The sequence below is a fragment of the Pseudomonas sp. ASL4 genome, assembly GCF_056680395.1.
In genome coordinates this window covers 3257218-3312950 of sequence record NZ_CM155280.1, presented here as the reverse complement: position 1 = coordinate 3312950, position 55733 = coordinate 3257218, and the positions used below count along the sequence as shown (strand labels likewise).

53 protein-coding genes, 4 tRNA genes and 1 pseudogene (1 of these 58 running past the window's edge) are annotated in these 55733 nt (G+C 59.6%); 23 read left to right on the top strand and 35 right to left on the bottom strand.

Annotation, left to right across the window (positions count from 1 at the left end; translation table 11 throughout):
* Positions 1-309, top strand: partial view of an MFS transporter gene (locus tag AC1MEW_RS14890; protein ID WP_480426757.1) — the 3' portion only. Its footprint begins 918 nt before the window's first position; only the last 309 of its 1227 coding nucleotides appear in the window; its start codon lies beyond the left edge, outside the window; the stop codon is at positions 307-309.
* A gap of 146 nt (positions 310-455) precedes the next feature.
* On the opposite strand, the gene AC1MEW_RS14885 is transcribed toward AC1MEW_RS14890, so the two are convergent.
* Both AC1MEW_RS14885 and AC1MEW_RS14880 read right to left on the bottom strand, forming a co-directional pair.
* Positions 456-1001: a cytochrome b gene (locus tag AC1MEW_RS14885; RefSeq protein ID WP_201257139.1), complete on the bottom strand. Its 546-nt coding sequence runs from the start codon at positions 999-1001 to the stop codon at positions 456-458.
* Positions 998-2083, bottom strand: coding sequence for a catalase family peroxidase (locus AC1MEW_RS14880; RefSeq protein ID WP_480426755.1), 1086 nt, complete (start codon positions 2081-2083; stop codon positions 998-1000). The genes AC1MEW_RS14885 and AC1MEW_RS14880 overlap by 4 nt, the downstream gene beginning before the upstream one ends.
* A 158-nt stretch (positions 2084-2241) precedes the next feature.
* Here AC1MEW_RS14880 and AC1MEW_RS14875 point away from each other — a divergent pair, with 158 nt between their 5' ends.
* Positions 2242-2748, top strand: coding sequence for an RNA polymerase sigma factor (locus AC1MEW_RS14875; protein ID WP_201204677.1), 507 nt, complete (start codon positions 2242-2244; stop codon positions 2746-2748).
* Positions 2745-3497, top strand: a complete 753-nt coding sequence (locus tag AC1MEW_RS14870; RefSeq protein ID WP_480426753.1) for an anti-sigma factor family protein — start codon at positions 2745-2747, stop codon at positions 3495-3497. Before AC1MEW_RS14875 ends, AC1MEW_RS14870 begins: the two co-directional genes overlap by 4 nt.
* 122 nt (positions 3498-3619) lie before the next feature.
* Here AC1MEW_RS14870 and AC1MEW_RS14865 read toward each other — a convergent pair whose 3' ends face one another.
* Complete coding sequence (locus tag AC1MEW_RS14865; protein WP_201257137.1) at positions 3620-4456, bottom strand: IclR family transcriptional regulator; 837 nt, start codon at positions 4454-4456, stop codon at positions 3620-3622.
* Between the two features lie 244 nt (positions 4457-4700).
* Between AC1MEW_RS14865 and AC1MEW_RS14860 the strand changes: the two genes are divergently transcribed.
* The 7 genes from AC1MEW_RS14860 to AC1MEW_RS14830 all read left to right on the top strand — a co-directional run bounded on the left by AC1MEW_RS14860 (position 4701) and on the right by AC1MEW_RS14830 (position 11399).
* A complete protein-coding gene (locus AC1MEW_RS14860) occupies positions 4701-5720 on the top strand; it encodes an ABC transporter ATP-binding protein (RefSeq protein WP_201257136.1) in 1020 nt (339 codons plus the stop codon).
* The gene (locus tag AC1MEW_RS14855; protein ID WP_480426751.1) at positions 5717-6586 is read left to right on the top strand and encodes an ABC transporter permease; all 870 of its coding nucleotides are present in this window, start codon (positions 5717-5719) and stop codon (positions 6584-6586) included. Before AC1MEW_RS14860 ends, AC1MEW_RS14855 begins: the two co-directional genes overlap by 4 nt.
* A 6-nt stretch (positions 6587-6592) precedes the next feature.
* Entirely contained in the window at positions 6593-7387 is a 795-nt protein-coding gene (locus AC1MEW_RS14850; RefSeq protein WP_201197080.1) for an ABC transporter permease, read from the top strand.
* A gap of 7 nt (positions 7388-7394) precedes the next feature.
* The gene (locus tag AC1MEW_RS14845; RefSeq protein ID WP_480426749.1) at positions 7395-7685 is read left to right on the top strand and encodes a (2Fe-2S)-binding protein; all 291 of its coding nucleotides are present in this window, start codon (positions 7395-7397) and stop codon (positions 7683-7685) included.
* Positions 7686-7866: 181 nt separating this feature from the next.
* Positions 7867-9222: an FAD/NAD(P)-dependent oxidoreductase gene (locus AC1MEW_RS14840; RefSeq protein WP_480426747.1), complete on the top strand. Its 1356-nt coding sequence runs from the start codon at positions 7867-7869 to the stop codon at positions 9220-9222.
* Positions 9219-10334 carry an NAD(P)/FAD-dependent oxidoreductase gene (locus AC1MEW_RS14835; RefSeq protein WP_480426744.1) on the top strand — a complete coding sequence of 372 codons (1116 nt, stop codon included), beginning with the start codon at positions 9219-9221 and terminating at the stop codon, positions 10332-10334. The genes AC1MEW_RS14840 and AC1MEW_RS14835 overlap by 4 nt, the downstream gene beginning before the upstream one ends.
* A gap of 18 nt (positions 10335-10352) precedes the next feature.
* Positions 10353-11399, top strand: coding sequence for an ABC transporter substrate-binding protein (locus AC1MEW_RS14830; protein ID WP_480426743.1), 1047 nt, complete (start codon positions 10353-10355; stop codon positions 11397-11399).
* Between the two features lie 47 nt (positions 11400-11446).
* Here the strand turns inward: AC1MEW_RS14830 and AC1MEW_RS14825 are convergent, their stop codons facing one another.
* The 7 genes from AC1MEW_RS14825 to AC1MEW_RS14795 form a co-directional block, all read right to left on the bottom strand.
* Positions 11447-12409, bottom strand: a complete 963-nt coding sequence (locus AC1MEW_RS14825; RefSeq protein WP_322269023.1) for a Csu type fimbrial protein — start codon at positions 12407-12409, stop codon at positions 11447-11449.
* Complete coding sequence (locus AC1MEW_RS14820; protein WP_480426740.1) at positions 12406-14763, bottom strand: fimbria/pilus outer membrane usher protein; 2358 nt, start codon at positions 14761-14763, stop codon at positions 12406-12408. The genes AC1MEW_RS14825 and AC1MEW_RS14820 overlap by 4 nt, the downstream gene beginning before the upstream one ends.
* Before the next feature lie 231 nt (positions 14764-14994).
* The gene (locus AC1MEW_RS14815) at positions 14995-15768 is read right to left on the bottom strand and encodes a fimbrial biogenesis chaperone (protein ID WP_322269024.1); all 774 of its coding nucleotides are present in this window, start codon (positions 15766-15768) and stop codon (positions 14995-14997) included.
* Between the two features lie 26 nt (positions 15769-15794).
* Positions 15795-16295, bottom strand: coding sequence for a Csu type fimbrial protein (locus AC1MEW_RS14810; protein ID WP_322269025.1), 501 nt, complete (start codon positions 16293-16295; stop codon positions 15795-15797).
* A 4-nt stretch (positions 16296-16299) separates the two neighbouring features.
* Positions 16300-16836 carry a Csu type fimbrial protein gene (locus AC1MEW_RS14805; protein WP_201204686.1) on the bottom strand — a complete coding sequence of 179 codons (537 nt, stop codon included), beginning with the start codon at positions 16834-16836 and terminating at the stop codon, positions 16300-16302.
* Between the two features lie 20 nt (positions 16837-16856).
* Positions 16857-17390 carry a Csu type fimbrial protein gene (locus AC1MEW_RS14800; protein WP_201204688.1) on the bottom strand — a complete coding sequence of 178 codons (534 nt, stop codon included), beginning with the start codon at positions 17388-17390 and terminating at the stop codon, positions 16857-16859.
* A gap of 107 nt (positions 17391-17497) precedes the next feature.
* Positions 17498-17992, bottom strand: coding sequence for a Csu type fimbrial protein (locus AC1MEW_RS14795; RefSeq protein ID WP_207200324.1), 495 nt, complete (start codon positions 17990-17992; stop codon positions 17498-17500).
* A gap of 317 nt (positions 17993-18309) precedes the next feature.
* Between AC1MEW_RS14795 and zapE the strand changes: the two genes are divergently transcribed.
* A complete protein-coding gene (gene zapE / locus AC1MEW_RS14790; RefSeq protein ID WP_201257127.1) occupies positions 18310-19434 on the top strand; it encodes a cell division protein ZapE in 1125 nt (374 codons plus the stop codon).
* A 215-nt stretch (positions 19435-19649) separates the two neighbouring features.
* Positions 19650-20963, top strand: a complete 1314-nt coding sequence (locus AC1MEW_RS14785; protein WP_480426737.1) for a leucine-rich repeat-containing protein kinase family protein — start codon at positions 19650-19652, stop codon at positions 20961-20963.
* A 162-nt stretch (positions 20964-21125) separates the two neighbouring features.
* Here AC1MEW_RS14785 and AC1MEW_RS14780 read toward each other — a convergent pair whose 3' ends face one another.
* Complete coding sequence (locus AC1MEW_RS14780) at positions 21126-21833, bottom strand: YebC/PmpR family DNA-binding transcriptional regulator (RefSeq protein WP_480426735.1); 708 nt, start codon at positions 21831-21833, stop codon at positions 21126-21128.
* Between the two features lie 234 nt (positions 21834-22067).
* Here AC1MEW_RS14780 and AC1MEW_RS14775 point away from each other — a divergent pair, with 234 nt between their 5' ends.
* Positions 22068-23477 carry a type VI secretion system Vgr family protein gene (locus tag AC1MEW_RS14775; RefSeq protein WP_480426733.1) on the top strand — a complete coding sequence of 470 codons (1410 nt, stop codon included), beginning with the start codon at positions 22068-22070 and terminating at the stop codon, positions 23475-23477.
* 215 nt (positions 23478-23692) lie between these two features.
* Here the strand turns inward: AC1MEW_RS14775 and AC1MEW_RS14770 are convergent, their stop codons facing one another.
* A complete protein-coding gene (locus tag AC1MEW_RS14770; protein ID WP_323570519.1) occupies positions 23693-25090 on the bottom strand; it encodes an FAD-dependent oxidoreductase in 1398 nt (465 codons plus the stop codon).
* 63 nt (positions 25091-25153) lie between these two features.
* Positions 25154-26479 carry an MFS transporter gene (locus tag AC1MEW_RS14765; RefSeq protein WP_480426731.1) on the bottom strand — a complete coding sequence of 442 codons (1326 nt, stop codon included), beginning with the start codon at positions 26477-26479 and terminating at the stop codon, positions 25154-25156.
* Between the two features lie 267 nt (positions 26480-26746).
* Here AC1MEW_RS14765 and AC1MEW_RS14760 point away from each other — a divergent pair, with 267 nt between their 5' ends.
* A complete protein-coding gene (locus tag AC1MEW_RS14760; protein WP_201257125.1) occupies positions 26747-27619 on the top strand; it encodes a LysR family transcriptional regulator in 873 nt (290 codons plus the stop codon).
* A gap of 118 nt (positions 27620-27737) precedes the next feature.
* On the opposite strand, the gene AC1MEW_RS14755 is transcribed toward AC1MEW_RS14760, so the two are convergent.
* Complete coding sequence (locus tag AC1MEW_RS14755) at positions 27738-28601, bottom strand: LysR substrate-binding domain-containing protein (protein WP_201257124.1); 864 nt, start codon at positions 28599-28601, stop codon at positions 27738-27740.
* Between the two features lie 109 nt (positions 28602-28710).
* On the opposite strand from AC1MEW_RS14755, the gene AC1MEW_RS14750 reads away from it, so the two are divergent.
* The 3 genes from AC1MEW_RS14750 to AC1MEW_RS14740 all read left to right on the top strand — a co-directional run bounded on the left by AC1MEW_RS14750 (position 28711) and on the right by AC1MEW_RS14740 (position 31600).
* Complete coding sequence (locus AC1MEW_RS14750) at positions 28711-29820, top strand: 2-aminoethylphosphonate--pyruvate transaminase (RefSeq protein WP_201204704.1); 1110 nt, start codon at positions 28711-28713, stop codon at positions 29818-29820.
* Positions 29821-29972: 152 nt separating this feature from the next.
* On the top strand, positions 29973-30800 hold the full coding sequence (phnX, locus tag AC1MEW_RS14745) for a phosphonoacetaldehyde hydrolase (RefSeq protein WP_201204706.1): 828 nt from the start codon (positions 29973-29975) through the stop codon (positions 30798-30800).
* Between the two features lie 239 nt (positions 30801-31039).
* Complete coding sequence (locus AC1MEW_RS14740) at positions 31040-31600, top strand: cytochrome b (protein WP_201257123.1); 561 nt, start codon at positions 31040-31042, stop codon at positions 31598-31600.
* A gap of 118 nt (positions 31601-31718) precedes the next feature.
* On the opposite strand, the gene AC1MEW_RS14735 is transcribed toward AC1MEW_RS14740, so the two are convergent.
* Entirely contained in the window at positions 31719-32636 is a 918-nt protein-coding gene (locus tag AC1MEW_RS14735) for a 1-aminocyclopropane-1-carboxylate deaminase/D-cysteine desulfhydrase (RefSeq protein WP_480426728.1), read from the bottom strand.
* A 188-nt stretch (positions 32637-32824) separates the two neighbouring features.
* Entirely contained in the window at positions 32825-34864 is a 2040-nt protein-coding gene (locus AC1MEW_RS14730; protein WP_201204710.1) for an NADPH-dependent 2,4-dienoyl-CoA reductase, read from the bottom strand.
* A gap of 210 nt (positions 34865-35074) precedes the next feature.
* On the opposite strand from AC1MEW_RS14730, the gene AC1MEW_RS14725 reads away from it, so the two are divergent.
* Both AC1MEW_RS14725 and AC1MEW_RS14720 read left to right on the top strand, forming a co-directional pair.
* On the top strand, positions 35075-36205 hold the full coding sequence (locus AC1MEW_RS14725; protein ID WP_201257121.1) for a carbon-nitrogen hydrolase family protein: 1131 nt from the start codon (positions 35075-35077) through the stop codon (positions 36203-36205).
* Between the two features lie 3 nt (positions 36206-36208).
* Positions 36209-37246 (top strand): AraC family transcriptional regulator, encoded by a 1038-nt coding sequence (locus AC1MEW_RS14720; protein ID WP_201257120.1) that lies wholly within the window; start codon positions 36209-36211, stop codon positions 37244-37246.
* A gap of 349 nt (positions 37247-37595) precedes the next feature.
* On the opposite strand, the gene AC1MEW_RS14715 is transcribed toward AC1MEW_RS14720, so the two are convergent.
* The 11 genes from AC1MEW_RS14715 to AC1MEW_RS14665 form a co-directional block, all read right to left on the bottom strand.
* Positions 37596-38462 (bottom strand): DUF2242 domain-containing protein, encoded by an 867-nt coding sequence (locus AC1MEW_RS14715; RefSeq protein ID WP_201257119.1) that lies wholly within the window; start codon positions 38460-38462, stop codon positions 37596-37598.
* Positions 38463-38753: 291 nt separating this feature from the next.
* Positions 38754-40625: a SurA N-terminal domain-containing protein gene (locus AC1MEW_RS14710; RefSeq protein WP_322269031.1), complete on the bottom strand. Its 1872-nt coding sequence runs from the start codon at positions 40623-40625 to the stop codon at positions 38754-38756.
* A gap of 233 nt (positions 40626-40858) precedes the next feature.
* Positions 40859-41131 (bottom strand): HU family DNA-binding protein, encoded by a 273-nt coding sequence (locus AC1MEW_RS14705; protein WP_002552737.1) that lies wholly within the window; start codon positions 41129-41131, stop codon positions 40859-40861.
* 149 nt (positions 41132-41280) lie between these two features.
* The gene (lon, locus tag AC1MEW_RS14700) at positions 41281-43677 is read right to left on the bottom strand and encodes an endopeptidase La (RefSeq protein ID WP_201204716.1); all 2397 of its coding nucleotides are present in this window, start codon (positions 43675-43677) and stop codon (positions 41281-41283) included.
* A gap of 161 nt (positions 43678-43838) precedes the next feature.
* On the bottom strand, positions 43839-45122 hold the full coding sequence (clpX, locus tag AC1MEW_RS14695) for an ATP-dependent Clp protease ATP-binding subunit ClpX (protein WP_007901798.1): 1284 nt from the start codon (positions 45120-45122) through the stop codon (positions 43839-43841).
* A 112-nt stretch (positions 45123-45234) separates the two neighbouring features.
* Entirely contained in the window at positions 45235-45870 is a 636-nt protein-coding gene (gene clpP / locus AC1MEW_RS14690; RefSeq protein WP_054053844.1) for an ATP-dependent Clp endopeptidase proteolytic subunit ClpP, read from the bottom strand.
* 94 nt (positions 45871-45964) lie between these two features.
* Positions 45965-47275, bottom strand: coding sequence for a trigger factor (tig, locus tag AC1MEW_RS14685; protein ID WP_480426723.1), 1311 nt, complete (start codon positions 47273-47275; stop codon positions 45965-45967).
* 401 nt (positions 47276-47676) lie between these two features.
* Positions 47677-47752, bottom strand: a tRNA-His gene (locus AC1MEW_RS14680).
* Positions 47753-47830: 78 nt separating this feature from the next.
* Positions 47831-47915 (bottom strand) — tRNA-Leu (locus tag AC1MEW_RS14675).
* 56 nt (positions 47916-47971) lie between these two features.
* Positions 47972-48047, bottom strand: a tRNA-His gene (locus AC1MEW_RS14670).
* Positions 48048-48079: 32 nt separating this feature from the next.
* Positions 48080-48156 (bottom strand) — tRNA-Arg (locus AC1MEW_RS14665).
* Positions 48157-48430: 274 nt separating this feature from the next.
* Here AC1MEW_RS14665 and folD point away from each other — a divergent pair.
* Positions 48431-49285 carry a bifunctional methylenetetrahydrofolate dehydrogenase/methenyltetrahydrofolate cyclohydrolase FolD gene (gene folD / locus AC1MEW_RS14660; protein WP_201197050.1) on the top strand — a complete coding sequence of 285 codons (855 nt, stop codon included), beginning with the start codon at positions 48431-48433 and terminating at the stop codon, positions 49283-49285.
* 199 nt (positions 49286-49484) lie between these two features.
* The gene (gene mddA / locus AC1MEW_RS14655; protein ID WP_322270926.1) at positions 49485-50285 is read left to right on the top strand and encodes a methanethiol S-methyltransferase; all 801 of its coding nucleotides are present in this window, start codon (positions 49485-49487) and stop codon (positions 50283-50285) included.
* 33 nt (positions 50286-50318) lie between these two features.
* On the opposite strand, the gene AC1MEW_RS14650 is transcribed toward mddA, so the two are convergent.
* From AC1MEW_RS14650 to AC1MEW_RS14640, 3 genes and pseudogenes are all read right to left on the bottom strand, one after another.
* A complete protein-coding gene (locus AC1MEW_RS14650) occupies positions 50319-50513 on the bottom strand; it encodes a hypothetical protein (RefSeq protein WP_322269032.1) in 195 nt (64 codons plus the stop codon).
* Positions 50514-50667: 154 nt separating this feature from the next.
* Positions 50668-51183, bottom strand: a complete 516-nt coding sequence (locus tag AC1MEW_RS14645) for a hypothetical protein (protein WP_480426722.1) — start codon at positions 51181-51183, stop codon at positions 50668-50670.
* A gap of 105 nt (positions 51184-51288) precedes the next feature.
* Positions 51289-51397, bottom strand: a pseudogene (locus AC1MEW_RS14640) (phage tail protein); the annotation flags it as partial.
* 498 nt (positions 51398-51895) lie between these two features.
* Between AC1MEW_RS14640 and pbpG the strand changes: the two are divergent.
* Entirely contained in the window at positions 51896-52834 is a 939-nt protein-coding gene (gene pbpG / locus AC1MEW_RS14635; RefSeq protein ID WP_322269111.1) for a D-alanyl-D-alanine endopeptidase, read from the top strand.
* A 54-nt stretch (positions 52835-52888) separates the two neighbouring features.
* On the opposite strand, the gene AC1MEW_RS14630 is transcribed toward pbpG, so the two are convergent.
* From AC1MEW_RS14630 to AC1MEW_RS14620, 3 genes are all read right to left on the bottom strand, one after another.
* On the bottom strand, positions 52889-53104 hold the full coding sequence (locus AC1MEW_RS14630; protein ID WP_480426721.1) for a hypothetical protein: 216 nt from the start codon (positions 53102-53104) through the stop codon (positions 52889-52891).
* 17 nt (positions 53105-53121) lie between these two features.
* The gene (locus tag AC1MEW_RS14625; RefSeq protein ID WP_480426720.1) at positions 53122-53328 is read right to left on the bottom strand and encodes a DUF6021 family protein; all 207 of its coding nucleotides are present in this window, start codon (positions 53326-53328) and stop codon (positions 53122-53124) included.
* Between the two features lie 110 nt (positions 53329-53438).
* Positions 53439-54167 (bottom strand): peptidase C39 family protein, encoded by a 729-nt coding sequence (locus AC1MEW_RS14620; RefSeq protein WP_322269114.1) that lies wholly within the window; start codon positions 54165-54167, stop codon positions 53439-53441.
* 167 nt (positions 54168-54334) lie between these two features.
* On the opposite strand from AC1MEW_RS14620, the gene AC1MEW_RS14615 reads away from it, so the two are divergent.
* Positions 54335-54505, top strand: a complete 171-nt coding sequence (locus AC1MEW_RS14615; protein WP_201204730.1) for a hypothetical protein — start codon at positions 54335-54337, stop codon at positions 54503-54505.
* A gap of 69 nt (positions 54506-54574) precedes the next feature.
* Here AC1MEW_RS14615 and AC1MEW_RS14610 read toward each other — a convergent pair whose 3' ends face one another.
* Positions 54575-55324: a TerC family protein gene (locus AC1MEW_RS14610; RefSeq protein ID WP_322269115.1), complete on the bottom strand. Its 750-nt coding sequence runs from the start codon at positions 55322-55324 to the stop codon at positions 54575-54577.
* Positions 55325-55353: 29 nt separating this feature from the next.
* Positions 55354-55596 (bottom strand): hypothetical protein, encoded by a 243-nt coding sequence (locus tag AC1MEW_RS14605; protein WP_201204734.1) that lies wholly within the window; start codon positions 55594-55596, stop codon positions 55354-55356.
* Between the last annotated feature and the right edge of the window lie 137 nt (positions 55597-55733).

Here is a 55733-nt window from a genome sequence, read left to right as displayed (position 1 = left end):
GGGGTGATCACGCTGGATCTGGGCTTGCAGGCAGTGCACGTCACCAGCCAGAGCATGATCTACAACGTGCGGCCCGAAGCGCAAAGTCGCCTCACTGCCGGGTACATGCTGTTTTACTCGATTGGCAGTGCGCTGGGGTCGATTGGTTCGACGGCGATGTATGCCTGGGGCGGGTGGACTGGCGTTTGCCTGTTAGGGGCGGGGATTAATGCCGTTGCATTGGGTTATTGGTGGCTGACATTGTCCCGCCAGACACAAAAAACCTGTGGCGAGGGGGCTTGCCCCCGTTCGGCTGCGCAGCAGTCGTAAACCCATTTAACGCGATCCTTCTGACGGACCGTGTTGCGTGGTTTGGGGGCTGCTGCGCAACCCAACGGGGGCAAGCCCCCTCGCCACAAGCAAGCCCCCTCGCCACAGGCAAGCTCCGTCACCACAATGGTTCAGCGATTGGCCTTTCAGCCGCGATCCTTGCCCCGCAACATGCTGTCCAGCACATCATCCCGGCGTACCCAGCCATGAAACAACGCCGCAGCCAAATGCAGCAGCACCGTCAGGAGTAATAGATACGCCAGATACCTATGAGCCTTGCGCAAAAACGCAAATACCTGTGCATTTGCCGGCAGTATCGATGGCAACTGCAACGAACTACTGAGCATCACCGGGTCCCCGGCCGCAGAAATCATCGCCCAACCCAGCAGCGGTAATATCAGCATCAACGCATACAGCAAGACATGGGACGCCTTGGCCGCCAGCGCCTGCCAACCCGGCAGATCCGCTGGCAACGGTGGCTGTTGAGTCGAGAAACGCACCGCCAGGCGCACGATCACCAACAGCAAAATCGCAATGCCCAAGGGTTTGTGCAAGTGAATCAGCCACTCATGGCGCTCGGACACCGAGGCCACCATGCCCGCGCCGATAAACAGCATCGCGATGATCATCAGCGCCATCAGCCAGTGCAACAGCCGCGCCAGCGGGGCGAAATGCTTCGGTTGGGCGCTCATTGTTGAGCCTCCTGTTTGGCGGCGGGCAACTGGCTGACTTCGCTGGTGCGACGCAGGTAGGAACTCGCGTAACCGGCTGAACGCGCGGCGAGCAATGGGTCGTCGGAACCTTCGATCCCGGCCGGCAGCACCAGCGGGTCGTAGTTGATGTCACGGCACTCGCCGTTGAGTTGCGGCTGGGTCGCTTCGAGCACCAACGTCCCGGCGTTCAGGACTTTGCGGCCATCGGGCCAGGCCTTGCTGGCGTCATTCACCGGGTCGCCGGGGTTGGCCAGGATGATGTTCAACTGCCAACGCAGCGGTCCTGCGGAAATCCGCTGCACCAAATCTTTCTCAAGGAAATCGCCACCCTCAGGGGCCGTGGCACCCGCTGCGTCTTTAACCACCGGGACCATGCTCCAACGCACCGCCTGCTTCTGCCCGGCCGCGTTCACCAGGTAAAACGCGTTGACGCTGTTGTAGGTTTCCGTCACGTAACTGGCCGACGGTTTGGCGGTTTTTACCCACGCCAGGAATGGTGCGGTTTCCGGATGCGAACCAAAGAATGCCGGCACGGCAGCCGGATTCGGTTTACCTGTGGCCGGATCGGGCGACTGGGCCTGTTGCAGTTGATAGAACGCTTCGGGCGTACCCACCGGGAACACCGGCATGCTGTTCATCCCGGTGCGCCACTGTTGGCCGTTGGCCTGGGTGAAACGCAACGCCATGCTGCGGATCGGCACGGCGGTGTCCGGCGCGTAAGGATTGCCGGAAGGCAACGCGAAACGCCCGACCACCGGAGTCTGTGCTTCATTGAAGACTTGGGCCGTGGAATAGCTGCGCGCCTCGCCACTGCTTTCAAAGTGCCCGATTACGCACACGCCTTTGGAGTGGTTACGTCGGAATCCCGGATGCACGCCGTTGTTGGTTTCCAGCACATTGATCAGCTTGTTCGGCGTCAGGCGCTGTGGGTCAAAGGTGCCGTTGACGTAGGCAAAAGCCCCAGCCGCGGCCGCGACAATGACGCCGATGCCGGCCAGGCGCAGGATCAGGCTGGCGGTACTCAGCGGCGGCCGGGTGGGCGGTGATGAGCGATCTACCATGAAAGACTCCAGGGCCATCGGCCACAAGTGAGAAGAACCAAGCAGACGCGCCCCAAACCGGTTTATTCCATCGCACCGTATTTATTTTTACAGGCGTGGAATAACCTCGAGTGCCGGGCGTCTTCCTAGTCCACAGCGTAGTGACTAGTCAGAACTTCATGAACGATATCGACGAACAACTGAGAGAAATCATTCCCAGATTGCGCCGGTTTGCCGTGTCGTTGACGCGCAACCCCAGCAGCGCCGACGATCTGGTCCAGGCCAGCCTTGAGCGGGCGCTGTCGAGTTGGAGCGACAAACGCCCCGACGGCGACCTGCGCGCCTGGCTGTTTTCGATTCTGTATCGACAGTTTCTCGACGCTCACCGACGCTCCCGACGCTATGCACGGATGCTCGAGTTTTTTACCGGTCGAGACGATTCCCAGCCGTCAGCCGAGCGCACGGTGATAGCCCAATCGACCCTGCAAGCCTTCGATCAGCTCAGCACTGAGCAGCGCGCCCTGCTGCTTTGGGTGTCGGTGGAAGGTCTGACTTATAAAGAGGTCGCCGAGATCCTCGGTGTCCCGACTGGCACCGTGATGTCCCGTCTGTCCCGCGCCCGCCAGGCCTTGCGCGAACTCAGCGACGGCGAAATCACCCGTCCTTCTCTGCGGAGACTCAAATGATCAGCATGCCCCCAAGCGAGCGTGACCTGCACGCCTACGTCGATCACCAACTCAGCGATGATGACCGACGCCTGGTGGAGACTTTTCTGGCCAGCAACCCGGAAATTTCCGCCCAGGCCCGCGCCTGGCAGCAGGATGCCCAGCAACTGCGCGCGGCCCTTGGCGGCGCATTGCAGCAAACAGCCAACCCGGAACTGGACCCGGCGCTGATTCGCCAGCGCCTCAAGCGTCAGTCGCGACGACATCTGGCCAGCGCTGCCATGCTGCTGATCGCCGTCAGCATTGGCGGACTCAGTGGCTGGCAGGCTCGGGAAATGACCCTCGTCAGTACCCAGGCGCCGATGACCGATGCGATCCAGGCTTACCGCTTGATTGCGCAGCAAGGCATGCTGCCGGCCGATTATAAAGTCAGCGACGACGGCGACATGCAAGGCTGGCTCGACCGTTACTTCACCAAGGCCAATCGCCTGCCTGACCTTTCGGGCGCAGGCTTCAAACCGGTGAGCGGGCGCTTGCTCAGCACCGAACAAGGGCCGGCGGCGATGGTGGTCTACGAAGACCCGACAGGGCACAAAATCAGCTTCTACGTGCGACCACCGGGACCGAGAAATTACTTGCTGCCGCGGGGCAGTCGCAGTGACGGGGACTTGCAGGCCGAGTATTGGTCGGGGGCCGGGTACAACTACGCGATGGTCAGCCCGAGCGATACGCCGACGGGGCAGATGCTCAAGCAAACCGCACAGTTCTGACCACAACGCAGATCAAATGTGGGAGCGGGCTTGCTCGCGAAGGCGGAGTATCAGCTACATCGGTGTCGACTAACACACCGCCTTCGCGAGCAAGCCCGCTCCCACAGGGGAAATGTGTTGCATCAGCCCTGCCCGAACACCTGTGAAGGCCGGCGCAGCAACGGATCAAACGGATTAATCCGCGGCCCGATCAACGCCGCTTCGCGCTTGAGCATTTCCACTACCGTCGGCAAGCGATCCGGCCCCAGCCGATCACTCACGGTGGCCACACTCAACGCCGCCACCGCCCGCCCATCTCGATCCAGAATCGGCACCGCCACCCCGGCCATGCCCTGCAACACGCCAGTGTTACGCCCTGCATACCCCAAGTTGCGCACGCTCTCGACTTCCGACCTCAGGAACACCTCGTCATACAGGTGAAAATCCTTCAGTCGCGGCAAGTTGTAATGAATCACTGTGTCGCGCTCTTCTTCCGGCAAAAACGCCAGGATCGCCAGACTACCCTGCCCGACACCCAGCGCCACCCGTCCGCCGATGTCCCCGGTAAAGGTGCGGATCGGAAACGGCCCTTCACTGCGGTCCAGGCAGATCGCATCAAAACCACTGCGAGCCAGCAAAAACAACGAATCCCCCAACGACGCCGACAACCGTAGCAATGCCGGCCGTGCCAGTTCACGCAGGTTGCCGGTATTTCCAGCACGGGCGGCCAAGGCGAAAAAATCCAGACTCAGGCGATAACGTTTGCTGCGAGCGTCCTGCTCGACCATGCCCTCGTCCATCAGGCTACGCAGCAAGCGGTGGGTGGTCGGTTGCGACAGGCCAATGCGCTGGGACAGTTGCGTCACCCGCTCACCGCCCTCAACCGTGTCACCCAGGCTGCGCAGCACCGCAAACAACCTGGAGACCGCACCGACACCGACTTCATTTTTGTTTTCATTCCGCTCAGTGGAATTAGGCATAGATTTTCTCGACTTAAAATTTACTCACTGAATGAAATTGAAAATAGTCATCGCCTCAGTGAAATAGACCATTGAGCCCATCCTATTCTTCGTCCTACTCTGCGTCCATACAGGGGCGATTCGAACAACAGCGGCAGCCGATCCAAGTCGAGCGCCAACGCACCCCGCAGCATCCTTTCGTATCTGCCCATACAAAAAAGCGCGACCCCAGGCCGCGCATAACAATCTCAGGTGGAGCGCAGCTATGGCATTCGTGCAACTTGAAAACCTCGGTAAACGCTACGGCGAAATCGACGCCGTCGTCGCCACCAACCTCTCGGTGGAGAAAGGCGAGTTCGTCTCCCTGCTCGGCCCTTCCGGTTGCGGCAAAACCACCACGCTACAAATGATTGCCGGCTTCGTTGAAGTCAGCAGCGGGCGCATCGTGCTGGACGGTCGCGACATCACCCACGCCAAACCCGCCAGCCGTGGCCTGGGCGTGGTGTTCCAGAGTTACGCGCTGTTCCCGCACATGAGCGTGCAAGACAACGTCGCCTTCGGCCTGCGGATGCGCAAAGTACCCAACACCGAATTGCAGCAACGGGTCGCTCGGGTGTTGAAACTGGTGCGCCTCGACCAGCACGCCGAGCGCTATCCACGGGAGTTGTCTGGTGGTCAGCGTCAGCGAGTCGCGTTGGCCCGGGCCTTGGTGATCGAGCCGCCGGTGCTGCTGCTCGACGAACCGCTGTCCAACCTCGACGCCAACCTGCGCGAAGAGATGCAATTCGAGATTCGCCGCATTCAGCGTGAAGTCGGGATCACCACGCTGATGGTCACCCACGACCAGTCCGAAGCGCTGTCCATCAGCGATCGGGTGGTGGTGATGCAGGCTGGGCGTATCACCCAGATCGACGCGCCCTACACCCTTTATGAGCACCCGCGCACCGAGTTCATTTCCGGGTTTGTCGGCAAGGCCAATCTACTACCCGGCGAGCGTGATGGCGCTGGCGTGGTTCAGGTACACAGCGGCGGCGGCCTGACCCTGAGCCTGCGCCCGGAAAAGATCGACCTACGGGAAAAAGATCACGGCCGTCTGCAAGGCAATATCGTCAGCCGATTCTTCCTCGGCAGCCAATGGTTGTACGGCGTCTCGACGACCCTCGGCGAACTCAGCGTGGTGCGTCGCAACGACGGCTCGGCACCGCTGGCCGAAGGCACGGCGGTGGGCCTGGACTGGGACGCGGCGCTGCTGCGGGTGCTCAGTGTCGACGAGGTGTCGGCATGAGTCTGCTCGCTTCCGTCCGCCAGGGACGCCAAGGGTATTTATTGTCGGCCCCGTCGCTGACGTTGTACTTGGGCCTGCTGGTCATTCCGTTGATGCTGACGCTGCTGCTGTCGTTCAACGTGTTCGACTACAGCACGGGGATCAACAGCAACGCTTACACCCTTGACCACTACAGCAGCCTGCTGGGCGATCCGTACTTCTACGAGATCTTTCTGCGCACGTTCTGGATCAGCGCCCTGACCACCCTGCTCTGCGTGGTGATCGGCGTGCCCGAGGCCTATATCCTCAGCCGCATGGGCGCGCCGTGGCGTTCGATTTTCCTGATTCTGATCCTCACACCGCTGTTGATTTCGGTGGTGGTGCGCGCCTTCGGCTGGAGCCTGTTACTCGGCGCCGACGGCCTGGTCAACCAGACCCTGCAAGCCTTCGGCGGCTCACCGATGAAACTGCTCTACACGCCGTTCGCGGTGGTGATTGCGCTGGTCCACGTGATGCTGCCGTTCATGATCATCCCGGTCTGGACCTCCTTGCAGAAACTCGACCCGGCCGCCGAACAAGCCGCGCTGTCCCTCGGTGCCAGCCACCTCACGGTGATGCGCAAAGTCGTGCTGCCGCAAATCATGCCCGGCGTGCTGTCCGGCACGTTGATCGTGTTCGGCCTCGCGGCCAGCTCCTTTGCGATCCCCGGATTGCTCGGCGGGCGCCGACTGAAAATGGTCGCGACGCTGATCTACGACCAGTACCTGTCGGAGCTGAACTGGCCGATGGGCGCCGCGATCGCCGTGGCGCTGCTGTTGCTCAACCTGCTGATCATGCTGTCGTGGAACCGGATGATCGAAGGCCGCTACAAGAAGTCATTGGGATAACTCGTCATGTCCAAGAACGGTCCTTTCGCCCTGCTGTTTCATACCCTGGTAGTGCTGTTCATGCTCGCGCCGCTGGTGGTGGTGTGCCTGGTGGCCTTCACCCCGGAAAACACCCTGAGCCTGCCGACTACGCACTTTTCTTTGCGCTGGTTTCGTGCGGTTTTTGAACGCGCCGATTTCGTCGATGCGTTCTACAACAGCCTGATCCTCGCGTTCTGCGCTGCAACGTTGGCGACACTGATTGCGGTGCCGGCGGCGCTGGCCATCACCCGTTTTGAGTTTCCCGGACGGGGCTTTTTCAACGGTTTGTTCCTGTCGCCGATCATCATTCCGCACTTGGTGCTGGGGGTGGCGTTGCTGCGGTTGTTTGCGCTGATGGGTGTGAATGGCAGTTTCGGCTGGCTGATCTTCGCCCATGTGCTGGTGATCACGCCGTATGTGCTGCGGCTGGTGCTGGCGTCGGCGATTGGTCTGGATCGCAGCGCTGAACATGCCGCGCAATCGTTGGGTGCCGGGCGTTTCACGCTGTTCCGGCAAATCACTTTACCGATGATTTTGCCCGGTGTGGCGGGTGGTTGGCTGTTGGCGTTTATCAACAGTTTCGATGAAGTCACGTTGTCGATTTTCGTGACTTCGCCGGCCACGCAAACCTTGCCGGTGCGGATGTACGTGTACGCCACCGAATCCATCGATCCAATGATGGCGGCGGTGTCGGCACTGGTGATTGGCCTGACCGCTTTGACGATGATTTTGCTCGATCGGGTCTATGGCCTGGATCGGGTTCTGGTAGGAAAACAATGAGGGCGCCATGGCTCTGCTGAAACGACTGGCCGAAGGCGACCGCCCGGCCCTGAACTTTACCCTCGACGGCAAACCGGCCAGCGGTTTGCTCGGCGACACCGTGCTGACCGCCGTACTGACCTGCAGCGAACACCTGCGCGGCAGCGACTTCAGCGCCCAACCCCGCGCCGGTTTCTGCCTGATGGGCGCGTGCCAGGATTGCTGGGTTCGCCTGGGCGATGGCCGCCGGGTGCGAGCCTGCTCGACGCTGCTCGAAGCGGGCCAACAGATCAGCCGCGAACCGGGGCGCTCGGTATGAACACCCTCTCTATCTGCCAACCCTGGATCCCCTGTGGGAGCGAGCTTGCTCGCGATGGCGATCTGTCAGCCGCCATCTCTGTTGAATGTGCCGCTGCCTTCGCGAGCAAGCCCGCTCCCACAGGGGTTCGGCGTCGATCACAAACATTGCGGGCAACTCCAATCAAATGTGGGCGTTGGGTATGAATTCGGTGATTGTTGTTGGCGCCGGGCCTGCCGGGATTCGTGCCGCGCAAACCTTGGTCGCAAATGGTGTTCGTCCAATCTTGCTGGATGAGGCAGCTAGAGGTGGCGGGCAGATTTATCGGCGTCAGCCAGCGAATTTCAAGCGCTCGGCGGTCAAGCTGTATGGCTTCGAAGCGCGCAAGGCCAGCGCGATTCATCAGACCCTCGACGAACTTCGCGAACAGCTCGACTACCGTCCGGAAACTCTGGTGTGGAACGCGCAGGACGGTGCTCTCGACACCTTGCACGATAACCGCGCCACGCGCCTGCCATTCTCCCGGGTGATCGTCGCCACCGGCGCCACCGACCGGATTTTGCCGGTGCCGGGCTGGACCTTGCCGGGGGTTTACAGCCTCGGTGCGGCGCAGATTGCGCTGAAGTTCCAAGGCTGCGCCATCGGCGAACGGGTGGTGTTCGCCGGCAGCGGACCGTTGCTGTACCTGGTCGCCTATCAATACGCCAAGGCTGGCGCGAAGGTGGTGGCGGTGCTCGACAGTTCGCCCTTCCGCGCCCAGGCCCGTGCCCTGCCCGGCCTGCTCTCACAACCGGCAACTCTCGCCAAAGGCATTTATTACCGCAGTTGGCTGACTGCCCACGGCATCCCGGTGCATCAGGGCGCCAGCCTTATCCAGGTCAACGGCGAACAACGCGTGCAATCGCTGAACTGGCGTAACACCAAAGGCTCACAGCAAATCGACTGCGACGCCGTCGCCTTCGCCCACGGCTTGCGCAGCGAAACCCAACTCGCCGACCTGCTCGGCTGTGAATTCGCCTGGAACCCGCTCAACCGTGCCTGGCTGCCGCAACGTGACAGCGCCGGGCGCAGCAGTGTCGCCGAGGTGTACCTGGCCGGTGACGGCGCCGGGATCATGGGCGCCGATGCCGTCGAAATGGCCGGCGAACGCGCAGCGCTGGCCCTGCTTGAAGACATCGGCTACCTGATCCCGACAGAGCGCCCCGCCGCTCTTGAGCAATCACTGAAACGGATCGGCACGTTCCGCAAAGGGCTGGAGCAAGCCTTCGCCTTTCCCGAGAACTGGGCCGCCAACACCCTGGATGACCTGATCGTCTGCCGCTGCGAAGAGGTGCTAGCCGGCGATATCCGTCAGGTAGTGCGCGAAGGCCACTGGGAGATCAACCGGGTCAAGGCTCATTGCCGGGTCGGCATGGGACGCTGCCAAGGCCGGATGTGCGGCGCGGCGGCGGCGGAAATCATTGCCTGTGAAAGCCAGCGCTCCGTGTCGGACATCGGTCGACTACGGGCTCAGTCGCCGATCAAACCGCTGCCGTTTGGCCTGGAGGTCGAGCCATGATCGAAGTCGATGCAATCATCATTGGCGGCGGCATTGTCGGCGCCTCGGCCGCGCTGTTTCTGAGCAAGGCCGGCCGTCGTGTGGCGTTGCTGGAACGGGACTTTTGCGGCTCCCACTCCAGTGGCGTGAACTACGGCGGCGTGCGCCGTCAGGGCCGACCATTGTCGCAACTACCACTGTCGCAACAGGCTCACGAGATCTGGGCACAACTGCCGCAGTTGCTCGGCATCGACGGTGAGTACCAACGCAGCGGTCACCTGAAACTGGCGCGCAGCTTCAACGACCTGCGCGCCTTGCAGGACTACGCCGCCAGCAGCCAGGGCTTCGGCCTCGACTTGCAGATCCTCGATCGCGATGAACTACGCGCCTGCTTCCCTTGGGTCGGGGATGTGGCTGTCGGCGCGTCGTTTTGCCCCGACGACGGCCACGCCAACCCGCGACTGGTGTCCCCGGCGTTTGCCCAAACAGCGCGTCGACATGGCGCGCAAATCCATGAGCAATGCGCGGTCACAGAAGTGGATCACGACGGCCAGCACTTTCACGTCAGCACTCAAACCGGCCTCAAGCTTCGCGCGCCGTGGCTGTTGAATTGCGCCGGGGCCTGGGCCGGCAGCCTCGCGGCACAGTTTGGCGAAGCGGTGCCGATGCACGCCGGGCACCCGGCGATGCTGGTCACCGAACCGTTGCCGCTGATGATGAACGCCAGCACCGGGGTCGAGGGCGGTGGCATCTATGCCCGCCAGGTCACCCGCGGCAACTGTGTGTTGGGCGGTGGCCAGGGCTTTGCCCTCGACGACGTCCGCGCCCGACCCGGTCAAAACGCGGTGCTCGAAATTCTCCGCCAAGCCGTCGAGCTCTACCCCTTTTTAGAAGGCGCCCAGGCGATTCGCACCTGGAGCGGCACCGAAGGTTACTTGCCAGATCGCCAACCGGTGATCGGGCACAGCGGCACCCAGCCCGGTCTGTTGCACGGGTTTGGCTTTGCCGGCGCCGGTTTCCAGATCGGCCCGGCGGTGGGCCAGGCGCTCACCGAGATCATCTGCAGCGGCGCCCCCAAGACGTCGCTGGATGCGTTTTCCATCACCCGGTTTCACTCCATCTCCGTTGCTTGATAGAGGAAGGTCGCGCCAATGAATAACCTCAAACGCACTGCACTGCTCGGTTTCTCCTGCATGAGCGCCCTGCTCACGGTCACTCAGGCCCAGGCCGAACCAACGCTTTACCTGGGCATGAACGGCGGGACCATGGAGCGGCTTTACGCCGACAAGGTGCTGCCGGTTTTCGAGAAAGCCAACAACGTCAAAGTGGTGATCGTGCCAGGGACTTCCGCCGACATCCTGGCCAAGGTCCAGGCCAGCAAGGGCAATCCGCAGCTGCACGTGATGTTCCTCGACGACGGCATCATGTACCGCGCCATCTCCATGGGGTTGTGCGACAAACTCGAAGACAACCCGACCCTGGCGCAGATTCCGGCCAAGGGCCGCATCAAGGAGCAGGCCGTAGCCGTCAGCCTCGGCGTCACCGGATTGGCCTACAACACGCGGTTGTTCAAGGAAAAAGGCTGGGCCGCGCCGACCTCATGGATGGACATGGCCGACCCGCGTTTCAAGGACAAAGTGGTGTTCCAGTCGATGGCCTCCTCGACCTTCGGCCTCCATGGTTTCCTGATGTTCAACCGGATCCAGGGCGGCAGCGAAACCGACGTCGAACCGGGCTTCAAGGCCTGGCCGAACACCGTGGGGCGCAACGTGCTGGAGTACATCCCGAGCTCGGCGAAGATTTCCGAGATGCTGCAAACCGATGAAGCGGCGCTGTTCCCGCTGACGCCGACTCAAGTCACAGCGCTGAAACTCAAGGGCATGCCGGTGGAATATGCGCAGCCGAAGGAAGGCGCCGTGGTGCTCAACGTCGCCGAATGTACGATCGCCAACAACACTCAGCCGCAATTGGCGCAGAAACTCGCGGCGTTCCTGCTGACACCAGACGCACAAGCGGCTGCGCTTGAAGATGGCGACCAGATCCCGTCCAACCCTAACACCCCGACCACTGATAAGACGCGTGGTCAGGTTGAGGCGATGAAGCAGTATCTTGAGACCGCGATTGCGATTGATTGGGACCAGGTGAATGAACAGCGTCCGGCGTGGAATGCGCGGTGGAATCGGAGTATCGAGCGCTAGCAGGCAACACCCACACACCCATGGCTCCTACAGGGGTTTGCACAAAGTCAGAAACCGACGTCGAGCACTACGCTGTCGAGGTACGTCCCCGCTGGCGGTGTGGTCTGGTCGGTGTAGATTTTGGCGTTGTAATTGAAGACCTGACTCCCGGTGCCCAAACCGTTGCCAGGGTTGACCTCGGCATCGGAACTGGCCCGGCGCGCACTACCGACACTGCCCCAACGGGTGGTGCCGGCGCTTTTGAAGATGTCGTAGGCCAGGTAATTGCTGCCGGAAATCATCCGCCGTCGCCCACCGACACTGATCGCTTGCTGACCATCACTCAGGCCCACGGTATAAGCGCTGCCCTTGGTGCAAGCGAGGTTGATGGTCTGGCCGGTGACCGCAGTAAACGCACTGATCACCGGGGCGCTGCCGAAGCTGATGTTCGGCGCGGTGATAGTGCAGTCGTTGGCCACGGTCAGGTTAACCGTCAGGGTGGTGTTGCCGCTGCCGATGTCACGCCCCAGGCACACGCTGCCAATGCCGATGCCGGAACAGTAATTCCAGCTCCAGGCAATGCTCAGGGTTTCGCTATAGATGCCCGCCGCGACGTTGCTGCCAATGGTCGTCCCCAGATAAATCGGCACGGTTTTCGGCACCACGCTGCCGAGCAAACCCAGCGAATCGATAATGCCGTTACGGGCGAAGTCGAACGCCACACCGCGGGTCAGTGGGTAACTGGTGGAGTTGTTGCCGTACAGCGTGTAGCCAATGATGTCGCCGGTCGGACCGAGCAACCCGGTTTGCGTGGAGGTGACCGTGGCATAGAAATGGTCGGTGCTGGTTAACAATGAAAGCAACGACCCGGTGCAACTCAACCCCGCATTGGTGGTGGAGCTGGACTGCGACGTGGTGCGCACCGCAATCGAACTCAACGAGCCGAACGCCACGGGCGAGGTGCTGACCACCGAACACAACGCCCACGCCGAACCCGGCAGCCAGAGCGCCAGCAGTGCCAACCCCTTCATTTGCACACCAACGGCCCGATCAGCGGGATCTGGTCCTGCTTCATGTCCACGGCAAACTGCACCTGACAGGTCTTCCCGTCGGCCAGGGTCACCCGCAGACTGTTTTGCGCCTGTAGATTTTCCAGGTATACCAGCCCGTCCCAACCGACCACGGTTTGCGTGCCGCTTTGCTCATGCACGACGCCACTGCCCAGGGGTAATTCTTGCTGCCGTGCATCCACCAGCACGATGCTCGCGGCGACTATCCGGTTCAACGGAAACTCCAGCAGATAACCGCTGCCACGCCGCACTGCGATCCGCTGTTCGACGTTAGGGCTGCGCACGTTGGCTGGCAGGTTCAGCGGGTCGATTTCGTATTTACCGCGGTAATACGCGCTGCTCCACGGCACCAGCAGGTGGCCGTTGCGGTCGGTCTGGCCGACCAACTGGTTTTCGTAGCGCACCGGAATGTCCGCATAGCCGTCGGTGCTGACCACTACAAATGCATCGTCGATCCGGTTGGCAGCGAACAACTGACGGTCCATCCAGACCAACGAGCCGCTGGCATCGGCCCAACGGGTTTCAGCCTCGCTGGTGCCGTAGACCCCGGCTTGCAATTGCACCGATTGCAGGCGCCAGGTCAGGTCGGCCTGACGATAAGTCGGCGCGTCGCCCTGAGCGTAACCGAGGTTGAAACCCACCCCGCCTTCGGTCGGCACGGCTCGGCTGTAATTGACCCGCTGCTGGGTTTGCCCGGTCTTACTGCGTTCGCTGCTGATCGCCAGACTGCCGTGCAGATCGAACGGGATCACCAGTTGCGCCTGCACCGCCCAGTTGCTGTCACCGATTTCGCGGTTGCCCGACAGATAGAAACTGGTATCGCGCCACAGCGGTTTGCTCCAGGTCAGGTTGAGCAAACGGGTACGCGATTCGTCCGCTGCACGCACGTCGAAATAACCGACACCGAGGCTGCCCCAGGAATCAAGGTTAAGGCTCAGGGTTGCCTGTTCGCTACGTTTGCTCAGGGTCGTGTAAGGGGTGTCGATCACCGTCAGGTCGGCGTATTGATCACGTCGTTGCATACGTTGATACGAGAAGCTGTAGCGCTGGCTGCTGTACTGATAGCCGAGGCTCAATTGCTGGCCGCTTTCGCCGTCGAACTGGCTCTGGCTAAGCGCGGTATTGAGGACGCCGAAATTGCCCAGCCTCAGGTTGCCGCCCAAGCCGCCAAGGGTCAGGGAGTCCGAGGCTTCGGCGTGGCTTTCGAGGGTGAAGTTGTCGCTCAGGCCGTAACGCAAACTGCCGGACGTGACGCCTGGTCCGTAGCCGAAATCTCGAAGGCCGTAGTCCCGACGCAAGGTCCCGGCGGCCACGGAAAAATCGCTCAAGCCCTTTTGCAGCAAACTGCTGGTGACGTAGAACGGCACCGTGGTCGAGACCTGCCGGCCCAAGGCATCGGTGGTGACGACGACCGCTTCGCCGGCGCCATTGATGAACGGAATATTGGTCAGGGTGTACGGCCCCGGTTGCAGGTCGGCGCTGCTGGATTTGTAGCCATTGATGAACAAATCCACCGAGGACGGCACCGCCGCTTCACCGGCAAACTGCGGCAACGGGTAGGTCACCAGGTCCGGGCGCACACCGAAGTCACGGGACAACTGCACCCCGCCGAGGCGCACCGAACTGCTCCAGGGCAAGGCGCCGCTGACCAGGTCCCCGGCCTCATACGTCAGCAGCCGCTCGTCATCGGAGTAGCGCCAAGTGGTGTCGTAGCGCAGATAGCCATTGTTCGACGTGCTGACCGCCTCCCCCGACAAGGTGCGGCGGTACTGCCCGGTGTTGGACAGCGTGCCCCAACTGTCGAACAGCCGCACTTCGTTCCATGCCGCGAGGTAGGTGCCGGCATCATCGGTGTCGTTGAGGTACAGGTCGTAGTTGAGCAAGGCCCCGAAACTGCTGAGTGCCGGGGTGCGCGGGTAGGCTTGGCGGTTGCCGACGAATTGCTCCGGCAACCAGTCCGGCGGCACGTTGAGCAGTAGCCTTTGACCGACACTGTCGTACTCGCTGTGCAGGCCCGGCAAGCTGTCGAGGTCAACTTCGGCGCTGATGTTTTCCGGCAGTTTCATGCCACTGTCGCGCAGCGCCGAGGCTGGCAGAAAAAATCGCCCGCCCCGCTGATCCACCGCCACGACTCGCCCGGTATTCATCTGATTGACCACCAACTCCAGAAACAACTGTGCATCGGCCACGGCCTCCATGCCGCTGGGCGGAGGCGGCAAGTCGCCGGCCTCGGCTAGAGGGATGATCACCAGCCAACACGCGCAGGTCGCCGCCCACAACGGACACTGGAAACTGCGAGCCCAACGCTGGCTCATTCGCGCTTTATGTCCGTCAATGGACTCTGCCCTCCTTTATTCCAGCTATGTGTGCGCTAAACCTGTGGCGAGGGAGCTTGCTCCCGTTCGGCTGCGCAGCAGTCGTAATCCATTCATCGCGCGACATCTGACACACCGCGCTGCCGGGTTTTGGGGGCTGCTGCGCAGCCCAACGGAGCGATGCGGCGTTCCGACAAGCCCCCTCGCCACAAAAGCCCAAAAGCCCTGGAATCACCGCTGTGGTGCGACGCTCTGCACCTGGCTCGCCCCATTCACCCGCACCTGCAACGCCGGGTCCCCGGCCATCGGCCCCGGCGCGGGCCAGCGCATGATTGCGCCGGGCAACACATAACCGAGCAAACCTTCCACCAGCGGTTTGGTCTGGCCGCCCTGCTTGAGCGCGACATCGGTCAATCGCGCATGTACCGCGCCCTGGTTGCGCACCTCCACATACGAACGACCGTCCACCGCCACGGTGCGCCAGCTCAGGTCCGGCAGGCCGATGCCCTTGGGATCACGTTGGCGGGTGGTGTCCTCCTTGCTCCACAACCCGGCACCGTAGGCAAACAACGGCACCGAATAACGCATCTGGAAACGGATCGCCGCAGCGGTCTTGCCATCTTCAGCAGCAGGCGGTTTGGCCGAGGGGATTTCGTCGATGATGATGCGGTAAGCCAGCTCCTGCCCCGGCGGTATCTCCCGGGTGCGGGTCAGTCGTACCAATTGTTTCTGGCCCGGTTCGATCTTCGCCACTGGCGGGCTGCCGATCACGTCGCGCTGGTTCTGGTACTGGTCGTTGAAGCCGCTCTGGCTCCAGGCGAACACCCGGATTTGCAGGTTGGCGGTCTCGCTGCCACGGTTTTCCAGCCACAAGGCACTGGCCTGTTGATCGGCCTCCAGCACCGGATCGATCGGCCAGATCAGCACCGAACTGGCGGCCTGTGCCTTGACCGTCCCGAGTAACACCATCGCCAACCCCGTACAGCGCAAGACCTGTGACCACATGTGCTGCTCCTTTTCAAAACGCCGCATTACCACGACAGCTGCACCTGCAGCACATCGCTGTATGTCCCCCCAGGCTGATTGCCCGGCAACTGCACCTGACCGTAAATCGGCAGGCTGATGTTGTTCGCATCGGTGTAAGCCACCGCCACGCTTTGGCCGATCCCCAGGCTCTGGCTGAATGCCGCATCGCTAAACAGCGAGTACGCCACCCGGTTGCTGCCGGTCGTGAGCTGCATGTGCCGCCCGCTGCTGTTGTACTGACCGCCATCGACGGTCATGTTCAGGGTCACCCCCGGCGTGCATTGCAACTGCACGCCACCGGTCAATGACACCTGCACCGTGCTGGTGGCCAAGGCCGACAGGCTGCCAAAGTTGAGGCTGCCGTAGTTCGAGACCCCGCCCACCACCAGACAACCGGCGGTCACCGTGGCGCTGACCTGGAAACTCTGGCTCGTCACCGCCGCCAGCGGCAACGGCACACTGCCCGCACACAGCAGGAGCAGCGCCGCACAGCCATGGCGGGCCATCGCACTAGAAGGTCAGTTGGACTGAAACGGTATCGGTGTAGGTGCCGGCCGGCAGTCCCGCCTTGCCCACGGCTTTGCCATAGATGTTCACCGCCTGCGTCTGGCCGGTACTGGCGGTCAGGTTGATCACACCGTTGATGGCCAGCAGTTGAGAGTGAGCGGCGTCGGTATAGAAGTCGTAAGGCACGTAATTGGCGACGCCGTCGTATAACGCTCGGGTGCCACCCGTGGACTGCGCGTCATGGCTGCCAGCGCCGACGGTGATGGTTGGCGAGGTGCCACTGGAGCACTGAACCGACAGCGCCCCGCCACCACCGCCCAGCACCTGGCCGTCGGCTTCGGTGAACAAACTGGTGGTGGTGCCGAAGTTCACGGTACCGAAATTAAGTCCAGTGGTACCGGCCGTGCCGTTGACCAGACAACTGCTGGTCAGGATCAGCGTGGAACTGATCTGCCCGGTGACGGTGGTTGCGGCCTGAGCGCTGGACACCAGCGCCAGGCCGAGCAATGACAAACCGATCCTTGATACAAGCATGTGCATGGTGTCCGTCCTCTACGGGTTTACCAATCGAGCGTCACCGTCAGGGTGTCGGTGTAGACACCGGCCGGAACCGCGCGGGTATTCGCCACCACCGAGCCAAATACCGGGATAGGTATCCGCGCAGCGCTGTTCACAGCGAAATTGTGTTGTTGGCCGATGCTGTAGCTCTGACTGCCCGAGGCATCGAGGAACAATTGATAAGGGAGGGTCTGGCTGCCGTTGCTCAGGCGTCGGGTCGTACCGTCACCATGGGCGCCGCCGTCGATGCTGACGGTGAACCCGGTGACCGAAGGGTTGCAGGCGACATTCAGCTTGCCGCTGCCATCGTCGCTGAGGCTGGCCTTGATCGGCTTGGTCCAGGTCGGGCCTTGCTGGCCGAAATCCAGGCTGCCGAAATCGCTGACCGGGCTGCCGGGGCTGGCGCCATTGGTCACTTCGCAACCGGCGATGATAACCAGCCGCGCGTGGATCTGCCCGCTGACCGCCGCTTGGGCGCCCTCGGCGAGCAAAAACAGTACGCCCACGGCGATAACCATCCAGTGCTTGCTTGTCATCGTGCTAATCCCAACTCCCTCAGGACGCCAAAACCCGAACGTTCAACGAGGAACGCCCCCTTCCCTGCGCCACCCGATTCCATCGGGGGCAAGTTGCACAGTTGCTGCTACCAGGTGACAGTCACTTTCACCAGGTCTGAATAACGGCTGACACGGGGAATCTCCGCCAGCCGTTCGATACGGGCATACAAAGGTAAATCCACGGAACCGTTATCCGGCACGCGGCCGCTTATCGGGACGTTCACCGCCAGCGGGATCAGTCGCGCGGGGTCCTGGTAGAGCCGATAAGGGATAGGTTTGCTGTGTTCGGCGGAACCCGCCATGTAACGCACATCGCCGACGCCACCGTGCTGGCCGCCATCGACGCGTAATTGATAAGGCGTGTCGGGGTTGCATTCCAGACGCGGCAGATGCTCATTCATCAACGCCGCGCCCAACGGCCCGGCCGGGTCATCCAGCCGCGAGGTGCTGCCGAAGTCCAGCACCCCCAGTTGCTCGACGCCCGCACTGCGTTGCTGCCCCACTAACTGACAGCCACGCTGCACGTCGACGCGCACCTCCACCTGGAGTTCTGCGGCCAGCGCTTGCGTGCCGAGCATCATGCTCAGCGTTGCCAATACCCGAACTCCATTCACGGCCTCATTCCTTGTGAGGGTGACTTCTGAAAATCAGGTTAGCAACGCAACGGGAATTCGCCAGTCATGGGGCTCCGTCGGCCCGCTCAATGTGGTGGGGTTGTGTATCGAATTGTTGGAAAAACGCTGATACACCGACGGGAAACAAGCTGTACAACCCGCAGGTTTTTGTCTGACTATGCAATGGCTATGTCAACACGAGTGGTGGGGCGATTCCCCGTTTGGTTACACTACTGCGCCGCAGCTCGCTGAGCCGGCCTGAAGAACCCAGGGGTGACATTATCGTGGCCGTTCTACCGCCAATCCGTTCGCGACTCATACGCTGGCCCGCGCTGCGCCGTTTGCTCGGCAAAGCCATTGCGTCGCCTGCCAGCGGGAACGCCAGCCATCGAGTCATCCACGACTACTTTCACCATAAGGCGCTCGCCCAGGGCTACACCCTCAGCCACAGCCAGCAGCGAGTGATCGACTGTATGGCGCAACATGCGACAACGCTGCTGGGTGCATCGGCGAAAACCCTGCCCGGCCTTTACCTGTACGGCGCTGTCGGTCGCGGTAAAAGCTGGTTGCTGGACGGGTTTTTCCAGGCCATCCCCCTCGCGCAAAAACAGCGCCTGCACTTTCATGAGTTTTTCGCGCAGCTGCATCAGGGCATGTTCAGCCATCGTGACCAACCTGATCCCTTGGCGAACACCCTTGATGAGTTGTTGCTGGATTGTCGGGTGTTGTGTTTCGACGAGTTTCACGTCCACGACATCGGCGATGCGATGCTCATCACCCGGCTGTTCAAGGCGTTGTTCCGCCGTGGCATCCTGCTGCTGGTGACCTCCAACTACCCACCCGAAGGTTTGCTGCCGAACCCGCTCTACCATGCGCGTTTCAAACCGGTGATCGACCTGATCAACACGCGCATGCAGGTCCTGGAAGTCGGCGGTCCTCATGACTATCGCAGTCAGGCGCGAACCCATACCCAGCAGGTGTTTACCCAGGGCCGGTACGTCTGGCCGGCGACGCAAGCCCAGCGTCAGGCGTTGAACCTGCCTGAAAGTGCTTTGCCCCTGGCGTTGCCGGTCGGAACACGGCATCTGCCAGCACGGTACTGCGAAGGGCGAGCCGTCGGTTTTACCTTCAGCGATCTGTGCGACCACCCCACCGCCGTGATGGATTACCTGGAACTGTGCCGGCGTTTCGATCACTGGGTCATCGATGAACTGCCCAGCCTCAACGATTGTTCGATCGCGGCGCAGCAACGGTTTATCAACCTGATCGACGTTTTGTACGATCAGGACAAACATTTGGTGCTACTGGGGCAGCGTTCGTTGCGGGAAAGTCTGGATGGGGATGCCATTGACCTCGCGCGGACACGTAGCCGGTTGGGGCAGTTGGTGGAGGTTCGGGAACTGGTTTAACCAATAGATTTTCGGATTGGCTGCCGGCCTCTTCGCGAGCAAGCCCGCTCCCACAGGGAATTTGTGTTGATCACACATTATGTGTACGACACAAAATAACTGTGGGAGTGGGCTTGCTCGCGAAGGCGGCCTGCCCGGCACCACAACTTCCCGCTATCATGTCGCCCATTCTCAGAGCCCCGCGCCCTACTACTCGATCAATAGCGAATTCGTTCATGAATACCCTTGCACAACTGCGAGCCGGTGAGCTGGCAGGCATCACCCGTCTGGACCTGGTCTGCGGCCTGACCGAGTTCCCCCGGGAAATCTTCGACCTGGCGGATTCGCTGGAGATACTCAACCTTAGCGGCAACGCCTTGAGCAGCCTGCCGGACGACCTGCACCGACTGACTCGTCTGCGAATTCTGTTCTGCTCGGACAACCAGTTCACCGAGCTGCCGGCCTGCCTGGGTCAATGCGCCGCGCTGAGCATGATCGGCTTCAGGGCCAACCGCATCGAACAGGTGCCGGCCGCCGCCCTGCCGCCGCTGCTGCGCTGGCTGATCCTGACCGACAACCGCATCAGCGAACTGCCGACCGAGTTGGGTGAACGTCCGCTCATGCAAAAACTGATGCTCGCCGGCAACCACTTGCAGCAATTGCCCGAAAGCCTGGTTCAATGCCATCGACTGGAACTGTTGCGCATCTCGGCCAACCGCTTCACCGAACTGCCTGAGTGGCTGCTGAGCCTGCCGGCCCTGACCTGGCTGGCCTACGCCGGTAACCCGCTGGAAACCGAAGCCGATGCGGCCGCCCTTGAGGCCACACCGAGCATCCCGTGGTCAGAGCTGCACCTTGAGCAAAAACTCGGTGAAGGCGCTTCGGGGGTGATTCATCGCGCTACCTGGCAACGACCGGGGCAAGCGGATACTCAGGTCGCGGTAAAACTGTACAAAGGCGAAATGACCAGCGATGGCTCGCCGCTACACGAAATGAACGCCTGCATCACCGCAGGCCTGCACCCCAACCTGATCCGCATCGAAGGGCGAATTGTCGACCATCCGCAAGCCCAGGCCGGGCTGGTGATGCATTTGATTGACCCGAGTTATCGCAACCTCGCGGCGTTGCCAAGCCTGGCGTCCTGCAGCCGTGACGTTTACACCGATGACACGCGGTTCAGCGCGGACGTGGCATTGCGCATCGCCCGTGGCATCGCTAGCGCGGCAGAGCACTTGCACGAACAAGGCATCACCCACGGCGATCTCTACGGCCACAACATTATGTGGAACGAGCACGGTGACTGTCTGCTGGGCGACTTTGGCGGTGCGTCTTTCCACGCCACCACGGACAACCTTGAAACTCGCGCGCTGCAACGGATCGAAGTGCGGGCGTTCGGGGTGTTGTTGGGGGAATTGCTGGAGCGGATCGACTCGGGGTTGAGCGACGAAGCTCGGGTGACGCTGGAGGACCTTGAGCAGCGTTGCTGTCAGCCAGATGTACTGGCGCGGCCGGGCTTTAGCGAGATTGTGCGGGAATTGAATGGCCGGTGACCGCTTCGCAGTCATTCGTCGGATCGCCGCCCGGAGCAGGCCCGCTCCCACAGTGGTTTTGTGTCGTGCACATAATGTGTGACCAACACAGATCAACTGTGGGAGCGGGCTTGCTCGCGAAGACGGCCTGTCAAACAACAAAGCTGTCAATGCTGTAAACGCTTAACCCGCCAACCCGACAAACATGTCCTGCACGTCATCATGGTTATCGAGGCCTTCGAGGAAGGCTTCAACTTCAGCCATGTGCTCGTCGCTCAAACCGCTGACCGGGTTCTTCGGCTGGTAGCCCAATTTGGCCGACAACACGGTGAAACCTTGCTCAGGCAGGGCTTTCTGCACCGCGTCCAGGTCTGCAGGCTCGGTCAGGAACAGGGTCGTGCCCTCTTCTTCACCCGGTTCGAAATCCTGGGCGCCGGCTTCGATGGCGGCCATTTCCGGATCGGCGTCAGGGCTGTCCGGGGACGCCTCGATCATGCCGACATGGTTGAAGTCCCAGGACACCGAACCGGACGCGCCCAATTGGCCCTTGCGGAATGCCACGCGGATTTCAGCGACGGTACGGTTGATGTTGTCGGTCACGCATTCAACGATCAGCGGCACCTGATGCGGGGCGAAGCCTTCGTAGGTCACGCGATGGTATTGCACGGTTTCGCCCACCAGGCCCGCGCCTTTCTTGATCGCGCGATCGAGGGTTTCCTTGGGCATCGAGGCTTTCTTGGCCTGTTCAACCACCAGACGCAAGTGTGCGTTAGTGGTGATATCAGCGCCGTTACGCGCAGCAATGGTGATTTCTTTCACCAGTTTGCCGAAGATCTTGCCCTTGGCGTTGGATGCCGCTTCTTTGTGTTTAACCTTCCACTGTGCGCCCATTACTCACTCTCTTGATCTGTGGCGCCGAGACATCTATTGGCCGACGCATGGCGGCAAGTTTATACGGCCTAAAGTCGGCAATCGACCAAAAATTCCATCCTGTACACCGACAGGACGCGTCGACATCTTCAACAGTGCTTGTAGGAGGATTCTGAAAAGTCGATTTGCGATGACTATTCAGGGCTGTGGTTTCGTACCCTCTGCGCCCCGTATGACATGGCAGAAGCACACGCGATGCACAACGACAAGGAAAGTCCCTTCACCTTGACCCTCGTCGAGGATGATTTGAGTCTGCAAGTGCTGCAGTTCAGTGGCTATGAAAGCCTCAATCAGCCCTATCGGTTCGACATCGAAGTGATCGGCCTGGCCCCGGCAATGAACCTCGAGCGACTGCTGCAACGACAGGCCTTTCTGAGCCTCGGTGATGGCCAGGGCATTCACGGCATTTTGCACAGTGCCAGTCGCGAGTACCGTGGCCCGCACCGGATCGGCTATCGACTGGTGCTGGTGCCGTATCTGCAACGCCTTGAACAACAGCGCACCCGACGGGTATTCCATCAGCTCAACGTGCCAGCGATTTTGCGCCAGTTATTGGAAGAACACGCATTGCCCGAGTACGGCTACCGCTTTGAACTCAGCACCGGGCACTACCCGGTACGGCCCTTTTGCATTCAATACGAAGAAACCGATCTGGCCTTGCTGCATAGGCTCTGCGAAGAAGAAGGCATTCACTATCACTTCGAACACCGCCGCGACGGGCATGTACTGGTGCTGGCCGATGATAGCCAGAGTTTCCCCCAGGCCCCGGTGCTGACACCTTTCCAGGGCGATCCGCTTGAGGAGCCGGCCTTTGCCACGATCCGCGAATTGTTTCAACGCCATGACTCGCCGCTGATCCTGCCGCAGAGATTGATTCACGACAGAAGCTGCGCCGCCGTCAGCTTTGGCGCAGCCAATCATCCGCTGATCGGTAAAAACCTGTTGAGCACGCGCCCTGCTGCCAGGCAACTGCACGGCGAGCAACGCAGTCGTCGGACGCTGGAACGGCTGCGCTGCCAACACCGGCAGGTCCATGGCCAAAGCGATCAGACGGGATTACTCAGCGGACGTATCGTGCAAGTGGAGCAACACCCAGTGGCGAGCTTCAACGACCAATGGCTGCTCACCGAGATCCGGCACCAAGGGCAACAACCCTCGATCCTCGCTCAAGACAAACCCTTTGCAGTCCCCGGCTACTGCAACCGGTTTAGCGCCATTCCCTGGTCGACGGTGTTCCGGCCCGCGCTCAAACAACTCAGGCCAAACATTCCCGGCTTTCAACCCGCTCAAGTGCTGGGCGAGCCCGGACAACCGGCGGCGCTCGATGAACAGGGCCGGATTCAGGTCAGCCTGTGGCCGGGACTGGCTGAGCAGGAGCCGGTTGGCCTGTGGCTGCCAGTGGCCATCGGTGCGTCCGACGACTCGTCCAGGCTCCCCGCTGCCGGCACTGATGTATACATCAGTTTTCTCGACAGCGACCCGGACCGACCGATCCTTTGCACCGGCTCAAGCCTGCCGCCCCCACACCTCACCCGCCCCCCGCCACCGCGCGGCGACACCCGCCTGCTGCTCGATTGGCTGGTCAATCGCCCGGATATACCCTGATGCCCACATTAGATTAGAGATTGAGCCAACATCGAACACCTGTGGCGAGGGAGCTTGCTCCCGCGGGGCTGCGAAGCGGCCCCCGGCATTCTGTCAGGCGCACCGCATTGGCTGACTTTACGACTGCTTCGCAGCCGAACGGGAGCAAGCTCCCTCGCCACAAGTAAGCGCCCTCACCACAGGTTCGGTGTCAGGGTTTAAAAGAACCCTGTGGCTCACCCCTTATCCGCCTTCCCCGCCGCCGCGGCGAATTTCGCCAGGCGCACGTCCAGACGCCGTGGCCGGTGACCGTGGTCTTCGGCGTGTTCCTTGCGGCGGATGGCGTTGCGCACCATCAATGAACCCAGGTAACGAATCGGCTCCGGCGGGAAGTAACCCAACGGCCCGTTGACCAGCGGCGAGCGGGTCCACGGGTTATCAAGGCCTTGCACCATCGAGGCAAGAATCTGCCCGCCCATATGGCACGGCCCGACCCCGCTGCCGGAGTAACCGAAGCCGTAAAACACATTGCCGCTGGCGCTCATCTGGCCGAAGAACGGCAAACCGGTGACCGAACGATCCGAGGGACCGTTCCAGGTGGCCTCGACCTTGACCTCGGCAAATGCCGGAAAGAAGTCCGTCAGGCTGCTGCGCAACAGACCGGCATAGGGCGACGGTTGATCGAACACCGGCAACATCCGCCCGCCGTAGGCGAAGGTGTTGCCACCCTTGCCGAGCATGATCCGGCCGTCCGGGGTGTTGTGGTAGTAGTGCACGAAAATCCGCGAATCAAGCACCGTTACGCCACTGGTCAAGCCGATTTCACTGAGCAACTCCGGGCGCGGTTCGGTGATCAGCATGTCGCTGGAGACAATCGCCACGCTGCGTTCGAACTGCGGGAAGGCCCGGGCCATCCAGGCGTTCATCGCCAACACCACTCGATCTGCACGGACGGCGCCGCTCGGAGTGTGAATCGCCGCCGGCGTGCCCTCCTCCAGCCCGGTCATCGCGGTGTTTTCATGAATCCGCACACCGAGTTGCAACGCCACCCGGCGCAAGCCGCGCACCAGTTTGCCCGGTTGTACGCTAGCCGCTGCCGGGGAAAACCAGCCTTCCAGGTGTTTGCCGGACCCGGCCATGCGCTGCACATCCGCCACCGGTCGCTGAGTAAAGGAGTTGATGCCGTTGCGTTCCAGCGCGGCGATCACCGCGTCGGTCGAGCCGCACTGGGCGCGATTGGTCGCGGTGTAAAGAGTGCCGTCGAGGCGGTAATCGGCATCGATTCCGTACTGTTCGCAGAACGCACCGATGGCGTGGATGCTGCGCTCCGACTCCTTGACCAGCCGCACCGCTTCTTCGACGCCGAACAACCGTTCAAGAGTGAAGTACTTGGCCGACCACGACAGTGCGCATCCGCCGTTGCGCCCACTGGCGCCGGCGCCGCAGATGTCGGCTTCGATCAGCAGCACGTCGAGTTCGGGGTTTTGCTCCTTGAGCATGATCGCGGTCCACAGCCCGGTGTAGCCGCCGCCGACGATGCAGACGTCGGCGCGGGTGTCGCCGTCCAGCGCCGGGCAAGTTGCGGATGCATCGGCCTTCAAGGCTTGCTCCAGCCAAAAGGGTCTCATCGGGATTCTCCAGTCAGATGTCCACATGCCAACCTGCCGCCAGTGCAGCAGGCCGCGAGGGAAAGGGTTTCAGGTACGCAGGGGTTTGATGCTGATCGGCTGGTTGGGCACGAAGGTGGAGTCGGTTTGCAAGCCCGCCGGGCGGCTGTTCCAGTGCGGGATCAGCACGAACGCCGAGAACATCGCGCAACCGGCGAAGACGATGAACACCGTGACCGAATCGAAATAGCCCGGCAGTAAACCACCGAGAATCGCCCCGACCGAACCGCAGCCGTTCACAAAACCCGCCGCCGTGGCGCCGGCCTTGGCCGTGCCGAAATCAATCGCCGCCGCGCCGCTGATCATCGAGTCCGGCCCGTAAAGGGTCAGGCCCATGACAAACAACAGCGCCACCACCATCAACACGCTGCCGGTGTGCAAGGCACCCATGAACAGCGCCAGGGAAACCGTCAGCGCCAACAGACTGATTACACACGCCGGCATCCGCCGGGCGCCGAACAGCTTGTCGGAGGCCAAACCGATCATGATCGGCCCGAGTAGCCCGGCCAGTTCAAAAGACGTGGGAATGATCGCCGCGCCGACCTTGCCCACCGAGGGCATTTGTTCGAAAACAATCACCGGCCCCCACAGCAAAATCGCGTAACGCGCCGGTTTCAGCAGGAAGTACGAGAGCCCGAGTACCAGCACGGTGCGGTTGCGTAGGATTTCCTTTAACGGCTCCCAAACGCTGATCTTGCTTTGTGCGTAGGCCGCTTCGACGCTCAACTCCGGTTCTGGCTCCACGGCGGGCAAGCCGACGTCTTCAGGTTTGTTGCGCTGAAGAAAGAAGAACAGCACCGCCACCACGCCGACCACCGCCGCACTGGAAAAGAACGCCGCGTGCCAGGTGCCGATCAGTGTGTAGGCCCACCAACCGGCGAATGGTGAAGCCACCAATCCACCAAAGGCGTAGCAGGAGCTCCACAACCCGAGCACCCGCCCGCGCTGTTCGGCGGGGAAGAAACTGCCGAGGTTCTTGCACAGTCCCGACCATCCGGTGGACTGGGCCAACCCTTGAATCAGCATGCAAGTAGCGAAGATCGGCAACGTAGCAAAACTGCCCATCACCACCGCGGCCGCGGCGGAAATCAGCAGCCCGCCGAGCACCACGACCCGTGGGCCAAAGCGGTCGGCGAGGATGCCCCAGGTGAATTGGCCAATGGCGTAGGCCGCCAGATAGATCGCGTCGAGGTTGGCCATGGCCATTTTGTCGAGCAGGAAGGTAGGGTCTTCGCCGATCCCCAGTTTGGCCACGGAAAACGCTTTGCGAGTGAAGTAGAAAGCGGCGTAAGCGAGCCAGGTGATCGCGAAGATCTGCACGCGCCAACGCTTGATGGTGCCGATGGGATTGTTCATTGTGGTTCTGACCTCAGGGTGTGAGTGTGCCGGCAGAAATTAAGAAATAACGCCTGTTTTTTTATTGTTGAGCACTTCGATATCGCTGCTTCCCTGAGGCGATATCGGTCAGATGAGTCCTGCTGTTGCACGCACAGGCTCATGGCGCCCGATGCTGTTCGACTGACCAGTCACCGGGGCTGAGGCCGATAAAAACAATTACTGATTAATAAGTGAAATCGATTTATCGTATTTCCAATATAAGTTCAGCTTGTTACTGGAGGTTCGATGTCGGTCTCCCACGCCCAGCTCAAAGCCTTCCACGCCGTGGCCGTGCACGGCGGCTTCACCAAAGCCGCCGAGCGGCTGTTTCTCACGCAACCGGCGATTTCCGACCAAGTGCGCAAACTCGAAGAGCGGTTTGGGGTGCTGCTGTTCCACCGCAACAAACGCTCGGTACGCCTGACCGACCTCGGTGAGCGCTTGTTGAGCATCACCCAGCGCCTGTTCGTCATCGAAGCCGAAGCCCAGGAGTTATTGCAGGACTCCCAGGCGTTGCAGACCGGCAGCCTGATCCTCGCCGTGGATGCACCGGTGCACGTACTGCCGCAGATCGCCCGGTTTTGCGAGCGATACCCCGGCATCAGCGTGAAGATCGAAACCGGCAACACTGATGAGTCGTTGTTTCGGCTGTTCAACTATCAGGCCGACCTGGCGTTGCTCGGCCGGGATGTCAGCGACGAGCGATTGATCTCGCTGCCGTTGCGCAATGACCCGATGGTGGCGTTCGTCTCGCGCAGTCATCCGTGGGCGAGTCGCGAGTCCATCTGCCTGGCGGACCTGGACGACACGCCGCTGGTGCTGCGGGAAATCGGTTCGGTGACGCGCCAGACCCTGGAAGAGGAAATGGCCGGGGCCGGGTTTCGGATTCGTCCGGCGATTGAGGTTGAAGGCCGGGAAGCGGCGCGCGAAGCGGTGGTGGTCGGGATTGGTGTCGGGGTAGTGTCAGCGGCGGAGTTTGGTGCAGATTCGCGGGTTTGCGCGTTGCCGATTACCGACTGCAAGCGGCGGCTGACCGAGACGCTGGTGTGCTTGCGCGAGCAGAGTTCGCGGCGGGTGGTGGCGACGTTTCTGGAGATGGTGCGCGAGAGTCTTGTGTAGGCAGGTCCGGCCCCTTCGCGGGCAAGCCACGCTCCCACAGGTTTGCGCCGTACACAAGATTGGGGACTGGCATAAATCCTGTGGGAGCGTGGCTTGCCCGCGAAGGCCGCACCTCGGTCTACTGGCTTGGTGCCAAATCCAGAAACGCCTGAATCAAGCGCAAATCCCGCCGCCGTTCCATGCACCCGATCATGTGCCGATTGACCAACCCTTCCCCCAAAATCGGCACCGCCGCCACCCGCGGGTCATGGCTCACCTCTACCGACGACACCACGCCAACCCCCAACTCGGCAGCAACAGCCTCAGTCACCGCCTCACGGCTATCCAGTTCCAGCAACACCCGCGGGCTGACCTTCGCCTGACTGCACGCCTCATCAAACGTACGCCGAGTAATCGAACTCGGCTCGCGCAACACCATGATCACCTGATCCAGTTCCTTGAGCGGCAAACCCTTCGCACGCTGCGCCCAAGGATGCCCGGCCGGCACTAGCGCGCAGATCCTTGACTCGCTCAACGCTTGCAGATGCAGGCCCTTGCGCGGTTCGACCTCGGTCAGCACCGCCACGTCGGCATGCTCGGACAACAACGCCGCCAAGGTTTCCTGAGCGTTACCCAAGCGCAAATTCACGGTAATTCCCGGATACCGCGCCCGCAAACTGGCGAGCATCGGCATGACCATGTGCGGCCCGTCCGCCGCCACTTCCAGACGCCCGGTGAGCAATTGCCGGTTGGCTTCCAGCATCACCTGCGCCTCTTCGGCGAGACCAAACATCGCCCGGGTGATCGCCGCCAGTTTGGTGCCCTCCTCCGTTAACTCCACCCGCCGGGCGGTACGGCGCAACAGGGTGATCTGGTAGTGCTCCTCCAGCGCCTTGATGTGCCCGGTGACCGCCGGCTGGCTGATGAACAGTCGCGCGGCGGCCCGAGTAAAGCTGCCCTCGCGGGCCACCGCGTCGAATGCGCGAAGCTGAAACAGATTCATGAATAACTCTCACTGATGACTGGCATAACAACAAACAATTTGATTGATGTGACGGCAAATTGCAATTTAAGCCCCGTAGGTTCATCCCATCGATTGCGAGGACACGAGAATGAGTACTGCCGAACCCATCCTGCTCACCCCCGGCCCATTGACCACGTCGCGCCGCACCCGTCAGTCGATGATGGTCGACTGGGGTTCATGGGATGACCGCTTCAACCAACTGACCGCCAGCCTCTGCGAGCAACTGTTGGCGATCATCAACGGTGCCGACAGTCACCACTGCGTACCCCTGCAAGGCAGCGGCACCTTCGCCGTCGAAGCAGCGATCGGCACGCTGGTGCCTCGCGACGGTAAAGTCCTGGTGCTGATCAACGGCGCCTACGGCAAACGCCTGGCGAAGATCTGCGAAGTGCTCGGCCGCCCGTTCAGCACCTTCGAAACCGCCGAAGACGAACCGACCACCGCTTCTGACGTTGATCGCCTGCTGCGGGCTGATCCGAGCATCACTCACGTCGCGCTGATCCATTGCGAAACCAGCACCGGCATCCTCAACCCGCTGCCGGAAATCGCTCAGGTTATTGCGCAACAGGGCAAGCGCCTGATCATCGACGCGATGAGTTCCTTTGGCGCCCTGCCAATCGATGCGCAGCAGGTGCCGTTCGACGCGCTGATCGCCGCCTCGGGCAAATGCCTGGAAGGTGTGCCGGGGATGGGTTTCGTCTTCGCTCGCAAAGAATCCCTGGCGAATGCCGCCGGCAACTCGCATTCGTTGGCGATGGACTTGTTCGACCAGCACACCTACATGGCCAAGACCGGCCAATGGCGCTTCACCCCGCCGACCCACGTAGTCGCGGCGCTGCACGAAGCCCTGCTGCAATACAACGAAGAAGGCGGTTTGCCGGCGCGGCATCAGCGCTACGCCAACAACTGCCAGGTGCTGCTCGATGACATGGCCAAACTTGGTTTGCGCAGCTTCCTGCCGGCCGCGATCCAGGCGCCGATCATCGTCACCTTCCATGCGCCGAAAGACCCGCGCTACCAGTTCAAGGAATTCTACGAACGGGTCAAGGCCAAGGGTTTCATTCTGTATCCGGGCAAATTGACCCAGGTCGAGACCTTCCGTGTCGGCTGCATCGGCCACGTCAATCCGCCAGAGATGCACGCGGCCGTGGCGGCGATTGCCGAGGTGCTGCAGGAAATGGAAGTCCTCGAAATCTAAATCACACCGCCATCCCTTGTGGGAGCGGGCTTGCTCGCGAAAGAGGTCTGACATTCAACATTGATGTCGACTGACACACCGCTTTCGCGAGCAAGCCCGCTCCCACCAAAAGCAGCCCTTCATTAGCCAGTTGCCACAGGATTCTGATCACCATGAACTACACCAACCCAACCAAACTCCAAGCCGCCATCCTCGACTGGGCCGGCACCGTGGTCGATTTCGGTTCGTTCGCGCCGACCCAGATTTTTGTCGAAGCCTTCGCCGAGTTCGACGTTCAGGTTTCCATTGAAGAAGCTCGCGGGCCGATGGGCATGGGCAAGTGGGACCACATCCGCACCCTGTGCGATCAGCCGCAAGTCGCCGAGCGTTATCGCAAGGCGTTCGGCCGCACACCGACCGACGATGACGTCACCGCCATCTATAAGCGCTTCATGCCGCTGCAAATCGAAAAAATCGCCGAGCACTCGGCGCTGATCCCCGGCGCTCTGGCAACTATCGCCAATCTGCGCCAGCAAGGCATCAAGATCGGCTCCTGCTCCGGCTACCCGAAACAGGTCATGGACAAAGTCGTGGAACTGGCCGCCACCAACGGCTACATCGCCGATCACGTGGTCGCCACCGACGAGGTGCCGAACGGCCGTCCATGGCCGGCTCAGGCCCTGGCCAACGTGATTGCCCTGGGGATCGATGATGTTGCGGCCTGCGTGAAGATCGACGATACCGTGCCGGGCATTCTTGAAGGTCGCCGCGCCGGCATGTGGACCGTGGCGCTGATCTGCTCCGGTAACGCGCTGGGCCTGGACTACGCGGGTTATCAGGCCCTCGGCAGCGAGGAACTGGCCAGCGAGCGCAAGCGTATCCACGCCATGTTCGAAGGCTCACGCCCGCATTACATGATCGACACCATCGGCGATTTGCCGCAAGTGATAGCCGATATCAACAAGCGTCTGGCCAACGGCGAAATGCCGCAAACCAACTGATGCACTATAGGAGCGTGGCTTGCCCGCGAAGGCGTCCTGCCAGTCGATATCCATGTTTAATGGTCGGACGCTTTCGCGGGCAAGCCTCGCTCCTACACGCTTTTTTGTTGTCAATTAGCTGAACGAGTGCGTTGAACGGGCAAATCGCCTCAGGCAAATCCGGCAAAACAGGATTACAGTTAAAGCACAGCGCCGCACAAGAACGGCACTTTAAGCATTGACCTGTGGAGAGCCCCCGTATGCCCTGGAAGAACTCCGACTCACGTTACAGCACGGTATCGATCACCTTGCACTGGCTAATGCTGGTCTTGTTGATACTGGTTTACGCGTGCATCGAATTTCGCGGGATCTTTCCCAAAGGCAGTGGTGGCCGCACGCTGATCACTGAATCGCACTACTTACTGGGCCTGACGGTGTTTGTGCTGGTTTGGCTGCGTTTGTTCGCCCGCAGCCTGGGCCCGGCGCCGCAAATCTTCCCGGCTTCCCCCCATTGGCAGACCACACTGGCCAAGGTGATGCATTGGGCGCTGTACCTGTTCATGATCGCCATGCCGATCCTCGGATGGCTGGTGACCAGCGCCAAGGGCAATCAGGTGATGTTCTACGGCTTCGACCTGCCGTTGCTGGTCCACGAAGACAAGGCGCTGGCCAAGCAGATCCAGGGCTGGCATGAACTCGGCGGCACTATCGGTTATTGGCTGATCGGCCTGCACGCTGTGGCCGGGCTGTATCACCACTATGTGGTGGGCGATAACACGTTGTTGCGGATGATGCCTAAGCGGGCGACGCGCAATACCTGAACTCAACAAAAGCCCTGTGGGAGCGGGCTTGCTCGCGAAAGCGGACTGACACTCAAAATTGATGTCAGCTGACACACTGCCTTCGCGAGCAAGCCCGCTCCCACATGGACCTGCGGTGTCAGTTGAAGCCGCGGCGGCCCTGCAAGCCGCCGGTGTGGATGAAGATGAGCCGCGTTCCCCGGGTAAATCTTCCGGCTTCAACCTGCTGCTTGAGCGCTAATAGCGCCTTGCCGGTGTACAACGGCTCCAAAGGAATACGGCTGGCCTGCTCGGCCTGTTCGATGAACTCCAGCAACAACGGATCAACCTTGGCAAATCCGCCGCGACTAGCGTCAAACAGTTCATAAGCAGGATTCGCCAATCCGCCCTCCCGCACAATCGATTCAACCTGCTGCGCCACGCCATGATCGTCGGGCACCGCCAATGCGCCGTAAACCGGACGCTCACCCGCCTCCGCCAGTACCAAACCGGCCAGGGTGGTGCCGGTTCCGCAGGCCAGCCACCAACCGTCGTAATCGCTCCAGCCCAAACCGTTCAACTGCTCAGTGACCTGATCCTTGAGCTGCATGCAGCCGCGCGCGCCGCGCAAACCGCCGCCTCCCTCAGGCACCGCTTGCAATGTCGGGTACTGCACCTGCCACGGCTGCCAGAAACCCGGCTCGTGCCGCGCGCGGTAACCGGCGTAACCCAACCAGTGCAGCTGCATGCCGAAGTCTTGCAGATCCTTTACGGTCAGAGTGTCTTGCGGATGACCGCGCAGCAGGCCAACGGTTTTGAAGCCGAAGCGTTTGCCTGCTGCAGCCAATGCGTGCAGGTGATTGGAGTGAGCGCCGCCGAGGCTGATGATGCCGTCGGCACCAGCCTGGTCTGCGGCGTTGAGGTGTTCGATGAGCTTGAACCACTTGTTGCCGCTGATCAGCGGGTCTATTTGGTCCAGGCGCAGGATGGCGAGCTGGATGTCGGCTGCGGTGAGCCAGTCCAGTTGGAGGGGGTTGAGGGGGGCTTTCGGGAGCCAAGTGTCGGAAGGGAGAAGCATCGATGCCGGCTCTGGGTTAAGAGCCGGCATCTTAGCAGCAGACTTGTGGCGAGGGGGCTTGCCCCCGTTCGGCTGCGCAGCAGTCGCAAATCCATTCAACGCGGTAAATCTGACACACCGCACTGCATGGTTTTGGGGCCGCTTCGCAGCCCAACGGGGGAAAGCCCCCTCGCCACAGGGGCTATGTTTTACAACTCAGCCGCCAACCGCGAACCCTGATTGATCGCCCGCTTGGCATCCAGCTCCGCCGCCACGTCCGCGCCACCAATCAAATGCACGTTCTGCCCGGCCGCCACCAGACCGTCCTGCAACTCACGCAACGGGTCCTGCCCGGCGCAGATCACGATGTTGTCCACCGGCAGCACTTGCGGCTCGCCGGTTTCGCCGATGCGGATGTGCAGGCCTTCGTCGTCGATTTTCAGGTATTCAACGCTGTTAAGCATCTGTACCTGCTTGTTCTTCAAACCGGTCCGGTGAATCCAGCCAGTGGTCTTGCCCAGGCCGTCGCCGACTTTGGAGTTCTTGCGTTGCAGCAGGAACACCTCGCGGGCCGGCGCATGAGGCTGGGCCTTGATGCCGGCCACGCCGCCGCGTGCTTCCAGATGCGTATCGATACCCCACTCTTTCCAGAAAGCTTCACGGTCCAGGCTGGTGGCAACCCCTTCGTGAACCAAATACTCCGAGACGTCGAAACCAATACCGCCGGCGCCAATCACTGCAACGCGCTTGCCCACCGGTTTACGCTCAAGAATCACGTCCAGGTAGCTCAACACCTTGGCGTTGTCGACGCCGGGAATTGCCGGGGTACGCGGCGCGATGCCAGTGGCAAGGATGATCTCGTCGTAACCGCCGGCGACCAATTGCGCCACGTCCACGCGGGTGTTCAGGCACACCTCAACATTGGTGGTCTGCAACTTGCGGTTGAAGTAGCGAAGGGTTTCGAAGAACTCTTCCTTGCCCGGCACGCGCTTGGCGATGTTGAACTGACCACCGATTTCGCTGGCCGAATCAAACAACGTCACCTGATGGCCACGCTCCGCAGCCACGGTTGCAGCGGACAGACCCGCAGGGCCGGCACCGACCACGGCGATTTTCTTGATCTGCTGCACCGGCAGGTAATTGAGCTCGGTTTCATGGCAGGCCCGCGGGTTAACCAGGCAACTGGTCAACTTGCCGCCGAAGGTGTGGTCCAGGCAGGCCTGGTTGCAGCCGATGCAGGTATTGATTTCATCGGCGCGGCCAGCGGCAGCCTTGTTGACGAAGTCCGGGTCCGCGAGGAACGGCCGCGCCATGGACACCATGTCGGCATCGCCTTCGGCCAGAATCTGCTCGGCGATTTCCGGGGTGTTGATACGGTTGGTGGTGATCAGCGGAATGCTCACCGAGCCACGAAGCTTGGCCGTGACCTTGCTGAACGCCGCTCGCGGCACTTTGGTGGCGATGGTCGGAATCCGCGCTTCGTGCCAGCCAATGCCAGTGTTGATGATGGTCGCGCCGGCCTGCTCGATGGCTTTGGCTAGCGTGACGATTTCTTCCCAACTGCTGCCACCTTCCACCAGGTCGAGCATCGACAGGCGGTAGATGATGATGAAGTTCGGACCGACTGCTTCGCGTACGCGGCGGACGATTTCTACCGGCAGGCGCATGCGGTTTTCGTAGCTGCCACCCCAACGGTCGGTGCGGTGGTTGGTGTGGGCCGCGAGGAACTGGTTAATGAAATAACCTTCGGAACCCATGATCTCGACGCCGTCGTACTCGGCGGTTTGTGCCAGCACCGAGCAGGTGACGAAATCGCTGATCTGCTTCTCGATGCCTTCCTCGTCCAGCTCTTTGGGCTTGAACGGGTTGATCGGCGCCTGGATCGCACTTGGTGCGACTTGCTTTGGGCTGTAGGCATAACGACCGGCGTGGAGGATCTGCATGCAGATCTTGCCACCCGCCTCATGCACCGCGCGGGTGACGATCTGGTGCTTGAGGGCTTCTTCCTCGGTGGTCAGTTTGGCCGCGCCGGAGTAAACGCCGCCCTCATCGTTCGGGCCAATACCGCCCGTGACCATCAGGCCAACGCCGCCTCGGGCACGCTCGGCAAAATACGCCGCCATGCGCTCGAAGCCACCGGGCTTTTCCTCAAGCCCGGTGTGCATCGAGCCCATCAGGGTGCGGTTGCGCAGCGTGGTAAAACCCAGGTCCAGCGGGGCCAACAGGTGCGGGTAATGAGCGGCGGCCATCGGTAACTCCACATCGAGCGATCACGGAAAAAGTGCAGGAGCTCTTCGGCCCCCGTCAGTCATGTTGGACAGACTAAGAGTCGCGCCGCCGTCTCTCAATGACCGTAACTGACAACTTATTGATCCAAATGTGCAGCGCCCCTTGGCAAGCGTCGGCGTGGGCCCTACCCTAGTCGACGAATCCCGCACACGGCCGTTGACTGCTTTCCCATGCGTAAACTTCTGTACCTGACATTTTCCATGGCGTTGATCGCCGCCCTCACGACCTACGCCATGTGGGCCGCGGACCGTCCGGCGGGTCATTACCTGTCGGACCTGCGAATCAATCTGGCGGTCGATCAAGGCACACCGGCCGATCGCGGCAACCTGCTGGGTATCCAGCCCGAGCTGTTCCCCACCGACTACCAAAGCCCCGAGCGCCTGCACCGCAAGCTCGCGGCCTATCTGCAAAAAGCCCAGGATCAGGGCCTGCTGAATGAAAAAACCATCGTCGTGCTGCCGGAACATGTCGGCACCTGGCTGATGGTCAGCGGCGAGAAAGATGAGCTGTACCAGGCCAGCACGCTCCAGGAAGCGATGAACTGGCTGGCGGCGAGCAATCCATTGCAGTTCGTCCGCGCCCTGATTAGCGCCAAGGGCGCCAGCCGTCTCGATGATGCCCACCTGCGCATGAAAGCCAAAAGCATGGCCAAGGATTACCAGGCTCTGTTTGGTGGTTTGGCGAAAGAATTCCACGTGACGTTGGTAGCCGGCTCCATCGTGCTGCCAGAGCCCAGCGTTATCGATGGCACGTTGAAAATCGGCCACGGCGCACTGTTCAACAGCAGTGTGGTGTTCGGTCGCGACGGTTTGCCGATCGGCCAGCCGCAGCGGCAGATGCACCCGATCTTCGATGAACAGGACACCCTCGCCGCCAACACCGACCATACGGTCAACGTTGTTGATACCCCGGCCGGACGCCTGGGCATCTTGATCGGCAGCGACAGTTGGTACCCGGACAACTACCGCAAACTCGACGAACAAGGCGCGCAACTGGTGGCGGTCCCGGCGTACATCGTCGGCCACGGAACCTGGGACAAGCCGTGGCGCGGTTACAAGGGCCTGTCGACGCCAAGCTCCGTCAGCCTCAAGGCCGGCGAACTCAGCGAAGGCCAGGCCTGGCATCGCCTGACCCTGATCGCCCAACCACCCAGCAGCCAGGCCATCGCCGGCATCAGCGTGTTCCTGCGCGGGCAGTTCTGGGACAAGGGCAGCGCCGGTCAGAGCTTTCTCAGCGCCAACGGCCAGCACTCCGCCGACAGCAATGTCCGGGGTGCGCGCCTGTTGAACCTCTGGTTATAAACGATGAAACCGCTGCCGATGCGCCTCGGGGATCTGTCGGTGGGCTTTGTTCATAGCCTGGCCGACGCTGTGCGCAGCCATGGCGCTGACCCTCAGCCATTGCTCGACCAGTACGGCCTCGACGCCGCTCGCTTGAGCGAAGCAGGCGCCCGGCTCTCTATCCCGCGCTATATGCGCCTGGGCCACGGGGCGATTCAACTGACCGGTGACCCGGCGCTGGGCTTGCGCATGGGTCAACTCAGTCGCTTGAGTCAGGCGGGCCTGGCCGGTGTCACCGCCGCCCAGGCCCCGACGGTGCGGGAAGCGGCGCGTTGCCTGATTCGCTTCGAAGCCTTGTACGGGTCCAACTATCGCGGCCAGTCGAGTTTCCACGAAGACGCCCGGGGCGCATGGCTGCGGTTCTATTCCATCAGCCCTTACAACGCCTACAACCGCTTCGTGGTGGACTCGATCATCGCAGGCTGGTTGCAGCAATTGTCCAGCGTAAGCCCTGCCCCGCTGCGGGCCGAACGCATCGAGATCGAATTCGAAGAAACGCAGTATAGAGAAGCCTACAACGTGTTTGATTGCCCGATCCAGTTCGGCGCCGAACACAATCAATTGCGTCTGAGCCTGGCCAGCCTCGCCCAGCGCAACCCGCAACATTGCCCGAGCACCTGGCGGCACCTGCTGCAATTATGTGAACGGGAACTGGAGCAACTGACACGCACCCGTAGCCTGCGTGAACGCATCACTCAGTTACTGGGGCCGTTGCTCAACGGTGGCCGGGAACCCGACCTGGAAGAAGTGGCGGCACGCCTGAAGCTGCCCACCTGGACCTTGCGTCGCAAACTCGCCGAGGAAGGCACGCAGTTTCGTGCAATTCTCAACGACACGCGCCGCGACCTGGCCATGACCTACATCCGCGATACCGAACTGGCGTTCGGGGAAATCGCTTATCTGCTCGGCTTTGCCTCAGCCGAAGCCTTTCAACGGGCCTTCAAACGCTGGAACGGCCAGACACCCGGCGAATTTCGCCGCAGTCATCGCCAATCCGCGTAAAGCCTTACAACTCGGTAGCGTCTTCAGCCGGTTCCAGCGGATCCAGTTCAAACGCCTGATACTCGAGCAACTCTTCTTGATAATCGTCCATCGCGGTGTCCCCCATCGCTCATTGAAATACCTGATCAAATGACCAGCGCCTTGAGCATAAAGTGCCCACGTGAAAGAAAAATGACGCCGGCACGACGCTCAACCGCTACTTGATAAAACGTAGCAGGTGGTCAGGAATTTATCACAGGATTTTTTCGATACAGTCCGTAGGACAACGGCCTGGTTTGACGTCGGTCAATCTTGATGGCGGTTACGGGATACGTGCCGTCTGCACACGCTCCCGTAACGCCTGGGTCGCTTACTGGCCGGAGGACGGCATGGCCGGGATTGGCTCGCTTGGCGCCGGCATGTTGTCCGGGTGCACCGGTGGAGTGATGGTCTCGGTGCTTGGGGCTGGCTCAGACGTTTGAGCCGGGGTGATTGGCGCAGCTTCCGGCGGCGGTGCGACCGGCTCCGAAGCAACAGGAGCAACCTCGATAACGGCGGGCGCGACTACCGGAGCGGCGACCGGAACCACTACAGGTTCTGCGGCAGGTGCCGCGGTTGGCGTTGGCGCCAGTGCTGCGGGTACTGCCTTGGGTTCAGGTACGCCCAGGTCAGTTTTAGGCTTCTCGACGATGTGCGCCGCTTTCTTCGCTTCCGGCGGCAGGAACAACTCCACCAGAGTAAAGAAACGCTCGTAGAACTTGGCCGAGGACACGGTTTCGCTGGCGACCTTGACCATCGAATCATCGGAGGAGCCGATCGGCATCGACACCGAGCCCAACACGCCTACACCGAGGCTGGCAGAGTTGTTGGTCTTCTTCAGCGCGTAGCGGTCCTGCAAGGCGTTGGCGAACATGGTCGCGTGGTGCCCCTCGGTGCCGTCATCGGCACAGACCACACTGAAGCTGATCTCCATGTGGGTCTCGCCAGTCTGCTGGAAGCTCTTGTGCCCGCTGACCAGTTTCGGATCGCTGCTGGTGATGATATAGCCCTGGCTGAGCAAGGCGCGACGAGCGGCTTCGCAGGTCTGTGCATCGCTCACCGGGTAGTTGCGTGAAAACGTTCCGGAGTCGTCGAAGTTCTCATGCTCATAGATGGCGGCTTTTTTCGACGAACAACCGGCAGCAGCGGCTAGCACCAGCGCCAGCCCGACGACACGCATGGGAATTGACTTAAACATTGAACATCCTGAGGGGAAACGGTCCGGGGCGTATTGTGCTACAGAACGATGCTTAGGTGCGCATCGATTAGTGTCTTAAAACGGTTACAGGTGTGTTGACCGTTATATGCAGGAAAAGTCGCGCGGGGTTGTGGATTCCCGATGGACAGGGGAAAAAATCAAAAGATCGCAGCCTTCGGCAACTCCTACGCGTCTGTGGGTGCCGCCGAAGGCTGCGATCTTTTGCTTCACCCACAAAAAACCCCAGCCTTTCGGCCGGGGTCCTTGTGTCGCGCAAAACTCAGTCAGCCATCAGTAACGCTTGATGTCAGCTTCGCTTTCCAACTGCTTGCGGTAGGCCGCAAAGTCTTGCTGGCCAACACGCGAAGCGAGGAAGCGACGGTATTGAGCCTTCTCTTCATCGGTCGGCGCTGTGGCTTCGTTCACGCCGTTAAGACGCACGATCACCAGGCTACCATCGGCCAGGGTCACGCTGCTGAACGTCGGCTTGTCCTTGGCGGCTGGCTTAGGCATGCGGAACAGCGCTTGCAGCACGGTTGGGTCAACCCCTTCCTGCGCACGAGTGGCTGCTGCGGTGACTTTCCAGTTCTGGCCGTCGATCGCCTTGTCCAGCGGTGTCTTGCCATCGCGCAGGCTGGCGATCAGCTCATCAGCCTTGGTCTTGGCGGCAGCACTGGCGTGCTCCTTGGCCAATTGCGTGCGGATGCTGGCAGCCACGCTTTCCAGTGGCAACTGCGAAGGCTTCAAGTGCTCTTTGGCATGCAGCACGATCACGGTTTCCGGGTCCAGTTCGATGGCGGTGCTGTTGGCACCTTCATCCAGTACTTCTTGACTGAACGCTGCAGTGACTACGGCACGGTTGGCCGCAACACCTTCGCCACCTTCACGACCGAACGGTGCGGAAGTGTGAACGGTCAGTTTCAGGTCCTGCGCTGGCTGGACCAGGTCAGAAGCTTCGAACGCGGAGTCTTCCAGTTGCTTGCTCGCCTCAACGAAACGCTGCTCGACCTGCTGGGTTTTCAGCTCGCGGGTCAGCTTGCCTTTGAGGCTGGCAAACGTTGGAACTTCCGGCGCTTCAACACCCAACAGCTTGATCAGGTGGAAACCGAAGTCGGTACGAATTGGCTGGGATACTTGATCCTTGGTCAACGAGTACAGGGCTTTTTCGAACGCTGGATCGTAGACACCAGGACCGGCGTAACCGAGGTCACCACCGTTGTTCGCCGAACCCGGATCCTGGGAGAATTCCTTGGCCAGAGCCTCGAATTTCTCGCCTTTGGCCAGACGCGCCTGAACTTCTTCGATCTTGGCCTTGGCTTGCGCCTCGGTGACCTTGTCGTTCACTTCGATCAGAATGTGCGCAGCCCGGCGTTGTTCGGCCAGGTTGGCGGTTTCTTTCTGATAGGCCGCTTGCAGGTCTTCGTCTTTAACGCTGATTTCGTCGAAGAAGGAAGCCTTCTTCAACTCCAGGTAATCGATGACCACCTGATCCGGCGTCATGAATTCCTTGGCGTGCTCGTCGTAGTAAGCCTTGACCTCATCGTCGGTCAGCTTCACAGCTGCCGGGTCAACCTTGATGTTCAAGGAAGCGAAATCGCGAGTCTGTTTTTCCAGACGGGCGAAGGCCAGAACCTGTGCGTCGGTGACAAAACCACTACCCGCCAGGCCAGCGCGCAGCTGACCGATCAGCATTTCCTGAGCCAGCATCTGGCGGAATTGCATGCGGCTGTAGCCCAACTGACGAATAACCTGGTCAAAACGCTCAGAACTGAACTTGCCGTCAGCCTGGAATTCAGGCGTCTGCAGGATCACTTGGTCCAAAGCAGCTTCGGAGAAAGCGAATTTCGATTTCTCTGCGCCTTGCAGCAGCAGTTTGCGATCGATCAGGCCTTTGAGGGCCGATTCGCGCAGCATTTTTTCGTCGAGCAAGGAAGCGTCGAAATCCTTACCCAGCTGTTGCATCAGCTGACGGCGTTGCATGTCGACAGCCTGGCTCAGCTCGTTCTGGCTGATCTCTTCGCCGTTGACCTTGGCCGCATCATTGCTGTGCGTCGTGGCCTTGAAAATGGCATCGAAACCGGTCAAAGCCATCAGTGCAACGATGACCCCGATAATGGTCTTGGCAATCCAGCCTTGTGAATTGTCCCTGATATTCTGCAGCATGCGTCCCCCAGAAACGGTTGAACTTCAAAGTTAGGCAACCGTGGAGCGTGGGTAGAATCCGGATAGAAGAAAGGCGCATCCGAGGATGCGCCTTCTCGTAACTGACGGAGCGGACCGAGGGCTCGAACATGCGACCCTCGGTGTCTCAGATCAGCGATATGCTGACTGGACTACCGCTCCGCTGCCAGGTCAGGCATGACCCCGACCCGGATAGGCAAAAACCTGAATCGAACTTAGTTGACAGCTTCTTTCAGTGCTTTACCGGCTTTGAAACCTGGTTTTTTAGCAGCTGCGATTTCCAGCGTCTTACCGGTCTGTGGGTTACGACCAATGCGAGCTGGACGATCAGTTACGGAGAAAGTACCGAAACCAACCAGAACAACAGAGTCGCCAGCCTTGAGAGCGCCAGTGACGGATTCGATTACAGCGTCCAGCGCACGGCCAGCAGCAGCTTTCGGGATATCAGCGGATGCAGCGATAGCATCAATCAGTTCCGACTTGTTCACTCTAAGTCCCCTTATATCTATTTTGAGTATGATTCTAAGTTTTTTGGTGAAAGCAAAAACGAGTGCTGAATGGCCTACAGACACTTAAGAGCCGCTTTATAACAAGGGCTCTAAAAAGCTGTCAAGGAAGCCCCCCAGGCAAATGCGTACTAATGCGTGCTAATTCTTTCCTTAGAGTCAGACTCGCGTTTTTCATCCTTTGCAACTATCTCAGGAGCCACATCCGGTAAGGGCTCCGGCGCGTATTGCAGCGCAATTTGCAGGACCTCGTCAATCCATTTAACCGGTTTAATCTGTAGATCTTGCTTGATATTGTCAGGAATTTCCTTCAGATCGCGTACGTTCTCTTCAGGAATGATCACCGTCTTGATCCCGCCACGGTGTGCAGCGAGCAGTTTTTCTTTCAAACCGCCGATCGCCAATACCTGGCCACGCAAGGTGATTTCGCCGGTCATGGCGACGTCTGCGCGTACAGGAATCCCGGTCAATGCTGACACCAGGGCCGTGCACATGCCTACACCAGCGCTAGGGCCGTCCTTCGGGGTCGCCCCTTCCGGCATATGGATGTGCGTGTCGCGCTTCTCGTGGAAGTCCAGGGGGATCCCCAGGCTCTTGGCACGGCTGCGGACAACGGTCAGGGCTGCGGTGATCGATTCGACCATCACATCACCCAGCGAACCGGTCTTGATCAACTGGCCTTTACCCGGTACGACGGCAGCCTCGATGGTCAGCAACTCACCGCCCACCTGAGTCCACGCCAGGCCGGTCACTTGACCGATCTGATCCTGGGATTCAGCCAGGCCGTAGCGGAATTTACGCACACCCAGGAAGTGTTCCAGCATCTCGGCGGTGACTTTCACCGAGAAGCGTTTCTCCATTGCATGCTCTTTGACCGTCTTGCGGCAAACCTTGGCAATCTGGCGCTCAAGCCCCCGTACACCGGCTTCGCGAGTGTAATAGCGGATGATGTCGCGGATCGCTTCGGCTTCGAATTCCAGCTCGCCTTTCTTCAAGCCGTTGGCAGCAATCTGCTTGGGCGAGAGGTATTTGACGGCGATGTTGATCTTCTCGTCTTCGGTGTAACCCGGCAGACGAATCACTTCCATCCGGTCCAGCAGCGCCGGTGGAATGTTCATGGAGTTGGAGGTGCAAAGGAACATCACATCGGACAGGTCGTAGTCGACTTCCAGATAGTGATCGTTGAAATTGTGGTTCTGCTCAGGGTCGAGCACTTCCAGCAACGCCGACGCCGGGTCACCGCGCATGTCGCTGCCCATTTTGTCGATTTCATCGAGCAGGAACAGCGGGTTGCGAACCCCCACCTTTGTCATCTTTTGAATCAATCTTCCTGGCATCGAACCGATGTAAGTACGGCGATGACCACGAATTTCCGCTTCATCACGCACACCACCGAGGGCCATACGGACGAATTTGCGGTTAGTGGCGTGAGCAATCGACTCCGCCAAGGAGGTTTTACCAACCCCTGGAGGACCGACCAGGCACAACACCGGACCACGAATTTTCTTCACGCGCTTTTGCACGGCGAGGTATTCGAGGATGCGTTCTTTGACTTCGTCCAGACCGTAGTGGTCGGCGTCGAGAATGTCTTCTGCACGGGCAAGGTCCAGACGCACCTTGCTCTGAGCCTTCCACGGCACCTGAACCAGCCAGTCGATGTACGAACGCACCACTGTCGCTTCCGCAGACATTGGCGACATTTGTTTCAGCTTGTTCAGTTCGCCCTGGGCCTTGGCCAAGGCATCTTTGGGCAGGCCAGCGGCATCGATGCGCTTTTTCAGCTCTTCGATTTCGTTGTGGCCTTCCTCGCTGTCGCCGAGCTCTTTCTGAATGGCCTTCATCTGCTCATTCAGGTAGTACTCGCGCTGACTGCGCTCCATCTGTTTTTTGACGCGACCGCGAATACGTTTTTCGACTTGCAGCAGATCGATCTCGGCATCCAGCAACGCCAGAACGTGCTCGACCCGGGCCGACAAATCGATAATTTCGAGGATTTCCTGCTTCTGCTCGATCTTCAGGGCCATGTGCGCGGCCATGGTGTCGACCAGGCGGCCTGGCTCGTCGATGCTATTGAGCGAGGACAGGACTTCAGCCGGGACTTTCTTGCCCAACTGCACATATTGTTCGAACTGAGCCAGCAGGCTGCGAACGAACACTTCCGATTCACGTTCCGGCGCGTCGACTTCGTCAATCAGCGAGACTTCGGCACGGCAGTGACCGTCCACTTCGCTGAAGCGCTCCACGGCGCCCCGCTGCTCACCTTCGACCAGAACCTTGACGGTGCCGTCAGGCAGCTTGAGCAGTTGCAGAACGGTCGCGATGGTACCTACGCGATAAAGTGCTTCTTCACCGGGATCGTCGTCAGCAGGGTTTCTCTGAGCCAGCAGAAGGATCTGCTTGTCGCCCGTCATCGCAGCCTCGAGGGCTTCGATGGATTTCTCGCGCCCCACGAACAGCGGGATAACCATGTGCGGATAAACCACAACATCACGCAATGGCAGGAGAGGCAATTCGATGGTTGTCTTCATGATTTCGCCTCTACGGCGGCCATAAGGCCGTAAACAGATGGAAGTAAGCTTGAAACCAAGATGGGGGCTGCTTTCAAAAAAAACAAGCGCAAAGAGGGTGTTAAAACGCTTTAAAAGAAAAGGGGCCCGAAGGCCCCTCCTTTATTCCAGCAGCGCGACGCTTAAGCGTCTGGCGCAGCCTTGGCAGTCGGCTCACTGTTTTCGTAGATATACAGTGGCTTGGACTTGCCTTCGATAACGCTTTCATCGATCACTACTTTACTCACCTCGGACTGCGAGGGGATTTCATACATAGTGTCGAGCAATACACCTTCGAGAATCGAACGCAGTCCACGGGCACCGGTCTTGCGTTCCAGGGCACGTTTGGCGACCGATTTCAGTGCGTCGGCCCGGAACTCCAGGTCCACGCCTTCCATCTCGAACAACTTGGCGTACTGCTTGGTCAGAGCATTTTTCGGCTCGGTAAGGATCTGCATCAAAGCAGCCTCATCAAGCTCGTCCAGCGTGGCAAGTACTGGCAGACGACCGACGAATTCCGGGATCAGACCAAACTTGACCAAATCGTCAGGCTCGACTTCACGCAGGGATTCACCGACTTTCTTGCCTTCTTCCTTGCTGCGCACTTCTGCGTTGAAACCGATGCCACCCTTGGTGGAACGGTTTTGAATGACTTTCTCCAAACCGGAGAACGCACCACCGCAAATGAACAGGATGTTACGGGTGTCGACCTGCAGGAATTCCTGCTGCGGATGCTTGCGACCACCTTGCGGCGGAACGGAAGCGACCGTGCCTTCGATCAACTTGAGCAAGGCTTGCTGCACGCCTTCGCCGGAAACATCCCGGGTGATCGACGGGTTGTCAGACTTACGCGAGATCTTGTCGATCTCATCGATGTAGACAATGCCCATCTGGGCTTTTTCTACGTCGTAATCGCACTTCTGCAGCAGCTTCTGAATGATGTTCTCGACATCTTCACCTACATAACCCGCCTCGGTGAGGGTGGTTGCGTCGGCGATGGTGAACGGAACGTTCAGCAAACGAGCCAGTGTTTCGGCAAGCAGGGTTTTACCCGAGCCTGTCGGGCCGATCAGCAAGATGTTGCTTTTGCCAAGTTCGACGTCGTCATTCTTTTTGTCACGCTGGTTCAGGCGCTTGTAGTGGTTGTACACCGCTACGGCCAGAACCTTCTTCGCACGTTCCTGACCAATTACATACTGATCAAGGATGCCGCTGATTTCTTTAGGCGAAGGCAATTTATGCGCGCTGCTCTCGGCCTGGGCTTCCTGCACCTCCTCACGGATGATGTCGTTGCACAGGTCGACGCACTCGTCGCAAATAAAGACCGAGGGGCCGGCAATCAACTTACGCACTTCATGCTGGCTTTTGCCACAGAAGGAGCAATAGAGCAGCTTGCCGTTGTCCTCGCCGTTGCGGGTGTCAGTCATTCGTTCGATCCAAATCCGATAGGCTTGCAACACAAGATGAAGGCTATTGCGGGCTTTTTCAAGCCCGCTGGTGATCGGAGCAGCCGACCTAGCCTATTTTGAGCTGCTTATTTTAAGCGGGGCGCTGGCTGATCACTTCATCGATCAACCCATACTCACGCGCAGCTTCTGCACTCATGAAGTTATCGCGGTTGGTGTCACGCTCGATTTCTTCAAGAGTGTGCCCGCTATGCTTGGCCATCAGCGTGTTGAGACGCTCACGAATGAAGAGGATTTCCTTGGCATGGATTTCGATATCCGACGCCTGGCCCTGGAAACCGCCCAATGGCTGGTGAATCATCACACGCGAGTTCGGCAGGCAGAAACGCTTGCCAGGGGCACCGGCCGTCAGCAGGAACGCGCCCATGCTGCACGCTTGACCGATACAGGTGGTCGACACGTTTGGCTTGATGAACTGCATGGTGTCGTAGATCGACATGCCCGCCGTCACCGAACCGCCCGGGGAGTTGATATAGAGATGGATGTCCTTGTCCGGGTTTTCCGCTTCAAGGAACAGCAGTTGCGCACAGATCAGGTTGGCCATGTAGTCCTCTACCGGGCCAACCAGAAAGATCACTCGCTCCTTGAGAAGGCGCGAGTAAATGTCGTAAGCGCGCTCGCCACGAGCAGACTGCTCGACAACCATCGGGACCAGGCCGCCTGCGGCCTGGATATCAGAGTTCTGCTGAATATACGAATTACGGAACATGCTCTGCAGTCACTCCCAAATAGTTATGTCTTGAATACGCATAAGCCAGCACGAAGGCTGGCTTATGGTGATTACTTCTTACCGCAAAAAGCGATCAGTCGGCTTGTGGAGCTTCTGCCGGCTTGACTGCTTCTTCGTAAGAGACCGATTTGTCGGTCACGTTAGCCTTCTGCAGAACAGTATCCACAACTTGTTCTTCCAGCACAACCGAACGGACTTCGTTCAGTTGCTGGTCGTTCTTGTAGTACCAGGACACAACCTGCTCAGGCTCTTGGTAGGCCGAAGCCATTTCCTGAATCATTTCGCGAACGCGGGCTTCGTCTGGCTTGAGGTCGAATTGCTTGACCACTTCAGCCACGATCAGACCCAGAACAACGCGGCGCTTGGCTTGTTCTTCGAACAGCTCGGCCGGCAGTTGGTCAGGCTTGATGTTGCCGCCGAACTGCTGAACAGCCTGCACGCGCAGACGGTCAACTTCGTTGGACAGCAGAGCCTTAGGCACTTCGATCGGGTTGGTGGCCAGCAGACCGTCCATTACCTGATTCTTGACCTTGGATTTGATCGCCTGACGCAGTTCGCGCTCCATGTTCTTGCGAACTTCGGTGCGGAAGCCTTCCAGACCAGTTTCCTTGATGCCGAATTGAGCGAAGAATTCTTCGTTCAGCTCTGGCAGTTTTGGCTCGGAAACAGTGTTCACGGTAACGGTGAACTCAGCGGCTTTGCCAGCCAGGTCGAGGTTCTGATAGTCCTCTGGGAAGGTCAGGTTCAGAACGCGCTCTTCGCCGGCTTTAGCGCCAACCAGACCGTCTTCGAAACCAGGGATCATGCGGCCGGAACCGATAACCAGCTGAGTGCCTTTGGCGGAACCGCCAGCGAACACTTCGCCGTCAACCTTGCCAACGAAATCGATGTTCAGTTGGTCGTCGTTCTGAGCAGCGCGATCGGCCACTTCGAAACGGGTGTTCTGCTTGCGCAGCACGTCCAGCATTTTGTCCAGATCAGCGTCAGCCACGTCAGCGCTCAGGCGCTCAACGGCGATACCGTCGAAACCGGCTACAGTGAACTCCGGGAACACTTCGAAAATTGCGACGTATTCCAGATCTTTGCCAGCTTCGATCGACTTAGGCTCGATCGAAGGAGCGCCAGCCGGGTTCAGCTTCTGCTCAACAACAGCTTCGTAGAAGGAGGACTGGATCACATCGCCTACGGCTTCCTGACGTGCATCAGCGCCAAAGCGACGCTTGATTTCACTCATTGGCACTTTGCCTGGACGGAAGCCAGCAATCTTGGCCTTTTGCGCGGTCTGCTGCAGACGCTTGTTGACCTGAGTCTCGATGCGCTCAGCCGGCACGGTGATGCTCATGCGGCGCTCAAGAGCAGAAGTATTTTCAACAGAAACTTGCATGGATATTCCTCGTTGCACAGACGTTAGCCGGCCGTTTCCGACCCCAGAATCAAGGGCATGCATTCTAGTGGGTCAAACTCAAGAAGTCACCCTACTGAAAACGGGTAAAAAAGCAGCAGGCGATTTATAGGCGAGGGACAAACGGTTGCGCCTCGCCCTGTTAGCAAATACAGCCAATGAAACCAGGGCTCTGCACCAACCCTTCTATATAGAAGAAGTTGCCAATTATCTCCCTGACAGCCGATCTTGCGAGCAAGGCCGGCGGGTGGCGCGGCATCATCGAGAAACATAAATACGACGAAACACCCCGCCCCTGCGGCCCAGAACCTGCAGCCGCTGATCACTCGAACCGCTAAAACAAAAAAGGCGCCAGACTGTTAAATCTGGCGCCTCTCGAAATATGGGGTGGACGAAGGGGATCGAACCCTCGACAACGGGAGTCACAATCCCGTGCTCTACCAACTGAGCTACGCCCACCATATTGCCTCACAAAGAAGCCAAAAAAACTTCCTTGCTGCGCCCCCTTCAAGCCAACGGCCTGAGTGAAGCTGTATTTGGTGCGGATGAAGAGACTCGAACTCTTACACCTTGCGGCGCTGGAACCTAAATCCAGTGTGTCTACCAATTCCACCACATCCGCGCTTGAAGCTTTTAAAGCAAAGGCGCCAGACTATTAATCTGGCGCCTTTTAAAATATGGGGTGGACGAAGGGGATCGAACCCTCGACAACGGGAGTCACAATCCCGTGCTCTACCAACTGAGCTACGCCCACCATATTGCGCTACTTGTGCCAAAGCTGCCTAATGGCGCACCCGGCAGGACTCGAACCTGCGACCATCCGCTTAGAAGGCGGATGCTCTATCCAGCTGAGCTACGGGCGCCTTATTAATCTGTACTCTTGGAGGACTACAAACTAAGTGCTTCCAGTCTTGCAGAACCGTAATCCCGCCCGACCTTCTCATCCAGTGCTAGGCTGTGCCCGACAAGTGCGACGAATAGTATAGAGCGCCCCAAAGGCAGTCAAATCCTTTTTAAAAAAAATTCATTTAATTAAAGGGCTTAGAGGAATTTGCAGACCAAGCGCCTTTGCCCTCACCTCTTGGCATGCGAGAATGCGCTCTCTTTTTTTCCCCTCTCGATGGTTAACCACGCGCAATGACTGCACAACTAATCGACGGCAAATCGATCGCCGCCAGCCTGCGCCAGCAGATCGCCAAACGAGTTGCCGAACGTCGCCAGCAAGGCCTGCGCACCCCCGGCCTCGCGGTGATTCTGGTCGGCAGCGATCCTGCCTCTCAGGTTTATGTCTCGCACAAGCGTAAAGACTGTGAAGAGGTCGGCTTCCTTTCCCAGGCTTACGACCTGCCTTCTGAAACCACTCAAGAAGCACTGACCGATCTGATCGATCGCCTGAACGACGACCCGGCAATTGACGGCGTTCTGCTTCAACTTCCTTTACCTGCCCACCTGGACGCGTCCAAATTGCTGGAACGCATTCGTCCGGATAAAGACGTCGACGGTTTTCACCCTTATAACGTCGGTCGCCTGGCTCAACGCATTCCGCTGCTGCGCCCCTGCACCCCTAAAGGCATCATGGCCCTGCTGGAAAGCACCGGTGTGGATCTTTACGGGATGGACGCAGTGATTGTCGGTGCCTCCAACATTGTTGGTCGTCCAATGGCGATGGAACTGCTGCTGGCGGGCTGCACCGTCACCGTCACCCACCGCTTCACCAAGGATCTGGCAGGCCACGTCGGCCGCGCCGATCTGGTCGTGGTTGCTGCCGGCAAGCCGGGCCTGGTCAAGGGTGAGTGGATCAAGGAAGGCGCGATCGTGATCGACGTCGGCATCAACCGTCAGGAAGACGGCAAACTGGTCGGTGACGTAATCTACGAAACCGCCCTGCCCCGCGCCGGCTGGATCACCCCGGTACCGGGTGGCGTCGGCCCGATGACACGTGCCTGCCTGTTGGAAAACACTCTGTACGCAGCCGAAACCCTGCACAGCTAATTCCACTGGTTTGGCGTACAAACAGAGCCCCGCTATGTAGCGGGGCTTTTTGTTATCGGCCGCACGCTGGATGAAACGCCTGCGGCCATCGGACAAACCAGCAGCGAATTTCAGAATTAAGTACACACTGAAAGATAAACGCCCTACAGACGCCAGCAAGGCAACCGGATACAAATGGCTCACTCGCCAGGAGTCGTCCATGAAGCCGCAAGACCTACCCGAACATCGTTTGAGTCATTCCACCGGAAAAGTGGCGGGCCTGCTTTACAGCCTCTGCTGTTACCTGTGTTTTCTGCTTACTGCGCTTTACCTGATGGGCTTTCTCTCAGGCATCGGCGTGCCCAAAGACATCGACTCTGGTCCCAGCCTCGACTGGCGCCTGGCCACCCTCGTCGACACCTTGTTGATTACGCTGTTTGCCGTACAACACAGCGGCATGGCGCGAAAGGGTTTCAAACAGTGGTGGACCCATTTCATCCCGGCACCGATCGAGCGCGCGACCTATGTGCTGGTCACCTGTCTGGTGCTTGTGCTGCTTTTCTGGCTCTGGCAACCCATCCGTGCGTCGATCTGGCGCCTGGAATCTGCCTGGACTCAAGGCATGCTCACCGGCGTGTTCTGGATCGGCTGGGGCGTGATATTGCTCGCTACGTTTCTGATCAGCCATTTCGAATTGCTTGGCATAAAGCAGGCACTCGATGCCTGGCGCTCGCCCAAGCCGGAAAACCCCACCTTCAAAACGCCTTTGCTCTACAAACTGGTGCGCCACCCTTTGTACCTGGGGTTTCTCATCGTGTTCTGGGCGACACCGTCCATGACCGCCGGGCACCTGTTGTTTGCCGCGCTAAGCACCCTGTACATCCTCATCGGGGTTCATCTGGAAGAAAGAGACCTGGTAGAACTGTTCGGAGAAGACTACCGACGGTACAGACAACGCGTCGCAATGCTTGTGCCCCTGATCAAACGCAAACCCGACGCCTCTAGCAACCAGCAAAAGTGAGTCAATCCAGCCCTATCAACCCCCGCAAACTAATTACTCTCCTCCCCGATTTGCTTGGCGTTTCGCCTTCTGAGCATCAATACACAAGACTCTGAAAAACTTGGAAAATTGCATCACAGAGGCCTCCTTGGCTGCCTTTGTTTCTTCTACTGGATAGAGTTGCGCAGAGGAAAACATTGTCTGTGTCAGGCCCTTTTCGTCGCTGACCGGGTCGTAGTCAGTGATCATCGATTTAGTCTTCTCAATCGAAAACTCGAAAGTAGCGCCAGAGCCAACACTCCTACGACAAACCTCATGAAGGTCACTCCTATGGAAAGGCCTGCCCTGTTGCACCAGGCGCCAGAAACGAAAGAGCCCGGCGGGCGGATTGGGCTCTGTCGAGTCAAGGCCCCGCAGCAACCGATGGCTTACTGCGTAGATGTTGCACCAAGGACAGCACGGCAAAGAAAACAGCGAATACAAACAATATAACCAGAACAAGTTTGACGGACATGTCTGTATCCGACCGCTCCAGCGCAATGCAACTGGCCGCGTTTGAACAGCGCGCAGTGCACGACAGAACGCCGTTGATTTGGCAGGTCAGTACTCTTTTCTCGATATGGGTCAGCTCGATACTTCCCCCGCTGACCAGGCTGTCTCTGCGGGTCAAAATGCTCAGACTTCCAATATAGAAGGCCAGGTAGTGCCCCGTTTCTGGGCTCTTCGTCAGAAGTGTCACGCCCGCACCTTTGGGGAACTGAGCGTGAACGAAAGTGCCCTTGAAATGCTCGACAGTCTTTCCTTCAAGGTCAAAGTTTGAATCGGATGGAAACAGCAAGGCGGGTAGACCGAGCAGACATAGCGCCATGAAGAATACGGCAAGACGCCCTGCTTTATTTAGTGCGTTGTATTTTATCAATTCGCATCGCTCAACGTGGATAGAGGCAATTTACCACTATCCTGCGATGGCTCCATCCCGCCTGTACGACTCCCCAGTAACGCCCCGCCACAGCGCTTTCCCACCGAAGGCTTCGAATTCCAACTTCCACTCGCGCTTGTACCACTCAGTGCAAACCTGCCAGCAGCCCCAAGCACCATGCATACACGAACGGTCGGTCGAGCAGCGGCGTGCTGTCGGCTGAGGCGAGGAAGATTGCTGATGCCCGACTGACGCAGCGCCATCGCAAACGCAAGGAGTCGCCCGATGTGTTTGCGCCATCGGGCGCATCGGAGTTCATCCTTTCATCTTCAACACCCGGCGGCCACTTCGCCAAGGCCTTGGAAGCCTTTAAAATAAAGCCGCGCAGCCAATATAACTGCCGTCACACGTGCGCTACGATGTGCCTCAGGCAGGCATGAACCCGCGCTCATTGCCGGGCAGTTTAGGCACAGCGCTCAAGTGCTTTTGTCGACATACGCTCGCTGGCTGAGCTCCACTATCGACTGGTCAGAAGTCGAGAAGCTGGAAAGCCAGAGTGATACAAAATTGGTACAACATTAAATATCTTTCACTTTTCGGCCTTTGTTTACAGGCGCCTATCGTTTTCCTGGCACATACTCCTAAAATGCGTCGCTTTTTAAGAAATAGCCCGTTACAAAAACGGCATATCCACCCTTATGAGTTCGCCCGCGTGAAAATCCGTCTTTCCATCCTGAGCCTATTTTTTGCATTTACAGGGACTGTTATCACGCCAATGTCCGATGCTGCGGAGACCACCGCAGCACCCCGAGACGCCTCACAATTGAAGATTGCTTCCGGCAGCGCTTTGCTGATGGATTTGCAGACCAATAAAATCATTTATTCCAACAACCCGGACGTGGTTGTACCGATCGCCTCGGTCAGCAAGCTGATGACCGGCCTGGTGGTGGTTGAAGCCCATCAGAACATGGAGGAATACATCAACGTCGATATCAGCCACACACCGGAAATGAAAGGTGTGTTCTCCCGGGTCAAGCTCAACAGCGAGCTGCCACGCAAGAAGATGCTGCTGATCGCCCTGATGTCCTCAGAAAACCGCGCCGCCGCTACCCTCGCCCACCACTACCCGGGCGGTTACGTCGCGTTTATTGCGGCAATGAACGCCAAGGCCAAGGCATTGGGCATGAGCAGCACTCACTTCGTCGAACCGACCGGGCTTTCCCCGCGTAACGTCTCGACGGCCCGCGACCTGAGCAAATTGCTGATCGCCGCCCGTAAGTATCCGTTGCTGACCGAACTGACTACCACCAAGGAAACGACTGTCTCGTTCCGTAAACCCAACTACACCTTGGGCTTCCACAACACCGATCATTTGGTGAACAAGGCCAACTGGGATATCAAAATCACCAAGACCGGCTTCACCAACGACGCTGGCCACTGCCTGGTATTGGTCACCACCATGGCCAATCGCCCGGTTGCCCTGGTGATCCTCGATGCGTTCGGCAAGTACACGCACTTTGCCGATGCCACGCGGATCCGTAGCTGGGTCGAAACCGGCAAGAGCAATAACGCACCGTCGGTTGCCTTGCAGTACAAAGCGGCGAAGAACCTGAAACACCGTCAAAGCGGTGTGGTTGAAGCGTCAAAGTAATCCGCGACAACCAAAACAAAGCCCCGAATATTCGGGGCTTTTTTTCGTCCAGCGTTAATCGTTAGGCAACGGCATCTGGTCGTCATCCGGAATGCCATCCCCGGCACTCGGGTCTCTGTGGCCATGGGGATGCTCCGTCGACACCACCATTGGGCGCGCCATGGGATCCCTTAACGGACTGTCCGGATCCATCACTGGGTCCATATCGTCTTCGGGAGTCGTCGGGACGCTGTCCGGACGTTTGTCGTCAAAACTCGAATCGGTAGACATAAACACCTCACTGTACGTCAGGGTTTGAGATCGGCGAGCGGATCGTAAGGCTTCGCCGGTTTCTTATCGTCCTCGCCCGGCTCTACATCCTTCGGCGCTCTGGCAGGCCCGACAGGATCGACCTGAGGATCGGCGAGGTCCGGCGAATCGGGATCGAAGTCCAACTCATGGCCGGACGAATGCTCGGATGAGTGAGGGCCGCTTGGGGAAGTGGGCTGAGACATAGAAGCCTCCTTGGGGCTGACCCGCAAAACATCCGGGCCTTATCCATAAGAGGCCCAGGGCACACGACGGTGCCCTGGAGGTGACGAACGGAGCTACATGACCAACAGAGCTACTGAGCCTTCAATGCCTTGGCCGCCCGCGCAGCCGCCTGCTCCTGGCCGGCCTGACCCAAATCGCTTGCCGCCTTGAGCCAGCGTTGCTCATCGACCTTGGCCGGAATCTGGTTTGGCTTCTGGATCAAAACAGCCCAGCCGCCAGCGTCCTTGAAGGACGACTCAAATGAACTGAAGCTCATCAGCAACCGATGGTTCATCCCCGAACGCAACAACACCGTCTGCTTATGACGGTTGTACCCGGCAAGGATGGCGTACCGCGGCTCGGCCCAGAACGCCGAGCCCTCAGTGAAACGCACCATCACCGGATAACCGGCCGCGACCTGGGTCAATAGCGCAGGCAGATTGCTGTCGACGGGATAGACCACCATGCCGTACTCGCGGGCCAGATTCTGCATGTTCTGCTGCAACTGCGCCTCGGCGCCCGGCAAATGCAGGGGCTTTTCGAGCAACCCTGGCGTAATCACGACACCTTGCTGGGACAGCAGGCTGGCCAGGACTTGTGGCCCGCTTTCATTGGCCTTGCCCCGGTAGAACGTACCGCTGAGCTCCACACGTTCCGGCAGACGCTTGACCTCAGGCGCCACGCTACCGGCGCAACCCGCCAGCCCGGCCACGCAGCCCATTACCAGTACCGCAGCTCGAATTCGAGAAAATACCCGCACCATCATCACTCTCTTGTTCAGACGCCAGGCAACCGTACTCCCGGCTTGGCTGTTGATCATAGGATGCCGCGCCGCAGCGGTATAGCCTTAAGCGGTAGTCGTTTGCTTTCGATAGAGCGAACGGGTTGGTGACAGGAGACCTTTGGTCAATAGCCTGAAACATGGCAGCGACTAGACTGTCATTTGAATAGCGTGTACGCCCGCAGCAGGGCAAAGAGGAGGCACCGATGAGCCTGACATTGACAATCGTAATGCTGATATCCGGCTGGCTGACCGTCGCCGCCGCCATGTTGTGGGGAGTACTGCGCATTACCCGACGTCACTATCATCACCCGGTGCAATCGGCGCCCGCGGCGAAAGCCGACCAACCAGCGACACGTCCCGCCACCGCGCACTAAGGACAGCCGAACAAAAACGGCCGCCTGGGCTCTTTCGAGCACAGGCGGCCGTTTCTTTTTCAGCGCCGGTTAAGCTTCAGCAGTCAGTCGCTTCTGCTTTGCCCGCCGGGACATCATGTTCAGCCCCTCAATCGTTGCCGAGAATGCCATGGCAGCGTAGACGTAGCCTTTCGGTACGTGGGCGCCGAAGCCTTCGGCGATCAGCGTCATGCCGATCATGATCAGGAAGCCCAGAGCCAGCATTACCACGGTCGGGTTGTCGTTGATGAACTTGGCCAGCGGGTCAGCAGCCAACAACATCACCAGCACCGACACCACCACCGCGATGATCATGATCGGCAAATGCTCAGTCATGCCGACGGCAGTGATGATGCTGTCGATGGAAAACACCATGTCCAGCATCAGGATCTGACCAATCGCCGCCGCAAAGCCCAGGCTCACGCCAGAGGTGGCCGACTTCGGATCTTCCGGCGCCGGGTCCATGCTGTGATGGATCTCGGTGGTTGCCTTCCACAACAGGAACAGGCCACCGGCGATCAGGATGATGTCCTTCCAGGAGAACACCTGGCCGAGGATATCGATAACCGGCTCAGTCAACTGCACGATGAAAGCGATGGTGCTCAACAGCGCCAGTCGCAGGATCAGTGCCATGCCGATACCGATACGCCGCGCCTTCTGGCGGTGCTGCATCGGCAACTTGTTGGTCAGGATCGAGATGAAAATCAGGTTATCGATGCCGAGCACGATCTCCATGACGATCAACGTGGCCAGGGCGACCCAGGCGGTGGGGCTTGCAGCAAGTTCTAAAAGGTATTCCATGGGTCAGTCCTGACTCGTTTTAAGACGGTTTAGATTTCCTGGGACGAAGATTCGGTTTTTTCCGACTCTTTCTCCGGTTGTTCTTTCTTGCCAATCAGCCCGCCGGAGGCATCGCTGATCGCTTGCTCTGCGGCTTTATGCGTATCGTCGATGGCCTGCTTGGCGGTTTCGGCGGCTTTGCCCATCAGTTGCTGGGCACTCTTTTCTGCCTGGTCGCAACCGGCCAATACCAGTAAAGACGTGATCAACAGCGCCGTAGCGGTAAGTTTCATGGGGCTTTCCTCGATAGAACGGACAAGCGCGAAAAGGCGCGCTGTCGATAGCGAGGCATTCTAGGGAGACAAACACTTCAGGAAAATTCGTATTTTTAGCGGTTATACTTCGGTTTATACGAACTCATAACTTCTGG

Bases quoted from the DNA above. Each gene is read 5' to 3' on its own strand.
- AC1MEW_RS14735 (WP_480426728.1), bottom strand. From the start codon at position 32,636: ATGCTTCTCCCTTCCGACACTTGGCTCCCGAAAGCCCCCCTCAACCCC.
- AC1MEW_RS14875 (WP_201204677.1), top strand. From the start codon at position 2,242: ATGAACGATATCGACGAACAACTGAGAGAAATCATTCCCAGATTGCGC.
- AC1MEW_RS14755 (WP_201257124.1), bottom strand. From the start codon at position 28,601: ATGAATCTGTTTCAGCTTCGCGCATTCGACGCGGTGGCCCGCGAGGGC.
- AC1MEW_RS14785 (WP_480426737.1), top strand. From the start codon at position 19,650: ATGAATACCCTTGCACAACTGCGAGCCGGTGAGCTGGCAGGCATCACC.
- AC1MEW_RS14850 (WP_201197080.1), top strand. From the start codon at position 6,593: ATGTCCAAGAACGGTCCTTTCGCCCTGCTGTTTCATACCCTGGTAGTG.
- AC1MEW_RS14630 (WP_480426721.1), bottom strand. From the start codon at position 53,104: ATGTCTACCGATTCGAGTTTTGACGACAAACGTCCGGACAGCGTCCCG.
- AC1MEW_RS14840 (WP_480426747.1), top strand. From the start codon at position 7,867: ATGAATTCGGTGATTGTTGTTGGCGCCGGGCCTGCCGGGATTCGTGCC.
- AC1MEW_RS14870 (WP_480426753.1), top strand. From the start codon at position 2,745: ATGATCAGCATGCCCCCAAGCGAGCGTGACCTGCACGCCTACGTCGAT.
- AC1MEW_RS14800 (WP_201204688.1), bottom strand. From the start codon at position 17,390: ATGACAAGCAAGCACTGGATGGTTATCGCCGTGGGCGTACTGTTTTTG.
- phnX (WP_201204706.1), top strand. From the start codon at position 29,973: ATGAACTACACCAACCCAACCAAACTCCAAGCCGCCATCCTCGACTGG.
- AC1MEW_RS14750 (WP_201204704.1), top strand. From the start codon at position 28,711: ATGAGTACTGCCGAACCCATCCTGCTCACCCCCGGCCCATTGACCACG.
- AC1MEW_RS14855 (WP_480426751.1), top strand. From the start codon at position 5,717: ATGAGTCTGCTCGCTTCCGTCCGCCAGGGACGCCAAGGGTATTTATTG.
- clpX (WP_007901798.1), bottom strand. From the start codon at position 45,122: ATGACTGACACCCGCAACGGCGAGGACAACGGCAAGCTGCTCTATTGC.
- AC1MEW_RS14650 (WP_322269032.1), bottom strand. From the start codon at position 50,513: ATGATCACTGACTACGACCCGGTCAGCGACGAAAAGGGCCTGACACAG.
- AC1MEW_RS14725 (WP_201257121.1), top strand. From the start codon at position 35,075: ATGCGTAAACTTCTGTACCTGACATTTTCCATGGCGTTGATCGCCGCC.
- AC1MEW_RS14775 (WP_480426733.1), top strand. From the start codon at position 22,068: ATGCACAACGACAAGGAAAGTCCCTTCACCTTGACCCTCGTCGAGGAT.
- AC1MEW_RS14820 (WP_480426740.1), bottom strand. From the start codon at position 14,763: ATGAGCCAGCGTTGGGCTCGCAGTTTCCAGTGTCCGTTGTGGGCGGCG.
- lon (WP_201204716.1), bottom strand. From the start codon at position 43,677: ATGAAGACAACCATCGAATTGCCTCTCCTGCCATTGCGTGATGTTGTG.
- AC1MEW_RS14730 (WP_201204710.1), bottom strand. From the start codon at position 34,864: ATGGCCGCCGCTCATTACCCGCACCTGTTGGCCCCGCTGGACCTGGGT.
- AC1MEW_RS14865 (WP_201257137.1), bottom strand. From the start codon at position 4,456: ATGCCTAATTCCACTGAGCGGAATGAAAACAAAAATGAAGTCGGTGTC.
- AC1MEW_RS14835 (WP_480426744.1), top strand. From the start codon at position 9,219: ATGATCGAAGTCGATGCAATCATCATTGGCGGCGGCATTGTCGGCGCC.
- AC1MEW_RS14740 (WP_201257123.1), top strand. From the start codon at position 31,040: ATGCCCTGGAAGAACTCCGACTCACGTTACAGCACGGTATCGATCACC.
- AC1MEW_RS14765 (WP_480426731.1), bottom strand. From the start codon at position 26,479: ATGAACAATCCCATCGGCACCATCAAGCGTTGGCGCGTGCAGATCTTC.
- AC1MEW_RS14860 (WP_201257136.1), top strand. From the start codon at position 4,701: ATGGCATTCGTGCAACTTGAAAACCTCGGTAAACGCTACGGCGAAATC.
- AC1MEW_RS14845 (WP_480426749.1), top strand. From the start codon at position 7,395: ATGGCTCTGCTGAAACGACTGGCCGAAGGCGACCGCCCGGCCCTGAAC.
- AC1MEW_RS14880 (WP_480426755.1), bottom strand. From the start codon at position 2,083: ATGGTAGATCGCTCATCACCGCCCACCCGGCCGCCGCTGAGTACCGCC.
- AC1MEW_RS14795 (WP_207200324.1), bottom strand. From the start codon at position 17,992: ATGATGCTCGGCACGCAAGCGCTGGCCGCAGAACTCCAGGTGGAGGTG.
- AC1MEW_RS14780 (WP_480426735.1), bottom strand. From the start codon at position 21,833: ATGGGCGCACAGTGGAAGGTTAAACACAAAGAAGCGGCATCCAACGCC.
- AC1MEW_RS14720 (WP_201257120.1), top strand. From the start codon at position 36,209: ATGAAACCGCTGCCGATGCGCCTCGGGGATCTGTCGGTGGGCTTTGTT.
- AC1MEW_RS14710 (WP_322269031.1), bottom strand. From the start codon at position 40,625: ATGCTGCAGAATATCAGGGACAATTCACAAGGCTGGATTGCCAAGACC.
- AC1MEW_RS14625 (WP_480426720.1), bottom strand. From the start codon at position 53,328: ATGTCTCAGCCCACTTCCCCAAGCGGCCCTCACTCATCCGAGCATTCG.
- AC1MEW_RS14760 (WP_201257125.1), top strand. From the start codon at position 26,747: ATGTCGGTCTCCCACGCCCAGCTCAAAGCCTTCCACGCCGTGGCCGTG.
- AC1MEW_RS14605 (WP_201204734.1), bottom strand. From the start codon at position 55,596: ATGAAACTTACCGCTACGGCGCTGTTGATCACGTCTTTACTGGTATTG.
- AC1MEW_RS14810 (WP_322269025.1), bottom strand. From the start codon at position 16,295: ATGGCCCGCCATGGCTGTGCGGCGCTGCTCCTGCTGTGTGCGGGCAGT.
- AC1MEW_RS14615 (WP_201204730.1), top strand. From the start codon at position 54,335: ATGAGCCTGACATTGACAATCGTAATGCTGATATCCGGCTGGCTGACC.
- AC1MEW_RS14885 (WP_201257139.1), bottom strand. From the start codon at position 1,001: ATGAGCGCCCAACCGAAGCATTTCGCCCCGCTGGCGCGGCTGTTGCAC.
- AC1MEW_RS14830 (WP_480426743.1), top strand. From the start codon at position 10,353: ATGAATAACCTCAAACGCACTGCACTGCTCGGTTTCTCCTGCATGAGC.
- AC1MEW_RS14805 (WP_201204686.1), bottom strand. From the start codon at position 16,836: ATGCACATGCTTGTATCAAGGATCGGTTTGTCATTGCTCGGCCTGGCG.
- AC1MEW_RS14610 (WP_322269115.1), bottom strand. From the start codon at position 55,324: ATGGAATACCTTTTAGAACTTGCTGCAAGCCCCACCGCCTGGGTCGCC.
- clpP (WP_054053844.1), bottom strand. From the start codon at position 45,870: ATGTTCCGTAATTCGTATATTCAGCAGAACTCTGATATCCAGGCCGCA.
- mddA (WP_322270926.1), top strand. From the start codon at position 49,485: ATGAAGCCGCAAGACCTACCCGAACATCGTTTGAGTCATTCCACCGGA.
- tig (WP_480426723.1), bottom strand. From the start codon at position 47,275: ATGCAAGTTTCTGTTGAAAATACTTCTGCTCTTGAGCGCCGCATGAGC.
- AC1MEW_RS14815 (WP_322269024.1), bottom strand. From the start codon at position 15,768: ATGTGGTCACAGGTCTTGCGCTGTACGGGGTTGGCGATGGTGTTACTC.
- folD (WP_201197050.1), top strand. From the start codon at position 48,431: ATGACTGCACAACTAATCGACGGCAAATCGATCGCCGCCAGCCTGCGC.
- AC1MEW_RS14715 (WP_201257119.1), bottom strand. From the start codon at position 38,462: ATGTTTAAGTCAATTCCCATGCGTGTCGTCGGGCTGGCGCTGGTGCTA.
- AC1MEW_RS14620 (WP_322269114.1), bottom strand. From the start codon at position 54,167: ATGATCAACAGCCAAGCCGGGAGTACGGTTGCCTGGCGTCTGAACAAG.
- AC1MEW_RS14825 (WP_322269023.1), bottom strand. From the start codon at position 12,409: ATGAAGGGGTTGGCACTGCTGGCGCTCTGGCTGCCGGGTTCGGCGTGG.